Below are 57,671 nucleotides of genomic sequence, written 5' to 3'. Positions count from 1 at the left end.
GCGAGAGTGACCTGGCCCTGGCCGGCGGGGTCAGCCTCATCCTGCGGCCGGAGACCCAGATCGCGATGGCCAAGTGGGGGATGCTCTCCCCGCGCGGCAGATGCCACACCTTCGACGCCGGGGCGGACGGGTTCGTCCGCGGCGAGGGCGCCGGGATCGTCGTGCTCAAGCGCCTCACCGACGCCATCCGCGACGGCGACCGGGTGGTGGCGGTGGTGCGGGGCTCGGCGGTCAATCAGGACGGCAGGTCCAACGGGCTGACCGCGCCGAACACCATCGCACAAAGTGATGCGATCACCCGGGCGCTGCGCAGCGCCGATGTCGCGGCCGGCTCGGTGAACCTCATCGAAACCCACGGCACCGGAACCGGTTTGGGCGACCCGATCGAATTCGAGGCGCTCGCCGAGGTCTACGGACGCGGCGCCGACCGTTGCGCGCTGGGGGCGGTCAAGACCAACATCGGCCACTTGGAGGCCGCCGCCGGCATCGCCGGGTTCATCAAGGCCGCGCTGGCGGTGCAGCGGGGGCAGATCCCGCCGAACCTGCACTTCTCCAAGTGGAATCCGGCGATCGACCCGTCCCCGACGCGGCTGTTCGTCCCCACCGAGATGACGCCCTGGCCGGCGGCCGAGGGCCCGCGGCGTGCCGCGGTGTCGTCGTTCGGACTGGGCGGCACCAACGCGCACGTGGTGATCGAACAGGGACCGGATCCGGTTCCCGCACCGGCTCCGGCGGACCCGGTGACCACGCTGGTGATCTCGGGCAAGACCGAGCAGCGGGTGGCGGCCTGGGCCGCGACGCTGGCCGACTGGATGAGTGGCCCGGGCGCCGAGGTGCCGCTGGCCGATATCGCCAACACGGTCAACTACCACCGCAGCCGGTATGCCAAGTTCGCCACCGTCTGTGCACTCGACACCGAGCAGGCGGTTGCCGGACTGCGGGCGGTCGCCGGCGGATACCCGGCACCCGGCGTGGTCGGCACGCACACTGCGCCCAGCGGTCAGGGCGGCAAAGGCACGGTGTTCTTGTACTCGGGCCAGGGATCGCAGTGGGCCGGTATGGGCCGTCAGCTGCTGACCGATGAGCCGGCGTTCGCCGCCGCCGTCGACGAACTCGAGCCCGATTTCGTCGAGCAGGTCGGGTTCTCGCTGCGCGGCGTCCTGGAATCCGGGGAGCCGGTGGTCGGTATCGACCGCATCCAGCCGGTGCTGGTGGGCATGCAGCTGGCCTTGACGGCGCTGTGGCGATCCCACGGGGTCGAGCCGGACGCGGTGATCGGGCACTCGATGGGGGAGGTGGCCGCCGCGGTGGTGGCCGGTGCGCTGAGCCCCGCGGACGGCCTGAAGGTGATCGCCACCCGCTCGAAGCTGATGGCCCGACTGAGCGGCCAGGGCGCGATGGCACTGCTGGAACTGGACGCCGAGGCCGCCGAGAAGCTGGTTGCCGCGCACCCGGATATCACCGTGGCGGTGTATGCGGCGCCGCAACAGACGGTGATCGCCGGCCCGCCCGACCAGGTCGACGCGGTGGTCGCGATCGTGGACGCCCAAGGCAAGCTGGCCCGGCGCGTCGAGGTGGACGTGGCCTCGCATCACCCCACCGTGGACCCGATCCTGGGCGAGCTGCGGACCGCGCTCGCCGACTTGGCGCCGTCGGCTCCGAAGATCCCGCTGATCAGCACGGTCGGTCAAACCGGAAGCGACACACCTGCTTTCGACGCCGAATACTGGGTGCACAACCTGCGCAACCCGGTGCGGTTCGGCCAGGCCGTCACCGAGGCCGCGGCCGGTCACGCCAGCTTCATCGAGGTGAGCCCGCACCCGCTGCTGTCCCACGCGATCAACGGGACCCTGGAATCGGCACGGCCTGCCGGCGATCACGTCGTGACCGGCACTCTGCTGCGCGATCAGCCCGAGGCCCTGAGCTTCCACACCAGCCTGGCGACCGTCGCACCGCCGTCGGCCGACGCACCGCAACCCGACGGCGGGGTCGGGCGCGTCGACCTGCCGCCGCGTCCTTGGCAGCATGTCCGGTACTGGGCGGGCGCGAACGCCGCCAGCCGGCACTCGGCGGATGCGCATCCGCTGCTGGGCGTCCACGTCGAGCTGCCGGCCGGCCACGGCCACGTCTGGCAGGCCGATGTGGGCACCGACATCGTCGCGTGGATGGCGCACCACAAGGTGCACGGCCAGGTCGTGATGCCGGCCACCGGTTTCGCCGAGATGGCGCTGGCCGCCGGCGGCGAGGCCCTGGACCTGCCCCCGTCGGCGGTCGCCGTCAACCGCGTCGAGGTCGAGCAGATGCTGCGGGTCGACGAGCGGACCGAGGTCACCACCCGGCTGCTCCACGACGTCGAGGGCTCCGACGAACTGCGAGTGGAGATCCATTCCCGTGCGCCCGGGGGCGCCTGGTCGCGCCATGCGGTCGCCCGCGTCGCCGCCGCGGAGCCGGCCACCGCCCCGTCGCGCCCGGCGACACCGTCCACCGGCGGCACCACGTTGTCCCCGGCGGACCTGTACACGGCGCTGCGCCGTACCGGCCTGCAGCACGGGCCCGCATTCGCGGCGTTGACCCGGATCGTCCGCAAGCCCGGGGGCGCCTCGGAGGCCGAGATCGTGCTACCCGACGAGGCGACCGCACACCGCGGCTACCGGATTCACCCGGTCATGCTCGACGCGGCACTGCAGTGCCTGGCGGCGGCGCTGCCCGACGAGTCGCTCAACGGAGCGGGCGCCGGGGCAGAGGAGGCCACCTATCTGCCGGTCGCGGTCGAGACCATCCGGGTGTTCGGCGAGGTGGGTCGGCGGGCCCGCGGCTACGCCGAGTTGGTCAGCCACGACGACGGCGGAATCCTGGGGCGGGTCACCCTGACCGACGACACCGGCACGATCACGGCTGAACTCGGCGGGATCTATCTGCAGCGGGTGCAGCGCCGCACGGTGCCGCTGCCGTTGACCCAGAAGATCTTCGACACCGAATGGGTCGACGTCCCGGTACCCGCGCAGCCGCCCGCCGCTGCCGACGGTAGCTGGCTGGTGCTGACCGACGGGTCTGAAAGTGAAACGCTCGCAGCTGATTTCGCGCAGCGGTTCGCTTCCGAGAGCCGCCGGGTGATCACCGCGGACCTGCGAAGCGAACCCGCGGTGCGTGAAGCGTTCTCGCGGACCGCCGACGACCCGGACCGGCCCCCGGTGGGGGTGCTCGTTCTGGCCGCTCGGGGGGACTTTGACGGCTCGGAAAGCTCGGATGCACCCGCCCGCGGTCGCGATCTGGTCTGGTCGGTCGTCTCGACGGTGCGCACCATCGTCGGCGGCTGGCACGGCACCGCGCCGAGGTTGTGGCTGGCGGGCCGCAACGGCCTGAGCGTGGGTGACGAGCACGGTGATCCGTCCATCTGCGCCCTCAAGGGGCTGGTGCGGGTGCTGGCCTACGAGCACCCCGACCTGCACACCGCGGTGGTGGACCTGGACGCCGGCAACGCCGACGCCGACCCGGTCGCGGCGCTGATCACCGAACTGGGACTGGCCGGCGCCGACGACGTGGTGGCCTGGCGCGGCGAGCACCGCTACGCCGAACGCCTCAAGCGGGCCACGCTGACCGCCACCGGGGCCCCGAGCGTGCGGCGCGACGGCGCCTACATCCTGACCGGTGGCCTAGGCGGCATCGGCCTGGTGGTCGCCCGGTGGCTGATCGACAACGGTGCGGCCCGCATCGTGCTCAACAGCCGCTCGCAGCCGTCGGAGGAGCAGCGCGCGGTGCTGGCAGAGCTCGAAGAACGGGCCCAGATCGCCGTCGTCTCAGGCGATCTCGCCACCGACAGTGTCGCGGAGAGCCTGGTGGCCGCCGCGGAGCAGACCGGGCTGACGCTGCGCGGTGTCATCCACGGCGCCGCGGTCATCGACGACCAGATCGTGGTCGGCATCGACAAGGACACCCTGGGCCGGGTGTGGGCGCCCAAGGCCGCGGCAGCGCTGCGGCTGCATGTCGCGACCGTCGGCAAGGAGCTGGACTGGTGGGTCGGGTTCTCCTCGACGTCGTCCCTGCTGGGGGCACCCGGTCAGGCGTCCTACGCCGCGGCCAGCGCCTGGCTGGACGGCCTGGTGGCGTGGCGGCGGGCCGCCGGTCTGCCGGCGATCACGATCAACTGGGGGCAGTGGTCCGGCGTCGGGGTCGCTCAGGACCTCAAGTTCAGCGCCCTGGACCCGATCGACCCGGTCGAGGGCATGGAGGCGCTGGAGGCCATCCTCGGCGGTGACCTCTCCCGGATCGGCGTCGCGCGGCTGCGCCTGGATCGGGTGGCCGCGGCCTTCCCGGAACTGCAGCAGCTCGGGTATTTCGCGACGCTGGCCGAAGAACTCGACCTCGACAGCGAGGACGACGACTGGCCGGGTCCCGAAGGGCTGCGCACGCTCGATGCCGCCGAGGCCGCCAAGGTGGTCACCGCCCGGCTGGGCGGTCGGATCATGGCGATCATGGGCTACCCGAAAGACAGTGCGATCGACCCCGCTCGCCCGCTGACCGAGCTGGGCATGGATTCACTGATGGCCGTGCGCATCCGCAACACCGTCCGCGGTGACTTCGGAGTGGAGCCGCCGGTGGCGCTGCTGCTGCAGGGCGCTTCACTGACCGACCTGGCGGCCGACCTGACCCGGCAACTGGGCCTCGCCGCGCCGGAAGCCGCGGACGGCGCCAACGATGTCGGCGGTGTTCGGAGCCGGGCGCAGCAGCGTGCCGCGGCGCGGCAGCGGGCGGCGTCACGGCGAAAAGTAGGAGACCGAACGTGAGCACCAACAACGAAGTGCCGCCCAACGCGATCGCGGTCGTAGGCATGGCCGGGCGGTTTCCCGGCGCCCGCACCCTGACGGCGTACTGGGACAACCTGCGGCGCGGCACCGAATCCATCGTGACGTTGTCCGAAGACGAGCTGCGGGCCGCCGGCGTCAGCGACAAGGCGCTGGCCAACCACAACTACGTGCGGCGCGCCGCGCTGCTCGACGGCATCGAGGAGTTCGACGCGGGCTTCTTCGGGTTCACCCCGTTGGCCGCGCGCACCATGGACCCGCAGCACCGGCTGTTTTTGCAGACGGCCTGGCACGCCCTCGAAGACGCCGGTTACCAGCCCGGCGAGCTCGAGGGCTCGGTCGGCGTCTATGGCACCAGCACCACCAGCGGCTACCTGCTGCACAACCTGATGTCGCACTACGACCCGAACCAGATCATCGGGCAGGGCGTCAGTTTCGACATGGTCAACCTGTCGCTGCAGAACGACAAGGATTACCTGGCCACCCGGGTGGCCCACCAGCTCAACCTGCGCGGGCCGGCACTGTCGGTGCAGACGGCCTGCTCCTCGGCGCTGGTGGCGGTGCACCTGGCCTGCCAGAGCATTCTCAACGGCGAATGCGACATGGCGCTGGCCGGCGGGTCGTCGCTGCGTGTTCCGCACCACGTCGGGTACTGGCACGAGCCCGGTTCGATGGTGTCGGCGACCGGGCACTGCCGGCCGTTCGACGTGCGGGCCGACGGCACGATCTTCGCCAGCGGGGTCGGCGTGGTGGTGCTCAAGTCGCTGGCCGACGCGGTCGACGACGGTGACCGTATCCACGCGGTGATCCGGGGCTCGGCGCTGAACAACGACGGCGCCGTCAAGATGACCTATGCCGCGCCCACCGCGGCCGGGCAGGCCGACGTGATCGCCGAGGCGCACGCGGTCGCCGAGGTCGACGCCTCCACCATCAGCTACATCGAGTCGCACGGCACCGGCACCCCGCTGGGCGACCCGATCGAGATCGAGGGCCTGCGACAGGCTTTCGCGGTCTCGGAGGAGCAGCGGTCCGGACCCTGCTACGTCGGCTCGGTCAAGTCCAACATCGGGCACCTGGAGTCGGCAGCCGGCATCGCCAGCCTGATCAAGACCATCCTGTGCCTCAAGCATCGGGCGATCCCCGCCACGCTGCACTACACCAGCCCGAACCCGGAACTGCATCTCGACGACGGGCCGTTCCGGATCCGCGGCGAGTTCGGGCCCTGGGAATCCGACGGCATCCGTCGGGCCGGTGTCAGCTCGTTCGGGGTCGGCGGCACCAACGCGCACGTCATCGTGGAGGAGTGGGCGGAGGAGTCCGCGCAACCCGCGCCCCGGCCGGGGCCCCAGGTGCTGCTGCTGTCGGCACGTACCGCTGAGGCGTTGCAGCAGGGGCGGTCGGACCTGGCCGAGGAGCTGGCTTCGGCCGGAGATGACGGTTCGGACACCGATGCGGCGAACCTGACCGACGTGGCCTACACGCTGGCCCGCCGGAAGCCGGAGAACCTCCGGCTGGCCGCGGTCGTCGCCGACCGCGCCGACGCCGCCGCCGTGCTCGGAACCGAGGAGAGCGAGAACGTCTTCATCGGCGAGGGTGTGACTGATGCGCCGGAGACCGACCGGGTGGTGTTCTTGTTCCCCGGTCAGGGCGCGCAGCACATCGGGATGGCCCGCGGGCTCTATGACACCGAGCCGGTGTTCGCGGAGTACTTCGACCGCTGCATCGCCGGATTCGACGCCGAACTGGGCTATGACCTGCGTGCGGTGATCTTCGAGGGCACCTCGCGCGACCTCGAGCGCACCGATCGCACCCAGCCCGCGCTGTTCACCGTGGAATACGCGCTGGCGAAACTGGTCGAACACTACGGGGTGCGTCCGGCGGCGCTGGTGGGCCACAGCATCGGCGAGTACGCCGCGGCCACCGTCGCCGGTGTCTTCGATCTCGACACCGCGATCAAGGTGGTGGCGATGCGGGCGCGGCTGATGCACGCCGCCCCGCGCGGCGTCATGGTGGCGGTGCCGCTGAGCCCCGACGCGGTCGGGCCATACCTGACCGGCGAGGTCGACCTGGCCGCGGTCAACGATCCCGACGGCTGTGTGGTCGCCGGGAGCGAGGCGGCCGTCCGGGAGTTCTCCGAGTCGCTCAAGCAGGCCGGGATCAACGCGCGCCGGGTGCGCACCTCGCATGCGTTCCACTCCCGCTTGATGGAGTCGATGATTCCGGAGTTCACCGGTTTCCTGTCCCGTCAGACACTGCGCGAGCCGCAGATCCCGCTGCTGTCGAACCTAACCGGCACTCACATGGCGGCCAGCGAAGCCACCAACCCGGCGACGTGGGCACGCAGTGTGCGGGCGACGGTGCGCTTCGCCGACGAGATCGACACCCTGCTGAACGATCCGCACCGCGTCCTGGTGGAGGTCGGCCCCGGGGCCACGCTGACCGCTTCGGCGGCCCGCCATCCCAAGTTCGCCGCCGGGCACCGGACCGTCCGGCTGATGCGCCACCACGCCCAGAACCGCGACGACCGGGACGCCTTCCTGCTGGCGCTCGGCCAGCTTTGGGCTGCCGGCGTCGACGTGGACTGGTCGCCGCTGCGCGGTGACTACCAGCCCAAGCGCGTCACGGTGCCGGGGTATCCGTTTGAGCGTCAACGGCATTGGCTGGAGCACAACGCCGGTGCCACCTGGGTGTCCGGCGCCGCGGCGACCAACGGGGCCGCGGCGGGCGGCTCGGGCGGCTCCGACCGTGCCGGCGGCTCGGCCGGGCCGTCGATGGAGGCGACGCTGCAACGCATCTGGGCGGTCTGCCTGGGGGTCTCTTCGGTCGACCGCAATGCCAACTTCTTCGACATCGGCGGCGACTCGCTGGTGGCGATCAGTGTCGCGATGGCCGCCTCCCATGAGGGGATGGACCTCACCCCGCAGGACCTCTACGACAATCCGACGGTTTCGGCGCTGGCCAAGGCACTGACCGCCCGCTACGCCGCCGGCGGGTTGGGCCGCCAGTCTCTCGGCGACGTCGAGCACCCGCCGGTTCCGCCGAACATCACCTACTTCCTGGAGAACGGTGTTCGCGAGCACGGTCACTGGCGCATTCCGCTGATCCTTCGGCTGCGCCCCGACGTCGCGGTCGAGGACGTGCGTTCGGTGCTCACCGCGGTGGTCAATCACCATGACGCGCTGCGGTTGCGCATCACCGAGCGCGCCGGCACCTGGGAACAGCACGTCGCCGAACCCGGCGACTTCGGTGAGATCAGCACCCATTCGCTGCCAGAGGGTCTGACTGCCGAGCACGACGCGGTGCGCACCATGTTGACCGAACACATCCGCGAGCAGGATCTGTCCTGCCCGCCGCTGACCGCGCTTTACATCCGGGGTTCGGCGGGCGACGTGTGTTATCTGGGGCTGAGCCTGCACGCGGCCGTCGGCGACGAGGCGTCGCGCGACATCCTGCTGACCGACATCTTCACCGCGTTCGGCCAGAAGCTGGCGGGCAACGACATCGAGCTGCAGCCGGTCGGCGTCGGATGGGCCGAATGGTCGCAGCGCTGCGCCGGACTCGCCACCCATCCGGCGGTGTTGGAGAGCCGCGAATACTGGTTGCAGGCAACCAAAGCCGCCACCTTGCGGGTAGGCGCGGAGGTCTCCGAACCGCCGGCGGCGGCCGATCTGGCCAAGCTCACCTCGACGCTGGGGGCGGCCGAGTCCAGCGAGATCGACGACGCCCGCCGCCGGCTGCGGGTGCCGATCAACGAGATCCTGCTGGCCGGGCTGAGCCGGGCGCTGGCATCCACAGTCGGTGAGGGCACGGTGGCCGTCGACATGGGGGGAGCGGGCCGTTCGGTACTCAAGCCCGACGTCGACCTGCGGCGCACGGTGGGGTGGTTCACCACCGTCTACCCGGTGGCGCTGAGGTGTTCCACCGACGCGAAGACCAGCGCACGGCAGCTGCTGGAAGAAGTCCACCAGACGCTGGGCGGGGTGCCGCATTACGGGATCGGCTACGGGCTGCTGCGCTACCTGTATGCGCCGACCGCGCGGCTGTTCGGGTCGGTCCCACCCGCCGACATCCACTTCGCATACGTCGGGGCGCTGCCCGAGCTGCCGTCGGCCGGTGATGCACCGGTGCAGTTCGACCCCGACATCGCGATGCCGGTGCGCGAGGGTCTGCCCGGCCTGGGGCACGCGTTGGAGTTGCGGGCCTACCGCACCGCCGGAGTGCTGCACCTGGACTGGTGGTACGACGGCCGGCGGATCGAGGAGTCCGCGGTGCGCTCGATCGCCGACCACTTCTCGACGGCGGTGATGGACCTGGTCCGCGAGGCCATCGCCGAAGACGACATGGAGTCCACCGACGACGAGATGACCCTGGTCGAGCTGTCCTAGGTTAGGAGAACCGGAAAGTGTTTGCCACGTCGGTCATTCGGAAGCTTGCGATCAGTGAGGAGATGCTCGCCGAGACCCACAATTTCGTGGGTCTGGCGGCGCACGTCACCGGTCCGGTCGACATCGACCTGCTCTCGGAGGCCTACGAGGCGCTGCTGGAGGCGCACCCGATCCTCACCGGGCGACTGGAGCGCTTGCCCGACGGCCGGCATCAGTTCGTCACCGACGATCTGATGCCCGACGGCATCGAGGTCATCGAACTCGCTCGCCCCGACGCTGAGCCTCCCGCACCGCATTTCGACCAGACAGAATCGCTGGTGGCGATGCGGGTGATCATTCGGGACGGGCAGGCGCAGCCGACCCTGTATGTGCATCACGCCGTCGCCGACGGTCATCACATGTACGCACTGATCGAGGAGATGCTCTCCTTCTACACCGATCTGGTCACGACCGGAAGAATCGGCGCGATCAATGTCGAGCCGGCACCGCAGTCGATCGAAGCGGTGCTGGCCGACCGGGGGATCGAGAAGCAGAAGCGGTCCGGGATCGAGCGCTTCATGCCGGCGCTGTTCGCCTACGACCTTCCGCCCACCCGCCGGGCCGTCACCGACCAGACACCGTCCTCGCCGGTACGGGTGCCGATGGCCTCGTGCCGGCTGACCGAAAGCCAGACCAACGACGTGGTCGCCTTCGGCCGGGCCCACGACCTGAGCCTGCACGCGGTGCTCTCGGCGGCGGTGCTGATGGCCGAATGGCAGCTGCGCGGCAAACTGAGCATCCCGGTGCCCTACGTCTACACCGTCGACCTGAGATACTTTCTGTCACCGCCGGTTTCGGCCACCGGCTGCACCAACCCGATCGGGCTGGCCACCTATCTCGCCGAGATCGACGCGAAGACCGACCTGGTCGACATGGCCCGCGACATCGCCGAGAACTTCCAGAAGGACCTCGACGAAGGCGTCATCCAGCAGTCCCGGTTGCACTTCAGCCCGCAGTACGTCGGCAACCCGCCCGGCATGCCGGACGTCGTGGTGCTCAGCAACAACGGCCTGGTGCCGCCGGTGCGGACCCCACCGGGGGTGGAGGTGACCACCACTCACGGTGAGCTGTATTTCGCGGTGAGTGCCGGCATCGACATCTACTTCACCCAGATCTTCGCCGGCCAGCTCAACATCGAGTACCACTCGCACGGGCCCGAGCCGGAGCGCTCGGTGGAGACGATCCGCGCCCTGCTGTGCGATATCGCCGCGCAGCACGCGGCCGCAGCCGGCGTCAGCTGACCGGGCCGAAAGCGTAGCGGTGGTACTGCAGCATTCCGCGCAGCGGCGGCACCGCGCGAGCCACCCGGCTGGATCGCCGGAATGGGGCGGGCACCCGGCTGAAGGTCTCCGCGTCGAAGAGGTTGGCGGCGGCCAGCAGCCGGACACCGGTCACCTTCTCGAGGATGTCGCCGGGGGCGTTGACCGCCCAGTGCAGTGTGGCACCGGACTGGCGCTGCAGCCGGTGGGTCTTCTGCGTCTTGATCCCGAACCAGTTGTAGAAGTCGATCTGCAGTTCTCCGGCGGGGAAGCGGTCGACAATGCTCTGCAGCAGCGCCACGCCGTCGGATTCGGTCAGGTACATGCTGATGCCCTCGGCCAGCAACAGCACCGGGCGATCGGCGGGGATCTCGTCCAGCCAGGACGGGTCGGTCGCCGAGGTCGCCATCAGGTGATAACCCGGGCGGTCGGGATAGATCTGCTCGCGCAGTGCGATCACCGGCGGTTGGTCGACGTCGTACCACGCCACCTCCGGCCCCGGGTTGATCCGGAAGACGCGGGCGTCCAGGCCGCAGCCCAGATGGATGACGGTGGCGCCCGGGTGCGCGGCCAGGAACTGGCGCGCCCAGATGTCGTACTGGGCCGTGCGCACCGTCACCAGCGGCGCCCACCGGCCGGGGGCTTTCAGAGCGTCCCAGTCGAAATCGATGCGCGCGACCGCCTCCTTGGCGAAGCGATCGCCCAAGACCGGGGAGTCGAAATCGGCGTCGAGTGCCTTGAGGTACAGCGTCGTCAGCATGGTCGCGGCGGCACCGTGCAGGTCGACGGGGATCTTGTCTGCCACGTCGGCGAGCCTAATACGCTGGACGGGCACTCGATGCACCGCACGGTCGAACCCGGCGCTTCAGCGAGGCTCGACGGAGGAGAGTCGAAGCTGGGACCGCCGCATGAACCAGGAGGCACACATGGCGGATGAGACCAAGGACGGCGGGCGGGCGCCGCGGATCCTGTTGCTGTATTACAGCTTCACCGGGCAGGCGCTCAAGGTGCTGGAGACAGCCGGCGAGGTGTTCGCCGAGCACGGCTGCGAGGTGGTCAAAGCCGGGATCGAGTTCACCGATCCGCGCTACGCACAGCGGTTCTCGCGGTTCCCGATGCGGCGAGTGTGGCCGGACATGCTCAGCGTGCTCAAGGCCCAGCAGCGCGGCGAGACCGGCGAGATCCGCACCCCCGATGCCGTGCGCGAGGGCGACTACGACCTGATCTGCATCGGTTCGCCGACCTGGTGGAAGGCGCCGGCCATGCCGATCCGGTCCTTTCTGCAAACTGAAGAGGCGCGAAAGCTGTTGGACGGCAAACAGTTTGTAGTGTTCACCGTGTGCCGCGAGTACTGGCAGGAGAACTACGCCGAAGTCGCTCGGCTGGGGGAGCAGTGCGGTGGCCGCTACACCGACGAGATTCACTTCACCTATCCCGGCGACCCGCTGCGCTCGATGCTGTCGCTGACCAGCTATCTGGGCAGCGGGCGCTACCGGAAGCGCTACCTGGGTCTGCGCCTTCCTCCCACCAACGTCCAACCCGAGCAACTGGACCGGGTCCGCAAGTTCGCCGCGGACCTGGCCGCCCGCTTGTTCGGCAGATAGCCGACAGCAGGGAGAGAAAGGCACAGATGCCCCGTTCCTTCGACATCGTCTTCGAGTCGCCCGCGAGTGTCGAGCAGGTGCATGCCGCGTTCGGCTCGCGCGACTACTGGCTGGCCCGTAACGCCGAGTTCGATGGCGGCGAGAAGACACTGGACTCACTGACCGTCGACGCGGATGGTGTGGTGCGGGTGGTGGTCACCGAGGATCTGCGCCACGGCGCGCTGCCGGGGATCCTGACCAAGGTCTACCGCGGTGACCTCAATATCGTCACCACCGAGGTCTGGACTCCCACCGGGGACGGCCGGGTCAACGGCGACATCGATGTCGCCGTTATCGGGGCGCCGGGCCGCGGCGGCGGCACCGCCGTGCTGCAACCTGCCGGCAGTGGTTCGCGGATGGACCTGACCGGGACCATCGAATTCAAGATCCCGCTGGTGGGCGGGCCCATCGAAAGCTTCCTGGCGAAGGAGTTCGCCCAGGGAATCCCGGAGATCCAGCGGTTCACCGCGGAGTGGCTGAGCGACAGGAACGGAAAATGACAGGGCCGGATGCGCCGCGGTTCACACCCACCCATGTACCGGGCACGGCGGAGGCGCTGGCCCGCCTCGACATGCCGCTGGGCGAGGCCATGATGACCCAGCGCGCGGTGCGGCGGGTCTACTCCGACCCGGTGGACGACGCCGTGGTGCTCAAGTGCATCGAGCTGGCCCAGCGGGCCCCCACCGGCAATGACGGGCAGAACTGGGAATTCATCGTCGTGCGGGACCGCCGCGTCAAGGAGGAACTTGCCAAGCGCTACCGGCAGGCGTGGAAGGTCCAGCGCGGGCTGGTATTGCGGCGCAGGCTCAAGACCGACCCGGCGATCGCCGGCATCGCGCGGGCCATGGAGTGGCAGATCGACCACTTCGCGGAGATACCGGTGCTGGTGGTGGCCTGCCTTCGCCTGGGTGCCCGAGAAGGGCGGCTGCCGGTGGTGCGGATGCCGCACATCGCCGAGTCTGCTTACTGGGGGTCGATCTACCCCAGCGTGCAGAACCTGCTGCTGGCCGCGCGCGCCATGGGGCTGGGTGCCTCGCTGATCACGCTGCCGCTGTGGAGCCAGCGGGCGGCGCGGCGCATCCTGGGCCTGCCGCACGCGGTCACGCCGTGCTGCATCGTTCCCCTGGGCTGGCCGCGCGGCCGCTACGGCCCCACTACCCGCCGGCCGGTCGGGGAAGTGGTCCACCTGGACAGCTACGGCAGCCGCGCATGGCTGGAAAAATAACCCGTTTTCGGATCAATTAGTCCATTTTTAAGGCGGAAAAGCCGCCCTATCTGTATCGGATATCGCGAAGTTCTGTTTTTATCGTTGTGCGCGTACCAATTGATGTAGATTCGCCCGATCCTGTGCGAAACGTTGGTCGGGGAGTCACAGAGATGGAGAAGCACACATCTGATACCAAGGTTGCCGCTGTCGCGGCGGCTGGGGTGGTTGCCGCGCTGGTCACGCCGGTGGCGGCGCCGGCGGGGGTCACCACCGGCGAGCGGGAGATCACGTTGGTCAATGCCGCCGATTCGCTGGTCAACATTCCGCTGAATTTGTTCCAGGCCATTGTCAACATTCCCAACACCGAGGTGGGGGCGTTGACCATCCTGGGCAACGCGCTGATGTACAGCGGGAACTGGTGGTCGCCGAGCGCCACCAATATCTGGGGCGAGGATCCCGGCGATCCGGGACATTTCATGGGCCTGATCGACCTGGCGTTTCCGTTCACGGCGATCTCCGGGCAGGGTAGCCCGGAACCCGGCGCCCCCGGCTTCGACTGGGACGCGGCGGCCGGCCACTTGGGGCTGGGGCAACAGCTCACCCTGCTCGCTGATGCGGAAATCCCGACGAGCGCCTCCAGCGACGCCGACTACAGCGCACCGCTGCTGCCGTCGAGTGAGATCACCGGCTCCTCGTTCCTCGACCACAACGCCTGGTTCTTCGCCACGCTGACCGGCCTGCAGCCCTACCCGCTATTCCAGAACTGGTTCGCAGTGCCGCTGTCGGATCTGATGGACGGCTATACCTTTCCCACGGTGATCAACCCGTCGATGGGGATCGGCACCGACAGTGCGGGAAACGCCGACGGCTCGGTGCCCGGCGATTCGGTCCTGGGTTTCGCGGGCACCCATCCGGCGACCCCGGGAGACATCGCGAACCTGCCGCAGGACGCCGCGACGCAGTCGCAGGGAATCCACGTGATTCCCGGCACCGATGAGGTCGTCAACGGCAACGGCTTTCCGGTGCACCTGATGCCGTGGTCCAACGAGACGTTCACGTTGGACCTGATGTATCCGTTCCAGAATTTCTTCAACAGCCTGCAGGTGCCGGTTGACCTGAACACCTACTTGAGCGGATTTCATATCCCCACGTTCGAAGAGTTCGGCCGGGCACTGCAGACCCTCGTCGCGGGCCTGATCATCGCTTTCGACCCGTCGTCGCCCGGGGACCCGTTCTGCGGGACCACCTGCCTGGCGAATCCGTCGACCACGCCCCTGGCGCTGGTGACCGGAATCGACAAGATGTGGCCCGGCAACCCTTACCTGGAGCACTGGCTCGCGCTGGCCACTGCAGACAGCCCACTGAATGCGTTCTACGGCACGGCCAACGGGCCGACACCGCACCAGGTCGATGTCAACAACGCGGTGTCGCAGTCGCTGCAGCAGTGGTTCGATGTCGGCAACGCGGCGCCGGATCACCCGCCGGCCAACATCGACACCCCGATCGCGGTGCCGCCGTCACCGGTGATGCAGCAGCTCATCGACTTCATGGCGGAGTCCGGGGTGCAGCGATTCTTCGCGGACTGGGCGAACCTGGCCGGCTACCAGCCGGTGGACTTCGATGACTTGATCCCGGTACTGGGGGCCGGTCCCGATATCGGCGACATCGCTAGCTCGGGATCGGGAACCGCGGACGGGTTCGCCGGACTGCTCGACGCCGTCGGCTTGGGGGATCTGGCCGCGCTGCTCTAGGTCGGTACCGAGCAGCCGCCGTGGCGATGGCAGCCACGGTGTCACGCGGTCAGACCCCGCCCACGGCCCGACCAGCACAGACCAGCCGATGACAACGATTATGAGGGACTGAGCGGACCGTAACGCAACACCCGTGTAAATTATCCCGTGCTCGCTTAGACACCCAGCCGTGACGCGGTTATGCTGTCACGGTTCGTGGGGACTAGAGGGGGAACTGTGATAGATGGTGTGACGCGTCAGCGCGGTGGTGCACATCGCGCGGCGCCGAAGCGACGGTACGCGGTCGCTGGCGCAAATCGTGCTCAGCGGCGGGCTGCGGCCGCCGGTGCGCATCGCGCGGTGCCTCAGCGCGGATTAGCGACCGCCGGTGCGGCGGTTGCGGCAGCAAGTGCCCTCGCGATCGCCCCGGTTGCGCCGGTCGCGCCGTGGGCGTCGGGTCTGACGGCCGCCGAGCGGGCGGTACAGCTCGCGGCGGAGGCCTCGATCCTGAACATCCCGTTCAACCTCTTCCAGGACTTCGTCAACATCCCATACAACGAGGTGTCGGCCACCAACGTGCTGGCCAACTCGTTCTTCTTCACCGGGAACTGGTTCACCCCCAGCGCCACCAACATCTGGGGAGAGGACCCGGGCGACCCGGGCCACTTCATGGCAGTGATGGACTACCTCTTCCCATTCGCACCCCAGCTATCTGGCCTGTACGACCCCACGATCGACCCGGATGCCCTGGCCAACGGCACCGCGGGCTGGGGCCAGCAGTTCGCGATGTTCGCCGCGGCCCTGCTGCCGGTCAGCGCGTCGTGTGACTCGATCCAGTGCTACCCGATGTCGCCGGTCGAGCCGATCACCGGGGTCACCGGTTTGGACGCGATGCTGAACTTCTTCGCGAAGTTCACCAACTTCCCCAATGACGACAACCAGCTGGACCTGTTCAAGTACTGGCTGAAGGTGCCGATCCAGCAGATGCTCGACGGCTACAAGTTCCCCGACACCCCGTACAGCGACCCCGACAACCCCACCTCCGGCGGTATCGCCAACCCGGATGCCGGTGTCGGTGAGGGCGGCGCGGTGCCGGGCGGGCCCATGTACGGCGGGCAGCCATGGTCCGGTGAGGCTCAGCCCGGCTTCGGCTACCCGGGAACGCATACCATTCTCGACGGGAACGGCGACCCCGTCACCGATGAGTACGGCAACCAGCTCAACCTGATGCCGTGGGCGGGCCTGACCTTCAAGTTGGACCCGTTCGGCCCCATGCAGAAGTGGTTCGACAGCCTGATGCAACCGGTCGACTGGAGCGTCAACGGCGACGACCCGCTCACCGGCTTCCACTTCGCCAGCTCGGACGATGTCTTCCAGGCCATGAAAGCCCTGATCGCCGGGATGGTCGTCGACTTCAACCCCTACGTCGCCGGCAGCCCGATGTGTCCGGGACTGTGCAATATGCCGCCGGTGTCCCCGCCATGGGGGGTGACCACCCTGGACCTGGTCAAGTCGATCCAGGCCGTCGGCGCTCCCAACCCGCAGATCCAGCAGTGGATCGATCTGACCGAGCAAGCGGGCGACAACGCCGTCGGCAACGCCAACGGCGGGACCGACGAGCAGATCTTGGCCGGTATTTCTGCGCTGCAGACCGGCATGTTCACCTTCGACGCGGACACCCACAACCAGATCATCGACTCGCTCGCGGCCATCAATCCCTGGTTGCCGGCACTGGTCGTCAACGGAGGGATCCTGACCGATCCGGGTCTGCTGGGGCCGTGGCCGATCAACCCGGAGACCGGCCACTACATGCCGCCGACCTGGAACCCCGACCTGCCGTTGGACATGCAGGAGATCGGCGACTACGGCGGCAAGAACTCGCTGCTGGTCTGGGACGACTTCCTGCACGCCCTGGACCCCGAGCACGACAGCGTCTATCTGGGGCTCACCGACCTATGGACAGAGATGTCGAGCTGGTTCAGCTTCTAGATCGGCACACCACGGCAGCCCGGCCCGCGTTTTGGCGGCCGGGCTGTCGTGCGCTTCCGGACCGGCGGACTTCGGTGCGATGCGTTGCACTTATTTAATGCTTTGGTAGATTACTTGCGTCTCTTAGAGCTACCTCGGCCCACTGCAATCGGAGGATCGTCGGGATGGTTGCTGGCCTGCGCTCGTGGTGTAGTGCTGGGCTGGCAATCACCACCGCGGGTTTCATCGCGGTCACTCCGGTCGCATCGCCCGTCCCGGAGGCCGCGGTGGCACACCTCGCCGGGCGCCTCACCGCCGATGAGTCGTTGCTGAACGTTCCGCTGAACCTCTTCCAAGCCCTCCTCAACGTTCCGGCGAACGAGATCCACGCGCTGGACACCCTGTCGAGGTCGCTGTTCTTCAGTGGCCCGTGGTTCGTCGGCAGCCCGACCAACATCTGGGGCGAGGACCCCGGTGACCTGGGGCACTTCGAGTCGGTCATCCAGCTGCTGGTGCCCTTCCCGGAGCTCTCCGGCGCCGGCCACGAGGGGGACTTCTTCTATCCGGGTCTGGGCCAGCAGCTGTCCATGCTGGCCAATGTCGAGATCCCGGTTCACCCGAGTTGTGCCAGCCTGGATTGTCTCCCGGCCATTCCGACCAGCCCCATTACCGGGTTCACCTGGATCGACCAGGCGGTGTGGAGCCTGCTGATCATCACGGGGGTGCAAAAGTTTCCGCTGATCGAGAACTGGTTCCAGGTTCCGTTCTCGGACATGATGGACGGCAATTCCTACTATTTCGACCCGAATTCACCGGGCATGATCAACAGCGGGCTGGCCCACGACGGGTTCCACTGGGAAGGCAGTCGCACCCTCGAGCAGCTGGGCCTGAACCCCGAGGACTACCCGAACATCGACCCGAACACGCCGTTGATGCCGTGGGCCGGATCGTCCTACGAGATGAACTTCGACCAACCGTTCATCAACTTCTTCAACAGCCTGATGCAGCCCTTCGACCCCGAGAAGTTCCAGCTGCCCGACCTGGTGGAGTTCGGCAGGGTGATGCAGGCGGTGCTCGCCTCGATGCTGGTGGCGTTCAACCCGTTCATCCCCGGCAGCCCGCTCTGCCCCGGTCCGTGCCTGCTGCCCGACCCGGACGGCAACATCCTCAACGCCGAGGACTGGAACATGCCCAGCTACTTCCTGCTGGCCAAGGCGGTCGGTGACCTGTGGCCGGGCAACCCGGTGATCGACCAATGGCTGGCCGCCTACGACGAGGGCACCGCCAATGTGTCGACCTCGGAGATCATCGACTACGAAGCGTGGCTGTGGCGGCTGGGTACGGTGCTGCTGGACCTGAAGAATCCGCTTCCGCCCGACGTGGTGATCGACACCAGCGACTTTCTTCCCAGCGTCGAGCAGATCCACGACTTCCTGGGTGACTACCTGTACAACATCGCCGACAACGTCGGGATCCTCGGGCCCTTCGATATCCAAGGGCTCTGGGATGCGTTGTTCGCCGTCACGGCCTAGTCGCCACCGGGTCGCCCGGTGGAGCCGGCCGACCCTGGCCTGCCACGGGCGACTTGCCGTCGCGTCCTAGGCCCCGATCAAACCGGACAGGTCCGGCAGGTACGGGTACAGATCCGGCAGCTCGGACTCCGGGAGCATCCCCAGATCGACCTGGGCGGCGATCCAGCCCTGCTCGAAGCCGAGTTGGAGATTCTGCGTCAGGGTCTCCCAGTCGATCGGCGGCATGCTCCACGACACGGGTGTGACGACGTCGGCCACATCGGTGCGGTCATAGCCCAGGTCGACCAGCACCCGCAGCGCCGGCTGAACCAGGTCGGCCATCGCCGGGCCGAACACCGGGAACGCCCGGATCCCGTCGAGCAGCGGCAGGTTCTGGGTCGGGATGAGGAAGTAGTCGGTGTTGACATCCTCGGCGGTCGGCAGCTGTACCGCGTCGGCGATCGAGTCGGGGTCGAACGTCGTCGGCCACCCCGGCAGCAGCGCCGGGTGCAGGTAGACGTAGCCGGCCATCGCGTTCGCCAGCGCGAAGAAGTTCAGCGGGTACTTCGGGAAGTCGGTCGCCCCGCTGTACTCGATGGTGTAGATGTCGGTGTGGTAGATGCCGTCCGGAGGCGTGACCGGCATCCCCGAGCCCTCGAAGCGGGTGAAGAACCCGCCGTTGGGATTGCCGAGGTTCTCCAGCAACACGAAGCTCAGCTGCTCCGGATCCGGCTGTTCGCCGGGCGGCAACGCAAGCAGGTTGATCAGCTCCTGAGTGGCCACCGCGGCGCTCATCGAGTAGCCCCAGACGGTGATGTTGTCACCGTTGGCCAGGTGCTCCATGATCGCTTTGTCGAGGTCGTCGACGCCCTGGGTCAGACCCGGGCCGTAATCGGTCTCCGGCGTGGTCACCCCGACGGGGGTGTAGCCGGGGAACGTCGGCTGACCGGGAAACGGATTCTGGGGGTTGAGGAAATCGGCCATGACCTGGTCGATGTACGAGTCCTTCGGGGTGGGCTGAAGAGCCGACCCCAAGATGAGCGCGGTGTCCTCGCCGAGCGCGACCCCCGCGCCGAGCATCGAGGTCAGCCCCATCAAGCCGGCGCAGCTCCCCGCCAACAGACCCGCCGTCAGCCATCGATAGCTGTAATGCGTCATCAAATCCCCCATTTACCTCAGACACACGACCGTGTCAGCGTACACAGGAACTCACCCCAGCGCCTGTCGAGGTGACGGGAATTTGCGTGCGGGTCAGATCTTTGCCGGGGGGATGTCTGCGGCGCACCGGACGATAGGGTGGGTCACGTGGCTTTACCAGCACCCGGACCCGGCCGTGCGGCCATCGTCACCGGCGCGTCGTCGGGGATCGGTGCGGCAGTGGCTCGCGAGCTCGCCAGGCGTGGTCACCAGTTGATTCTGGTGGCGCGCAGCGCCGACCGGCTGCACGCGCTGGCCGAGGAGCTGCATCCCCACCCGGTGCACGTACTGCCGGCCGATCTGTCCAGCCGCACCAACCGGGCCGCCCTGCCGGACCGGGTCGCCGACTTGGGCCTGGTCCCCGATGTGCTGGTCAACAATGCCGGTCTGGCGGCGGTGGCCCTGGTCGCGGAGGCGGATCCGGAGCGCCAACTCGGCCTGGTCGAAGTCGACGTCGCCGCGGTGGTCGATCTGTGCACCAGGTTTCTGCCGGGCATGGTGGAGCGAGGACGCGGTGCCGTCCTGAACGTGTCGTCGGTCGCCGGGTTCGGGCCGCTGCCCGGGCAGGCGAGCTACGGCGCCGCCAAGGCATTCGTCGCTTCCTACACCGAGAGTCTGCGCAGCGAATTGCGGGGCACCGGCGTCAGTGCCACCGCGCTGTGCCCCGGTCCGGTGGACACCCACCTGGACATCGCGGCCGGGTTCCGCGCGGGGGAGCGCCGGCAGGTGCTGCCCGCGGTGATGTGGAAGTCGGTGGACACGGTGGCTCGGGCGGCGGTCGACGGCCTGGCCGCGGGCAAGGGCCGGGTGACGCCCGGGTGGGCAAACCGGCTGCTGGTGGTCGCCTACCGGGTCGTGCCGCACGGCCCGCTGCTACCGTTGCTGGCGCGGCGCACTCCACTGTCGACACGCAACACGGGTAGGGGGAAGTCCCGGTTATCGTCGACGTCAGGGGACGGCCGTGCGCCGGACAGGGGGAGCAGTGTGGTGCTTGAGGTGATCGACAAGGGCTGTGTGAGCGACGCCCATCCGGTTCCTTTGCTCTTCGTCCACGGCGCCTGGCACGGCGCCTGGTGCTGGGACGAGAATTTCCTCGGATACTTCGCCGACCAGGGGTATCGCGCGCTGGCGGTCAGCTTCCGCGGGCACGGCGGCAGTTCCACCGACAAGCCGCTGCGGACCTGCAGCGTCGAGGACTACATCGAGGACGTCAGATCGGTCGCCGACACGCTGCCCGAGGAGCCGGTGGTGATCGGTCACTCCATGGGCGGGCTGATCGTGCAGAAGTACCTCGAGACCCGCGACGCGCCGGCCGCGGTCCTGATGGCATCGATTCCCCCGCGGGGCAACTACGGGTCGAGCCTGCGCTGGCTGCGCAACCACCCCTGGCATGCCATCAAGGTCGCGATCACCGGCAGGTCCTTGCCCTACATCAACACGCCCGAGTTGGCCCGGGAGAAGTTCTTCTCGGAGCGCACCCCCGAGGAGCAGGTGCTCGAATGTGCGGCGCGGCTGCAGGAGGACAGCGCCCGGGTCAGCATCGACTGCCTGATGCTCAAGCTGCCCCGCCCGGACCGCGTCACCACACCGCTGCTGGTGCTGGGCGCCGACCAGGACGGCGCTCACACCCGCAAAGAGGTCGAGGCGACGGCGCGTGCCTACGGCACCGAGGCGGAGTTCTTTCCCGACATGGGCCACAACATGATGCTGGAGCCGGGCTGGGAGTCGGTGGCCGAACGCATCCACAGCTGGCTCGGCGGCCTCGGACTCTAGCGCCGCCGCCAGAGCCGGTCAGTCCTTGGCGAAGCTGTACAGCCGGTAGACGAATTCGCCGTTCTTCAGCGCGCCGTTGAAGGTCCAGTCGGTCGCGGCACTGGCGAAGCGGGCCAGGCTGCCGTGGTGGGCGATCATGTCCTGCTTGCGGGCCAGGTTCTTCTCGTTGCCGCGCAACACGTCCATGCTGATGTCCTCCTGGGACACCAGGCGCAATCCGGTGTCGGCCAGTTCGGCATCCCAGCGGGCCAGCTCACTGCGGCGGCGGAAGTCGGTGTAAAGGAAGTGCCCGCCCGGAGCCAGCACCCGCGCCGCGCCGTGGAAGAACTTGGCCGGGTGCGGGTAGAGGTGTGATGCCTCCACTTGGAACACCACGTCGAACGAGCCGTCCTCGAACGGCAGGTTCTCGGCGTCGCCCTGCACGAATTCCATCCCGGGCAGCTGGTGGCGCTCCCGGCAGAATTCGATGGCGGTCTCGTTGAGGTCCAGGCCGGTGTAGGAGGCGGGCTTGAAGGTGCGGGCGACATACGACGCGCCGCCACCGTGGCCGCAGCTCACCTCGAGCACCCGCTTGCCGGTCAGATCAGCCTGGGCGGCGGTGCGGTGGTACTGCTGGATGAAAAACCGGTTGGGCTCGTCCGAGGCGTCCAGAGGTATCCCCATCGGCGGGTCCTCTTCGTAGCCGTAGTTGAGGAACAACCAGTCGTCACCGCTGAGCATCTTGGTCTGGGTCGCGAACCGCTTCGTCACGAACGAGGTGAACAGCAGGTGGTAGACGAACGGGTTCGTCATGACGCGGTGGGATACCGGGTTGAATATCAGGCGGTTCATCGTGGCCACCGAGGCAGTATGTCACGGATGGGGTTTCGAACCGGCGGCTGGGTCGGGGGGTGCGGAACGTCAGTCATGCAGCCCGCGCATCAGGATTCGATCCCACATCCGGTCGGTCACCAGCGCCCGGGCGAGCACGGTGGCCTTGCCGGAACTGCCGACGATATAGCGGGGTCTGGGGTTCTTCGCCCGCACCACGCGCAGCACGGCTCGGGCGACGGTGTCCGGTTCGATCATCACGCCGCGCTTCGCCGACAGCCGCCGGGTGTTGTCGGCATAGCGGCGTTTGAAGTCGCCGTAGGGGTCGTCCGGGGCGTAGGCGTGCTGCGCCTCCTGCTGCGAGGTGACGAACGGGGTCCGCACCGCGGTCGGGTCGAGCAGCACCACTCGTACGCCGAACGGCGCCACCTCGGCGCGCAGCGACAGTGACAGCGCCTCCATGCCGTATTTCACCACGTGATACCCGCCGGCCCCCGGGCTGGCGAACCGCCCTCCGGTGCTGCCGATGTTGACGATGATGCCGCTCCCGCGCTCCCGCATGCCCGGCAGCACGGCCTGCGACAGGTGGAGTGCTGCAACGATATTGGTTTCGAATAGCAGGCGTAGATCCGCCAGCGCCACCTGCTCGAGCGGGCAGGTCAGCGGAAAGCCGGCGCAATTGACCAAGACGTCGACTCCGCCGTCGATCTCGCCGACCAGCTGTTCCACCGCCGCCTCGTCGGTGACATCGAGGGCGCGCGCGATCAGGCCCCGCGACGAAAGAGCCTGCAGCGCTTCGGGATTGCGGCCTACCGCGAACACGCGGTAACCGGCGGCCTGCAGCCGGTCGGCCGTTGCTTCCCCGATCCCGCTCGTCGCCCCGGTGACCAGCGCGTTCGGCTTGACGCTCATCGGCTGCCGGTGGACCGCAGGCCGGCCGCGGCCCCGTCGGCCCCGGCTTCGGCGAGCACCAGCTCGACGGGCAGGTGCTCGAGCCCTCGCATCGTGGCGTTGACCAGGTAGCGGTGCTCTCCGGCCAACCGGATCTCCTTGACCCGCGGGATCATCTGGGTCAGCACCCGCCCGACTTCGATGCGGGTCAGGTGCGTGCCGAGGCAGTAGTGGGCACCGCCGCCGAACGCGAGGTGGTCGGTCGGATTGCGATCCAGATCGAAGGTGTCGGGGTCGGGGTAGTGCGCGGGATCGCGATTGCCTGCCGCATACAGCACCAGCACCCGCGCACCGGCGGGGATGGTGTGGTCGCCGACCCGATAGTCGCGGGTCGCGGTCCGGTAGAACCCTTGCACCGGCGAGACCAGCCGCAGCTGCTCTTCGATCGCGGCGGGGATCAGCTCGGGGTGCTCGCGCAGCCGGGCGTAGACGTCCGGGCGCTGAGCCAGCGTGAGGAACAGGCCCGAGATCAGGTTGGTGGTGGTCTCACTGCCGGCGCCGACGAGCATCGACGCGCTCCAGAACACCTCGTCGTCGGAGAGGGTGTCCTCCCCGCTCGGAGCCGCCAGCATCGAGATCAAGTCGTCGCCCGGCGCGGCGCGCCGCGCCTTGATCATCGGGTCGAGGCTGCGGTGCATCGCGATGACGGCCTGGCTCGAGCGCATGTTCAGGGCCATGCCGCGCGGAGTCAGCGGTGCGAACGCCGCCTCGTTGATGGTGTCGGCCCATTCCAGGAACTGGTGGCGGTCCTCCTGGGGGATCGCCAGCATCATCGTGATCAACCGGTTCGGCAGCGGTTTGGCCAGATCGTTGACGATCTCGACCCGCCCGCGGGTGATCATCTCGTCGACGAGTTCGTCGGCGACCCGGTTGATGTTGACCTCCCACGCCTTCATCGCGCGCGGGGTGAAGGCCCGCGACACCGACCGGCGCAGCCGGGTGTGCACCGGCGGGTCTTGGGCGTTCATCGTCTGCAAGCGGACCCGGAAGCGGGCCTGGCTCTGCGCCGAGGACAAGGCCTCGTCGTCGCGCAGTGCCTGCCGGACCTCGTCGTAGCCCGGAATGATCCAGATGCCGCGTTTGCGGCTGTACCAGACCTTGGGACCGGTCAGCAGGGTGCGATAGCCCGGGTAGGGGTCGAGCATCGTTTCGCGAGCGAAGGGGTCGAAGTCGGTCAGCGGGGCGGTCTCGCGGCCGGTCAGGGCGTAGCGGTAGGCGGTCGCCCGGTCCCTCGCCACCCCGACCAGTCCGTCGATGCCGATCTTGAACAGGCTGGCGCGGAAGCGAAGCCGACGCGTCAAGTCCCTCTGGTCCATCTGGCTAGCCCCTCGTCACGATCGTCGTGTTTGCAGCGCGATCGGCCCGCGATCGGGCCGACAATGACTGCAGCCGTCACCCTAACCCGGTTTCGCCCCGCCGGTTCAAGGGACATCAGCCGGAAAACAGAGCGCCGGAGCGGGGGAACAAGTCCCGGCCCGCTCCGGCGCTGCGAACAGTTCGGTGGAGTCAGTCCTTGACGAGGTCGAAGATCCGGTAGGTGATCTCGCCACGGTCCAGATCGCGGTAGAACAGCGATCCCTCGACCACCGCGAACTCCCGGCCGAAGCGCCGCAGGAAGAACGGCAGCCGCTCGTTGATCAGCTCGTTGGAGCGCGGCGAGTTCGCCGCCAGCCCGCGGACGACCTCCCGGCTGATGTCGCGCTCGTTGACCAGGCGCAGCGGCGGCTTGGCAAGGGTCTGCTGCCAGGACTCGATGTCCTCTTTGGCGCGGAAGTCGGTGTGCAGGAAGTGCCCGCCCGGACGCAGCACCCGGCCCACCTCGCTGACGAAACGAGCGAAGTCGGGGTAGATGTGCGAGGCCTCGACGTTGACCACCGCGTCGAAGGAATCATCGGGGAACGGCAGGTTCAGCGCGTCGCCCTGCACGAAGTCCAGGCCCGGCACCTGATGGCGCTTCTGGCAGAAGGCCACCCCTTCGGGGTTGAAGTCCAGGCCGGTGTAGGAGGCCGGCTTGAGGGTCCGGGAAATGAAGGACGCGCCGCCGCCGTGGCCGGAGCTGACCTCCAGCACCTTCTTGCCGGTCAGGTCGATCTGGCTGGCGGTCTGGTGGTAGAGCTGGATCGAGTAGCGGTTGGGCTCGTCGGCTTCATCGAGCTGAAGGCCCAGCGGCGGGTCCTCCTCGTAACCCCAGTTGAGGAAGACGACGTCGTCGTGCCCCATCCGTCGGGTCATGAACGGGTACCAGTATTTGAAGGCCTTCTTGTAGAGCGGCATCGCCGAGATCCGGTACACCAGATCGGCACCGACTTTTTCCAAGGTCTGAGATGGGGAACGCACCATACCGAAAGTATGGCACAGCTCAGGAGGTGCTTTAGACCCCGGTAACCTGCACCGGCACCTGCGCGCGCCGCGGCTCGCCGCGGTAACGCGACGGCGCTCCGTTGATCTTGCAGACCCGCCACATCAGCCGTCCGGCGGGCGTCATCAGGCCGATGTCGCTGCACAGCATGCGGATGTCGGCGAACCTGTCCTGCAGCTCCTGGCGGGACTCCGGGGAGCCGGACAGCAGCTGCTTGCGCACCGAACGCGGAACGTCGAACTGCCGGAAGAAGCTGCGCGGCGGCACCACCATCGGCTTGGCCAGCAGCCGCATCACGAACGGTACGTACAGCGACATCCACAGCCGGTTGATCCGCCACACCTTCGGCACGCGTTTACGTAGGTAGGCGTCCGCGAAGGAGATGTGGCGGGCCTCTTCGGCGATGTGGATGGCCATCACCTTCTCCACCACCGGATGCCCGGAGCCGGCCTCGCGCAGCGCATTGGTCTGCAAAACATCGACGGGCACCTCGCCGGCCAGGACACCGAAGAAGAACACGTTGGGGAACGGCCCGGCGTACAACGGCATCAGCGGGGACAGCCAGCGCATCCACCACTGCATCCCCGGCACGTCGAATCCGATGCGGTTGACCAGCTCCTGGAACATCAGGACGTGGTTGCACTCCTCAACGGACTCGTGCATGCAGTAGCGGTGTTCGGGCGAGCCGTTGGGCACCCGGGACGCGTACTGGACCAGACCTCGGATCAGCATGCTCTCGAACTGCAGTGTGACCTTGGCGATGTTGGCCTGCCGCCACATCCCGATCGCGATCTGCTTGTCCAACGGTTGGCTGCGGTACCACTCGGTGCGTCCCAGCGGGTCGTCTTTCAGCACCCACCGCGGGTCATCGGCGGTGATGGCGTGTTCGGGCGCGTCCCAGTCGATGTCGGTGAACGGATCGAAGCGGCGTCGTACCGAGCTTTCCGACAGGCTTGCCAGCGTCGCGGTGTACTGGTGGTCGTCGGTGACGTCCATGTTGCGGCGGTATCGCGCAACGGCACGAACGACGGCGAAAAATACCAAGCCGGCAATCATCAGGCTGCCCACCAGCCCGAAGATGTCGATCCAGATCGGCATTTTCGCTACTCTCCCGTCTTTGGGCTGCGCGCAGAAAAGTCCGCGGCTGGCCCGAAGCTTACCGCCGAGATTGGCAGAACACTAAGACCCGTCGCACTGTCGTGGTGTGATTGCCGCCATCCCGCGACCGCTAAGCGTCCATTACTTTACCTGCGGCGGTTGGTGTTCGCATGTGGTTGACCTGCGCGCACAGCGGCGCGTCGCCGGATTGCGGTAGCGTGTTCTGTTTATGGGGACCCAGCAGGACCAGCACTATGAGGCCGTCATCGTGGGCGCGGGCTTCGGGGGAATGGGCGCGGCGATCCAACTCAATCGGCTGGGCTACCAGAACATCCTGATCGTCGACCGCGAAGACGGCCTCGGCGGAACGTGGCGGGTCAACCACTATCCGGGCCTCTCGGTCGATCAGCCCTCGACCACCTATTCCTATTGGTTCGAGCCCAACCCGTACTGGTCGCGGTTGTTCGCGCCGGGCCATGAGGTCCAGGCCTACGCCGAGCACGTCGCCGACAAGTACGACGTGCGCCGCTTCATGCGCTTCAACACGTGCGTCGACGGGGCCCAGTGGGACGAGGACGCCAAGGTGTGGCGGGTGGGCCTGGCCGGCGGTGAGACGCTGACCGCGCAGTTCCTCATCGTGGCCACCGGCTTCCTGTGCCAGCCGAAGATCCCGGAGATCCCCGGAATCGACACCTTCGCCGGGCGCATCATCCACACCGCGGCCTGGGATCACGAATACCCCCTGGCCGGGCGGCGCGCGGCGATCATCGGAACCGGCTCGACCGGGATCCAGGTCATCCCGGAGCTGGCCAAAGTCGTCGCCGATCTGACCGTCTACCAGCGCACCCCGATCCTGGTGACACCCAAGTCCGACGTGGTGTTCCCGCCGGTGGTGCAGCGCATGTTCGCCCGCGTGCCGTTCACCCAGCGCATCGTGCGATGGATCACCGACAATGTCACCGACTTCATGATGGTCCTGACGATGTGGCGCTACCGGCGGTTCAAGTTCCTCAACAAGGCGATGGCGGCCCAGTCCACCCTGCATCGGCTGATGTCGGTGCGGGACCGCGAGCTGGCCCGCAAGATGCGCCCCGATTTCGACTTCGGCTGCAAGCGCCCGTCGATCTCCAATGATTACTACCCGACGTTCACCAAGCCGCACGTGCACCTGGAGACCGCCGGTATCGAGCGGATCGAACCGGACGGCATCGTCTCCGTCGACGGCACCAAACGCGAGATCGACACCTTGGTGCTGGCGACGGGCTTCGACGTCTGGGAAGGCAACCTGCCGGCGATCGAGGTGGTCGGGCGCGGTGGCCGGAACCTGGGTAAGTGGTGGCGCGAGACCCGATTCCAGGCCTACCAGGGCATGACCGCGCCGCAGTTCCCGAATTTCATCAACATGGCCAGCCCGTTCGCCTGGGTGGGCCTGTCCTGGTTCAACACCGTCGAATACCAGATGCGGCACATGAACCGGCTGTTCGGGGAGCTGCAGCGGCGCCAAGCGCGGACCTTCGAGGTCACCGAGGAGGCCAACACCCGGTTCTACGAGCGGATGATGGACCTGCTGGACAGCTCGGTGTTCCACCTGGGCAACTGCGCGACGTCGAATTCCTACTGGTTCAACCACAACACCGGGGAGGCCCCGCTGTTCCGGCCGACGTCGGTGCGCACGGCGGTCAAAGAGCAAGATCACTTTCCGCTGTCGGACTACGTGATCGGGTAGCTTCCGATGCCGCGGCCCTGAACTGGGGGTTACAGTGATCGCTTGGGGGAGATCGTCTGGTGAGGGGCTTTGCAAAAGTGACGAAAACGCACCACCTGAGCCTTAGCCGGCTGTCTGCGGCAGGGTTGGTCCGCAAGTTTGCACTGCCGATCATCCTCGGCTGGGTGGCGATCACGCTTCTGGTGAGCCTCGCCGTCCCACCGCTGGAGCAGGTCGCCAAGGACCATCCGGTGTCGCTGAGCGCCAAGGATGCGCCGTCGATTCAGGCGATGGCGCGGCTGGGACACGACTTCGCCGAATCCGACACCGACAGCGCGGCGATGATCGTCATCGAGGGGGAGGAGCCCCTCGGCGACGCCGCCCATCACTACTACAACGAGCTGATCGCCCAGCTCAACGCGGACACCAAGCACATCCAGCACATCCAGGACTTCTGGGGCGACCCGCTTACCGCGGGCGGAGCCCAGAGCGCCGACGGCAAGGCGGCGCTGGTCCAGCTGAACCTCGCCGGCAACCAGGGCGAAGCCCTGGCCAACGATTCGGTCGAGGCCGTCCGCGACATCGTGCACCGCACACCCGCGCCGCCGGGAGTGCGGGCCTATGTGACCGGCCCCGCGCCGATGGTCACCGACATGAACACCAGCGGCGACCGCGCGGTGCTGAAGATCCTGGTGGCGACCGTGTCGGTGATCTCGCTGATGCTGCTGCTGTTGTATCGCTCGTTCAGCACGGTCGCGCTGCTGTTGGCGGTCGTGGGTATCGAACTGGCGGCGGCCCGTGGAATCGTCGCTTTCTTAGGCCACAACGGGTGGATCGGACTGTCCACCTTCGCGATCAACATCCTGGTGACGTTGGCGATCGCCGCCGGCACCGACTACGGCATCTTCTTCATCGGCCGCTACCACGAGGCCCGGCACGCCGGCGAGGACCCCGAAACGGCGTATTTCACCACCTACCGCGGGGTCGCCCATGTGGTGCTGGCCTCCGGGTTGACGATCGCCGGCGCCACGTTCTGCCTGAGCTTCACCCGGTTGCCGGTGTTCCAGACCATGGGTATCCCGTGCGCGGTCGGCATGCTGGTCGCCGTGGCGATCGCGCTGACGCTGGTCCCGGCGGTGCTGACCGTGGCCAGCCGCTACGGCCTGCTGGAACCGCGGCGCAAGATGTCCGATCGCGGCTGGCGCAAGGTGGGTACGGCGATCGTGCGCTGGCCCGGCCCGATCTTCGTGGCGGCCAGCGCGGTCGCGCTCATCGGTCTGTTGGCGCTGCCCGGCTACCGGGTCAGCTACAAGGACCCGTCGTTCATTCCGTCGGACACCCCGGCCAACCTCGGTTGGGCGGCCGCGTCGCGCCACTTCCCGGAATCGCGGTTGCTGCCGGAGGTGTTGCTGGTCGAATCCGATCACGACATGCGCAACTCGGCGGATTTCCTGGTGCTCAACAAGCTGGCGAAGAGCGTCTTCGCCGTCGAGGGTGTCGCCCTGGTGCAAGGGGTTACCAGGCCGGAGGGCACCCCGCTCGGGCACACCTCGATCCCGTTCCTGCTCAGCATGCAAAGCGCCGGGCAGATGCAGAACCTCGACTTCATGAAAAACCGGGTCTCCGACATGCGCAAGCAGGCCGATGATCTCGAGGGCACGATCGCGTCGCTGCAACGGATGTACGGGCTCATGCAGCAACTGGGCACCAATACCCATGAAGCGACCGGCGTTTCGCAAGAGGCGATGGATCTGGCTCAGCAGATGCGCCACCACATGGCCGATTTCAACCAGAACTCCAAATTGCTGCGCGAAACGGTCGACACGAACGACTGCCGCGGGGACCCGACCTGCCTGTCACTGCGGTCGGCCTACGCCTCGATGGACGGCGCCACCCAGCTCACCGACAAGCTCAACGAGCTGGCGCCGGTGATGAGCAACGTCGACGTGGTGACGCCGCAGCTGCTGGAGATGATGCCGGCGCAGATCGCCGCGCTGCGCAGCCTGCAGACCATGATGTTGACCCTGCACAGCACCATGTCCGGGATGATCGCGCAGGTCGAGGAGGTCGGCGGGGACTCGGCCGCGATGGGCCAGGACTTCGACGCGGCCAAGAGCGACGACTCGTTCTACCTGCCACGGGAGGCCTTCGACAACCCGGACTTCAAACGCGTGATCCAGCTGTTCCTCTCACCGGACGGCCACGCGGCGCGCTTCTTCATCACCCACGACGGCTATCCGGCGACTCCGGAGGGCATGGCGCGGGTGAACACGATCAAGAAGGCCGCCACCGAATCCCTCAAGGGGACACCGCTGTCGACGGCCAAGGTTTATGTGGCCGGCACCGCCGCACTCTTCAACGACCTGCAGGGGATCGCCGACTACGACCTGCTGATCGCCGGGATCACTTCGCTGGCAATCATTTTCATCATCATGCTGCTGATCACCCGCAGCTTCGTCGCCTCGCTGGTGATCGTCGGGACGGTGCTGGCCTCGTTGGGGGCCTCGGTAGGGCTGTCGGTTTTGGTGTGGCAGTACATCTTCGGCATCCACCTGCACTGGCTGGTGATGGTGATGTCGGTGATCATCCTGCTGGCGGTGGGCTGTGACTACAACCTGTTGCTGGTCGCCCGGTTCAAGGAGGAACTCGGCGCCGGGATCAAGACCGGCATCATCCGGACCATGGGCGGTACCGGCAAGGTCGTCACGGCCGCCGGGTTGGTGTTCGCCTTCACCATGGCGTCAATGCTGGTCAGCGACCTGCGGGTGGTGGGCCAGGTGGGTACCACGATCGGACTGGGTCTGCTGTTCGACACCTTGATCGTGCGCTCCTTCATGATGCCGTCCATGGCTGCGCTGCTGGGCAGGTGGTTCTGGTGGCCGCTGAACGTGCGTGAGCATCCGGCGCGCGCGACGCCCGGGGCACTACCGGTCATCGCGGCCGAGGACACCGCCACCGACGACGCGGACGACGGCGAGGACACCGGCACCGTCACCGACGACGCGGCCGAGGGCGAGGATGCGGGGGCTACCGGCGCCGCCGACGCCGGCCCCGATGCCGAGGCCGTGGACGACCCCGGTGCCGCCGAGGCGCCCGACGAGGTGGTCTCGGCGACCGCGGAGCCGGCCGATGCGCCCGACCGGACGTTCGAGGACATGGTGGCCACGGCGTTCCCGGAACTGTCCGGCCTGCCTCCCACGCCCGTCGAGGATCACACCACCGAGGTGCTGGCCGCTGTTCAGCTGCCGGAGGACGAGAACGACCGCTGAGTTGGTGCCGGCCGGCTCTGGCCAGGACGCCGCCCCATGGACTAGCATTTAAACAAGTCCTGGTTGTAAAAAATACTGTGCGGGTTCCGGATTGTCTCAGGCGGCGTCCGCACCGGTAGAGGAGGCGGCGGATGAGCATCGCGGATCGCACCGTTCAGACCACCTGGGAGGGGCCGCTGGCCTCCGGGGCGGGCACCTTGGGCCAGGGCAGCAGCGGTGCTCTCGACGGACTTCCGGTGACCTGGGCGGCCCGCACCGAGCAGCCCGGCGGTAAGACCAGCCCGGAAGAACTGGCCGCCGCCGCGCACTCCTCGTGTTTCGCAATGGCGTTGTCGCTCAAGCTCGGTGAGAACACGACCCCGCCGCAGCAGCTCGACGTCAGCTCGACGGTCACCCTCGAGGAGGTTGACGGGCTGCCCACCATCACCACGTCGAAGCTGACCATCCGTGCGAGGGTGGCCGGTCTGGACGACGCCGACTTCGCCCGGGTCGTCAACGACGCCGCCGCGCTGTGCCCGGTGTCGCGACTGTTCGCCGGGGCTGAGATCAGCCTCGACGCCGCGCTGGTCTGAACGGAGGGGCCAGCAACATGTCTGACGAAAACCTCTCGGCGGCACTGGAACGCGAGCACCAGGAGATCGACGCCGGCATCGGAGCCTTCCTGGATAAGCTGGACGCCGGCGGCATGGACGCCGACGCCCTCCGTCACACCCTGGCGGTGCTGCGGCGTCACATCTATCTGGAGGAACAGCTGCTGTTCCCGCCGATCAGCAAGGGCGCCCACATGATGGCGGTGTTCGGGATGATCCGCGGCCACGGCGAGATCTGGCGCACCATGGACGAACTCGACAAGGTGCTCGCCGGCCCGGGCGAGGGCGACCGCGACACGTTGCGGGAAGTGTGCCAACGGCTTTCGGCACTGCTGGCCGAACACAACAAGGTGGAGGAACCGGTGATCTATCCGGCCGCCGATACCGGACTGCCTCCGGAGCAGGCTGCCGAACTGGCCGAGTTCATCGAAGCGGGCCGGATGCCCGACGGCTGGGTCTGCGCAAAAGCCGCCGTGTGAGATGGATGGGAGAACACCGTGGCCGCCGAGAAACCCGACATGCCCCCGTCTGCTGTCCTGGAGCGTGAGCATCACGAGGTCGATGCCGGTCTCGAGGGATTCCTGACCGGACTGATCGGCGGCCGGGTGGACGCCGAGGCGCTGAATGCAGCTCTGGAGGACCTGCGCCGCCACATCTACCTCGAGGAACGCATCCTGTTTCCGCCGATCCGGCACGCCGGCATGGAGATGCCGATCGCGGTGATGATGACCGAGCACGGCGAGATCTGGCGCACCATGGACGCGCTGGCCGGACTGGTGGCCGGCGGTGACACCGAGCGGATGGGCGCGCTCTGCCGCTTACTGCTCGACCAGCTCGCGGTGCACAACTCCAAAGAGGAACAGGTCATCTACCGCGCGGCCGACACCGCGCTGGAACCGGATCAGGCGGCGGAGCTGATGGACTTCATCGAAACCGGGCTGATGCCCGATTGCTGGGAGTGCCGGGAGGCGCGCTAGAGGCCGACACCCAGACCGAGCCCGATCGCGATCGGGATCAGCGCCATGTTGGCAGCAAGCGGAAGGCCGATCGCCTCGATGAGGTTGCCCGCCTCGAGCCGATCAAGGAATACCGCCACGTCGTAGGCCGGCAGGGAGATGGTCAACGCGGTGAGCACGTCGGCGATCGGAAGCAGCTGGGCCAGCGGGTCCGGGGCCGCATCCGAGGATCCGAGGTTTAAGGCGTTGAGCACCTCGGTAAGCGTCGCGGCATTCGGATCGTCGAGAAAAATGGCCGGGTTGACGGTCAGGTCGCCGACCGCGTACGCCGACCGCAGCAGTGGACCGGTCACCGGATTCTCGGCGATGGTCGCGAACACGTCGTAGTTTTCCGGGTCGAGCAGGTCCCTGGCGGCGGCGAGGATGCCCTCCGGAATTCCTCTCGCCAGGGCGTGCCAGACCTCGGCCCAGTCCAGATCGGTCGGAAACAGTCCGAACGGGGTTTGAACGTCCGCGGGACCCTGGCTCCAGCCCTCGGTGATGCTGCCGTAGCCGAGGTTGACCAAGATCTTCAAGTCCGGTTCCACCAGATCCGCCAGCGGATTACCGATGAACGGTAGGAAGCGCACCAGATCCAGCAGCGGCAGATGCTCCTGCGGAATCATGTAGTAGTGGGTCAGCGAATCGGCGGCCGTCTGCAGCGGGATGGCGCCGGCGATCTGATCGGGCTGAAGACCCAGGTAGGTGAAGTGCTCGAGAACCAGACCCGCCAGGGCGTTCAAGACGGCGAACGGGTTGAGGGGGTATTGGGGGAAGTCGGCGAAACCGTCGTATTCGAGTGTGTAGACATCGGTGGGGTAGAGGTCCGGGGTGGGGTAGCCGAACGTGATGCCCAGGCTCGGGATGGACGGATTCGACCCGACCGGGAAATCGAAGCGCTCCAGCAACCCGCCGTTGGGGGCGGCGGTGTCGCCGACCAGCACGAAGTGCACATCCTCGGCCGGCACACCCTGTTCGGCGAGCCGACTCATCGCCAGCGAGGACAGCGCGGAGCTTTGCGAATAGCCGAAAACCACCACCGGATTCACCGCGTCCACACCTCCGCCGGCGACCAGGCGGCTGACCGTCTCACTGAGTATCTGCGCGCCCTGGGTTTCCGAGACGAAGGCGGGCAGGCTCTTGACGCCGGTCGTCGGGTAGAAGCCCTCCGGGGTGAACAGCGCTTGCGGTGTGCCGGTGAACCCGTGCGGTTGTAGGTAGAGGATGTCGGCGGCGTCGACGTAGGTCGGTGCCGGCAGCGGATTGCCGCTGCCGCCCATGATCAGCGCCGTGCCGCCTCCCAAGCCGTCTGCCGACCCGGTGAGGTGCACCGCGGGACTCGCCGAAGCCGTGGGCGCCGCCGGGCCGACCGCGGCGAGAGCGGTGGCGACCACCAGCGCGAGGCCGACCGGCACTCGCCGCGTCCGGCTCATTGTTGCGCCGCCAGCAGTGCCGAGAGGCCGGCGTGATAGCCGGCCAGGCTGTGTCGCCAGCCGATATCGATGGCCCCGCCGCTGTCCACGGCGATCTCGGCGCCCACGTGCACATACGGTGACGGCGGTACCAGCGGCACGATGTCGAGGAAATTCACTACCCGATAGCAGCATTCGATCGCGGCATTGAACGCGGCGGCGAAGTCGGGCAGGCCGGTCCGCGGTCCGCCGAACGTCGTCACCCGCGGCTCGATGGTGCGCCCGTCGAGCACGGTGCGGGCGATGTCCGGTGCCGCCAGAACCGCCAGCGCGGCACCCAGGCTGTGCCCGGTGATCAGGATGGTCTGGCAGCCGCGGGCCGCCGCGGGAAGGTTGGCGGCGATGCTGTGGCGGACGCAGCCGTAGACGTCCTGGAATCCCGCGTGCACCTGTCCGAACCCGGCGGTCCAGCGAGGCTCGCCGGAGGAGGGGCGAAGCTGGGACCCGCGCATGGACGCCGCGACCGGCGCGTACGGCGCCGGGAGGAAGTCGAAATCGGCGATCCAGTCGGCAACATCGGCGCTGCCGCGAAAGGAAACGAACACGGTGCCGGAGGCGGTGTCGTGCCCCATCAGTCCGAAGATGTTGGTGTCCTTGGCCATCGCCTTCGCCGGGTGCCGCTCGGGCAGCGCGGCCAGGTGGGCGGGATCGGTTTCGATCAGGGCGGTTTGGGTGAAGCCCGTCGGCAGTGCCAGCGCAGCACCGGCCATCACGGTGTAGGCCGCCTGTGCCAGCGGCAACACCACGTCGCGGGCATGTGACGCGCTGAATCCCACGGGGAAAAGTGTAGAAGCCCGACCGTGTTATGGACGCCAGATCCGCTGCGCAGTGCCGGCGGAAGGCCGGACCGTCAGCGGGCGGTGAGGCGGGTGACAGCGCTCCAGCGCGCATTGCCCGGATTGCGCGGGTCCGGCTGGGGTAGCCGGGCGGCTACCCGATACCAGAATGGCAGTCGACGGAATCGGTTGGCCGCCAACAATATCGATTCAACTTCGAGGGGCGTCCAGCCGATCTGCTCGAAGTAGGCGAGCCCGTTCTCGGCTCCGAACTTGAACGGTGCGTTGGCCATGATGGCGGCGGTCTTGCGGTCCATCCATTTCCGCAGTCCCGCACCCCAGAATTCCAGCAGCCACCACGCGATCTGCGGTCGCTTCAAGGATTGCGCCAGGGCCACGACATCGTGGTCGTCGAGATACATCAACAAGCCCTCGGTCAGCACCAGGGCCTTGCCCGCGCCCGCCAGCGCGTCATCGAGAAAGGCGTCGCGGGCGGCGGGATCGGCGAGGTCGACCGCATACCGGGCCAGCCGGCATCGGGGCTCCTGGTCGTGCAGCGCCTGCTCCTTGTCGGCCAGCAGTCCCGGGAGGTCCGCCTCCACCCACTGCAAGTCCGCCGGAAGGTCCAGGCGGTAGGGCCTGGTGTCCAGGCCGGCCGCCAAGTTGAGCACCCGGTCGCAGCCCTCGTCGATCGCCGTGAGCACCAGATCGTCGATGAGCTTGGTCCGGGCCACCAGCGCCCAGCCGATCGGCGGGGCCGCCGCGGCGATGGCGTGGCCGCGCTGCCCGGCGAGCCGATCGGCCAGCGGGTCGTCGAACATCGCGTCGGGGCGGCGGGATTCCTCCGCCCGATAGGCGGCGATCCAGCGTGCCGTGTCGGACACGTCGGCGATGAGGGGCTCGGTCCCGGCTGCGGGTCGCATCACGCGACTCACACTACCCCCAAGTGGGTCGTATGACGCAACTCAGGTGGCTATGCTGGTCGCATCATGCTTGACCGCGAATATCCCGACCAGCTCTGCTCCGTGGCTCGTGCCCTCGAGGTCATCGGGCAGCGGTGGTCGCTGCTGCTGGTTCGCGACGTCTTCTTGGGCCGGCACCGCTTCGACGAGCTCTGCGCCAGCACGGGGATCACCCGCAGCGTGCTGACCGCGCGGCTGACGCACCTGGTCGACGAGGGTGTACTGCGCCGAGAGTGCTACCAGAGCCGGCCCGAGCGATTCGAATACCACCTCACCGAGAAGGGGCGGGCGCTGCTGCCCGTGCTCGCCCAGCTGATGCTGTGGGGCGACCGGTACTACCCCGGACCCGACGGGCCCCCACTGCTGCTGGAACATCGCCACTGCGGCGGGCATCCGCAGGACGTGCTGCGCTGCGATCAATGCGACCACGCGCTGACCGCCTCCGACGTCCGGGCGCGCCCTGCCGGCTGAACCCCTCTCCGGCGAATCGGCGGCCCTCCGTACAATCGGCTCATCGGCAATGATCCGGCCATCACCGGGGAGCCTTCGGAAGAACAGGCCTCGGCCCCGAACGACGGGCCTCAAACGACGGGCCTCAGTAGAACCGAACGGGTAGGCCCGTCACAGCCTTGTTGAGCGGTCGCGCCGGCAGCGCGGCAAGCGGGGTGGTACCGCGGTGCTCGCGCAACCGGCGCGGCGTCGTCCCCGAGCCGGGAGCGCCGTGGGAGACGACAGAGACGTGAGCGAACGCAGCTATCCGAAGCCGGCCGCCGGTGCCCCCGACTTCCCGGCGGCCGAAGCCGAGGTCCTCGATCACTGGGCCGCCGACGACACCTTCCGGGCCAGCATCGCCCGCCGCGACGGCGCCGAGGAATACGTGTTCTACGACGGGCCGCCGTTCGCCAACGGCCTGCCCCATTACGGGCATCTGCTCACCGGCTACGTCAAGGACATCGTGCCGCGGTATCGCACCATGCGCGGCTACAAGGTGGAGCGACGGTTCGGCTGGGACACCCACGGGCTGCCCGCCGAACTCGAGGTGGAACGTCAGCTCGGCATCACCGACAAATCGCAGATCGACGCGATGGGTATCGCCGCGTTCAACCAGGCCTGCCGGGAGTCGGTGCTGCGCTACACCGCCGAATGGCAGGCCTACGTCACGCGGCAGGCCCGCTGGGTCGACTTCGACAACGATTACAAGACCCTCGACCTGCCGTTCATGGAATCGGTGCTGTGGGCGTTCAAGCAGCTGTGGGACAAGGGATTGGCCTACGAGGGCTACCGCGTCCTGCCGTACTGCTGGCGTGACGAGACCCCGCTGTCCAACCACGAACTGCGGATGGACGACGACATCTACCAGAGCCGTCAGGACCCGGCGCTGACCGTCGGGTTCGCCGTGGGCTCCGGGGGACCGGTCGATGACCTGGCCGGCGCGTACCTGTTGGTGTGGACCACCACGCCGTGGACACTACCCGCCAACCTGGCCGTCGCGGTCAACCCGGAGGTGACCTATGTGCAGGTCGCGGTGGGGGAGCGTCGATTCCTGCTCGCCGAGGCCCGGCTGAGCGCCTATGCGCGCGAATTCGGCGCCACCGACGGCCAAGAGCCACCCGTGTTGGGCCGCTATCGCGGTTCGGAGCTGGTCGGGCTTCAGTACCGGCCGCCGTTTCCCTACTTCATGGACTCGGCGGACGCCTTTCGGGTGCTGGCCGCCGACTTCGTGTCGACCGACGACGGCACCGGGCTGGTGCATTTGGCGCCGGCATACGGCGAGGACGACAAGAACACCACCGACGCCGCCGGCATCACCCCGGTCACCCCGGTGGACGCCAAGGGCCGCTTCGATTCCAGCGTCGCCGACTACGCGGGCCAGCATGTGTTCGACGCGAACAAGGCGATCATCGCCGACCTGAAGAACGGCACCGGACCGGCGGCGGTCAATCAGCCGGTGCTGCTGCGTCACGAGACTTACGAACACCCCTACCCGCACTGCTGGCGGTGCCGTAACCCACTGATCTACAAGGCGGTCTCGTCGTGGTTCGTCCGGGTCACCGAATTCCGGGACCGCATGGTCGAACTCAACGAGCAGATCACCTGGTATCCCGAGCATGTCAAGGACGGCATCTTCGGAAACTGGCTGCGCGGCGCACGCGACTGGTCGATTTCGCGAAACCGCTACTGGGGCACACCTATTCCGGTGTGGAAGTCCGATGATCCGGCTTACCCGCGAATCGATGTCTACGGCAGCCTCGACGAGTTGGAGCGCGATTTCGGGGTACGCCCGGACAATCTGCATCGGCCGTACATCGACGAGTTGACCCGGCCCAACCCCGACGATCCGACCGGCGCCTCGACGATGCGGCGCATCCCCGACGTACTCGACGTGTGGTTCGACTCCGGGTCGATGCCCTATGCGCAGGTGCATTACCCGTTCGAGAACTCCGACTGGTTTCAAACCCACTACCCGGGCGACTTCATCGTCGAGTACATCGGCCAGACCCGCGGCTGGTTCTACATGATGCACGTGCTGGCCACCGCGCTGTTCGACCGGCCGGCCTTCAAAACCTGTGTGGCGCACGGCATCGTGTTGGGTTCCGACGGGCAGAAGATGAGCAAGTCGCTGCGCAACTACCCCGACGTGAACGAGGTGTTCGACCGCGACGGCTCCGATGCCATGCGCTGGTTCCTGATGGCCTCGCCGATCCTGCGGGGCGGCAACCTGATCGTCACCGAGCCGGGCATCCGTGAGGGTGTGCGCCAGGTGATGCTGCCGCTGACCAACGCCTACAGTTTCCTGGCGCTCTACGCGCCGAAACCCGGGGTGTGGCGCACCGATTCGACCCATGTGCTCGACCGCTACATCCTGGCGAAGCTGGCCTCGCTGCGCGACGACCTGACCGTTGCGCTGGACGGCTGCGACATCTCCGGGGCGTGTGAGGAGCTACGCCAGTTCACCGAGGCGCTGACCAACTGGTACGTGCGCCGTTCCCGGCAGCGGTTCTGGGACGAGGACCCCGACGCCATCGACACCTTGCACACCGTGCTGGAGGTGACCTGCCGGCTGGCCGCACCGCTGCTGCCGCTCACCACCGAGAAGATCTGGCGGGGCGTCACCGGTGAGCGGTCGGTGCACCTGACCGACTGGCCCGAGCCCGGCAGCCTGCCCGCGGACGCCGAGCTGGTGGCGGCGATGGACCAGGTACGCGAGGTGTGTTCGGCCGCGTCCTCGCTGCGCAAGGCGCACCGGCTGCGGGTCCGGCTGCCGCTGCCCAGACTCACCGTGGCCGTCGAGGGCCCGCAGCGACTGGCGCCGTTCACCGACCTGATCGCCGACGAACTCAACGTCAAGGCCGTCGAGCTGACGGCGGACATCGACCGCTACGGCCGCTTCGACCTGGCGGTCAACGCCAAGGTGGCCGGTCCGCGGCTGGGCAAGGACGTCCAGACCGCGATCCAGGCCGTCAAGGCGGGCGAGGGCGTGATCAACCCGGACGGCACCCTTAGCGCCGGGCCGGTGGTGCTGCGCGAGGGCGAATACACCTCCAAGCTGGTGGCCGCCGATCCAGAGTTCACCGCGGCGCTGCCGGACGGCGCCGGACTGGTGGTGCTCGACGGCACGGTGACCGAGGAACTCGAAGCCGAAGGCTGGGCCAAGGACCGCATCCGCGAACTGCAGGAACTGCGCAAGAGCACCGGACTGCAGGTCTCCGACCGGATCAGCGTCGTGATGTCGGTCCCCGACCGGCGGCTGGGGTGGGCGCAGGCGCATCGGGATCTGATCGCGGGCGAGATCCTCGCCACCGGGTTCGAGTTCGGCGACCCGGGTGCCGGCGCCGCCGAGATCGGCGACGGTGTGCGGGTGTCGATCACCAAGGCCTGATCGGCACTCCGGCCCGGTGGCGAGGCGAATTTCTCGCAGCCAGATTCTTTTGGTCACCGCCGGGCGCCCCGCGCGCGGAACCACACCGGGTCCCGACGGCGAAGGATCGGTATTCGCGCTGATCACGGTGCTGAAACGGGCACGGTGCGCAGGCCTGCGCCCGCCGCAGCAGGCGCGTTCGAACCGGTGCGCGAGCGGTCGAGAACACCGGTCTCGGCCGCCCGGGGACCGGCCCGCCGCTGGCTAACCTTCTGATCACATCACCCTGAGCGCAATTGGCCGCCTGACCGTGGCTGATTGATCGTCGGTGGGTTGTTAGGCGGCGTCGCGGTCCGGGGGGCGCGTCAGTGATCGGGAGCGAAGGAGAGCTATGGATTTCGGGGCCCTGCCGCCGGAAATCAACTCCGCCAGAATCTACTCTGGCCCGGGGTCGGCTCCCATGCTGGCCGCTGCGACGGCCTGGGACGCGCTGGCCACTGAATTGCACTCCACCGCGACCGGTTACGGGTCGGTGGTAGCCGACCTGGCGAGTTCGGCGTGGCACGGACCGTCCTCGGCGGCGATGGCGGCCGCGGCAGCTCCGTATGAACAGTGGATGAGGGCCACCGCAGCGCAGGCAGAGCAGGCGGCGTTGCAGGCCAGAGCGGCCGCGGGCGCCTACGAGCTGGCCTTCAGCGCCACCGTCCCACCGCCGGTGGTCGCGGCCAACCGGGCGCTGCTCATGTCGCTGGTCGCCACCAACTTCCTGGGGCAGAACACGCCGGCGATCGCCGCCACCGAGGCCCAGTACGCCGAGATGTGGGCCCAGGACGCGGCCGCGATGTACGCCTACGCCGGCTCCGCGGCGGCCGCCACCCAGCTGACCCCGTTCACCGCGCCACCGGAGACCACCGATCCCAGCGGACAGGGCAGCCAGGCGGCGGCGGTGGCCAACGCGGCACAGTCCTCGGCGAGCTCGAATGCGCAGTCCGCACTGTCACAGCTGATGTCGCAGGTGCCGAGCACCCTGCAAACCCTGACGACCAATCCGACCGCGCTGTCCACAGCGGCAACACAGGCGACGTCGGGCCTGAAGAACGGCATGGACAGCATCACCAACCTCATCAAGGTCATCGACGGCCCCTATTCGCCGCTGGGCATCCTGCGGCTGTTCAAGAACTGGTGGCAGGTCAGCTCCAGCCTGGTGAGCATGAACAACGGCGCGCAAAGCCTGGGGTCGTTCTTCAACCCCAAGCCCATCACCGGGGCCTTGTCGCCACTGCTGGCGAGCGAGCTGCTGACCGGTGGGCCGGCGGTGAACCCGGCGAGTGCGACGGCGGCGATCGGCCGTGCCGGCATGGTCGGGTCGCTGTCGGTGCCGACCAGCTGGGCCTCGGCCGCTCCCGGGGTGGCTCCGAGCGTGCAGACCGTCGCGTCGGTCTTGCCCAAGGCCGTGTTCGACGCGGCCCCCGCGATGGCCGTCAACGGCGAGAACGGCATGTTCGGCCAGATGGCGGCCTCGAGTCTGGCGGGCCGCGCGCTCAGCGCGCCCGTCGGTCATGCCGTGGGCGCGGCCTCCACCCGCACCATCGGCGCTGTCACGCAGGTCACCAACGCCGTGGCGGCGGGCCCGGACATCGCCACGACTGCCACCATCATCGTCATCCCGCCGATCCAGAAGTAGCCGAAGGAGTCGCGGCACATGGTTTTTCACAGCTTCGCGGCGCAGCCGCCGGAGATCATCTCCGGTCTGATCTATTCGGGTCCGGGTGCTGCGCCCCTGCTGAGTGCGGCCGCGGCATGGTCGGGGCTGGCCACCGAACTGCACGGCGCCGCGTCCTCGTACGGCGCGGTGCTCTCGGGGCTGAGCGGGGGATGGCAGGGCCCGGCCGCGGCAGCCATGGCGGCGGCCGCCGCCCCGTATGTGACATGGCTGTCGACGACGGCGGCACAGGCCGAGGAGACCGCCGGCCAGGCCAGGGCCGCCGCCAGCGCCTACGAATCCGCCTTCGCCGGAATCGTTCCCCCGCCGGTGATCGCCGCCAACCGCAGCGAGCTCGCCTCGCTGGTGGCCGGCAACATCCTCGGGCAGAACAGTGCCGCCATCGCGACCGCCGAAGCCCAGTACGCGCAGATGTGGGCGCAAGACGTCGCCGCGATGGTCGGCTACGCGACGGCGTCACAGTCGGCCACCGAGCTGACGGCCTTCACCGCGCCGCCGCGGACCACCGCAGACGACGGTGCGGCCGGCCAGGCCGCCGCAACCGCCCAGGCGGCGCAGGCCTCGGCGGGCACTACGGCCCAGTCGACGCTCGCCAAGCTGGCGCAGGCCATCGCCGGGTCCCCTTCGCAATACTCCGACGGGGCCGGGGATGCGCTGAACGTCGCGGCCGGGGACCCGGAACTGGCGGGGCTCTACGAGTCGTTCTGGAACTTCCAGTCCTCGGTGGGCTCGGAGGCCACCTGGACCAACGCGGTGGGCGGCACCACCAACCTGGGTATGACGCAGGTCAGGCTCTTCCACAAGATCCAGGGCCCGCCGGCGATCCCCAAATCCGCGCTGGGTGGCGGGCTGATGAGCGCCGGCCCGGCAGCCGTCCCGGCTGCGGGTCTGGCCCGGGGGCTGGCCACCGCGGCCTCGGCGAGTGCCGGCAGCGCCTCGACGGTGGGTGCCCTGTCGGTGCCCCCCAGCTGGGCCACCGCGGCCCCGGCGATCAAGCTGGCCTCCGTTGCCGTGCCGAGCGCCGCGATGGGGGCGGCTCCGGCGGCGCAGCTCGGGGGCCTGTTCAGCCCGGCGGCGCTGGGCGCCCTGACCGGGGGTGCGCTGGGCGGCCCCGCCACCCGGGCGGCCACGCCGGGCGTCAGGGTGGTCGCGGCCAACCCCAAGAACCGCGACGCTCCGGTCAAACTCGATCAGGTCATCGCCCAGCTGCAACAGACGCCCGACGTGGTGCAACACTGGAACGTCGATGAGGCCGGGCTCGACGACCTGGTGGCCAAGCTGTCACTCAAGCCGGGAATTCACGCCGTGCATGTCTGCGCCGAGGACGAGGCGGTGCCCACCGGCCCGCAATCGGCGCTCGGCTGACCCGGTTCGGACGGCCGGCGTATTTCGCCACCACAGGAGGACCGCATGAAAGTGTTGTTCGCCCCGCTTTTCGCGGTGGCGGCGATCGTTGCCGCCGCACCCGCGCATGCCGAACCGGGTGTCGTCGAGGCGAGCGCCGTCGACCCCACCGATTTCATCGCCTCGCTGCACCAGGTGGGAATCACCTTCAATGACCCGGCGCAGGCCGTGGCGGCCGGCCAGGCGGTCTGCGGGCTGGCGGCCAACGGCGAAACCGGGCTCGAGCTTCTCACCGACCTGCGCGAGGCCAATCCCGCCCTGACCATCAACGGTGCTGCCCAGTTCGCGGCGATCGCCGCCAAAACCTACTGCCCGCAGCAACTCGCGCCGGCCAAGTCGGCCAAGTAGGCCAAGTAGGCCACCGTCTCAGAGCTTGACCGCCCGCCAGCGTTGGCGCCCGCCGCCGACCGACACCTCGATATCGCTGAAACCGCTGCGCTGCAACCGTTCCGGAAGCGTCTCGGGGGACACCGGGTTGTAGGTGTCGCGAATGTGCAAGAGGCGGAACGTCGCCGAATGCACGCCGTCACTGCCGGCGAACACGCCGCCCGGCCTGAGCACGCGAAACACCTCGTCGAACAACCGATCCTGCAGTGCGGGCGTCGGGACGTGGTGCAGCATGGTGAAGCACACCACCGAACTGAACCTGTCGGCGGGCAGCGCGGTGTCGGTGCCGTCGCCGTTGATGATGCGCGCCCGCGAGCCGTATTTCTGTTGCAGCCGCTCGGCCATCGGCGGATCGATCTCGACCGCGGTCAACTGCGGCGTCATCTGCACCAGGCAGCGCAGATTGGCGCCGTAGCCCGGGCCGATCTCCAGGGTGTCGTCCCCGAGGTCCACGCCGGCGAGCGCCCACGGCAGCAGCTTGCGTTCGACGCTGCGGGCCCAGTACTGCGAACTGCAGCACAGCCGGTGAACCAGATTCATCGCCATGGCATCTCACGCTAGTCCGGCGGCGACCCGCCGCGCCGCAGTTGCGGCCCAATAGGATCGACCACTGTGGACGCGCGGTGGGTCCTGCACCTGGACATGGACGCATTCTTCGCCTCCGTCGAGCAGCTCACTCGTCCGACGCTGCGCGGGCGGCCGGTGCTGGTCGGCGGGCTGGGGGGCCGCGGCGTGGTGGCCGGGGCCAGCTATGAGGCGCGGGTATTCGGCGCGCGCTCGGCGATGCCGATGCACCAGGCGCGCCGGCTGGTGGGCGCCGCGGCGGTGGTCTTACCGCCGCGCGGCGCGGTATACGGGGTGGCCAGCCGCCGGGTCTTCGAGACGGTGCGCGCGGTGATCCCGGTGGTCGAGCAGTTGTCCTTCGACGAGGCGTTCGGTGAACCGGCCGAGCTGGCCGGGGCCGGCGGCGAAGACGTGCAGCGGTTCTGTGAGCAGTTGCGGGCCCGGGTGCGCGACGAGACCGGCCTGGTGGCCTCGGTGGGGGCCGGTTCGGGCAAGCAGATCGCCAAGATCGCCTCGGATCTGGCCAAACCCGACGGGGTGCGGGTGGTTGCGCGCTCCGAGGAACGGCTGCTGCTGGACGGGTTGCCGGTGCGCCGGCTGTGGGGGATCGGCCCGGTCGCCGAGGAGAAGCTGCACCGGCTGGGCATCGCCACCATCGGGCAGTTCGCCGCGCTGACCGACGCCGAGGTCGCCGACATTCTGGGCGCCACGATCGGGCCCGCCCTGCACCGATTGGCCTGCGGGATCGACGACCGCCCCGTAGCCGAACGCGCCGAGGCCAAACAGATCAGCGCCGAATCCACCTTCGCCACCGATTTGACCACCCTGGAGCAGTTGCGCGCCGAGGTCGGGCCGATCGGCGAACACGCCTACCGCAGGCTGTTGCGCGACGGCCGTGGCGCCCGCACGGTGACGGTGAAGCTCAAGAAGGCCGACATGAGTGTGCTGACCCGCTCGGCGACACTGCCCTATGCGACCACCGACGCCGCCGTGCTGACCTCGGCGGCAGCCCGGCTGCTGCTCGACCCGCAGGACGTGGGACCGATCCGGCTGCTCGGGGTGGGGTTTTCCGGGTTGACCGACGTCCGCCAGGAGTCGCTCTTCCCGGATCTGGCCTTCCCCGAGCCCGCCGCCTCGGAGTCACCGGAAATACCTGCGGCAGAGCCGATTTCCCTGCCGGCTCCGGCGCTGTGGCGGGTCGGTGACGACGTCGTCCACCGCGAGCTCGGGCACGGTTGGGTGCAGGGGGCCGGCCACGGGGTGGTCACGGTGCGATTCGAGACGCGCAGCTCGGGCCCGGGGCCGGTGCGGACGTTTCCGATCGACGAGCCGGGGCTGGCCCGTGCCGATCCGGTCGACAGCCTGGACTGGCCCGGCTACGCCGGCGCGGCGGCAGTCCAGGACGAGCCGTAGATCAGCCCCACCGGCCGATGACGTCGGATACCGGCTGCCCGGCCGCGAGTGCCGCCATCAGCAGGATCCGGGCCTGTGGCGGCCGCAGTCGCGGCACCATCAGCGCGCCCGCGTCCACCAGGGCCCGGCCGGGGCCGTAGTCCGCGCCGACCCGCCCGTCCGGAACCCGACTGGACACCGCGACGACGAGTCCGTCCCGACAGTGCCGCCGCACGCCGTCGACCACAGGCGCCGGCGCATTGCCCGACCCGAGCCCGGCCAAGACCACCCCGCGCGCCCCGGCGGCCGCGCAGGCATCCAGTGCGACGACGTCCGCACCGGCATACAGCGCGACGATATCGACCCGTGGCACGGTGACCGGCGCACCGAGGTAGGGCCGGGTCTTGCCGCTGGACAGGGCGACCCGGTCGTCGACAACGGTGCCCAGCAGCGACCCGGTGAAGCCGGTCAGGCCGGTGATGGTCGCCTTCTGCAGTCCCAGCGGTGCCAGCACCCGGCCGGCGAAGCACATCAGCACCCCCAGCCCGCGCGCCGCCGGGTCCGCAGCCAGGATCAGCGCGTCGCGCAGGTTACCGGGGCCGTCGGCGTCGGGAGCATCGGCGCTGCGCTGCGCCCCGGTGAGCACCACCGGCGCGTCGCCGGTGTAGCCGAGTTCCAGCCACAGCGCGCCCTCTTCGCAGGTGTCGGTGCCGTGGGTGACGACCACCCCGTCGGCCCCGCCGTCCACGGCGGCGTTGACCGCGGAGAGGAGCGCAGCCCAGTCGGCCGGCCCCAGCTCCGAGCTGTCCTTCGCCATCAGGTCCACGACGGTGACGTCGGCGGCGCCGGCATCTGCGAGCAGATCCGAACCGCTGCGGGCCGGCCGCAACGCCCCGTCGCCCTGGGTGCTGCTGGAGATGGTCCCGCCGGTGGTGATGACGGTGAGGCGCGTGGACACCATGCCGCGATCATGCCGCACGCGGGTTAAGGGATGATGGGGGGCGTGACTGACGAGACAACCGACTCGACCGAGCCGGCCGCCGATCAGGCGCCGGAGCCGGCCGCGCCGCCCCGGCGGCTGGGCCTGCTGCTGTCGGTGGCCGCGGTTGTGCTGATGGTCGACGTCGTCACCAAGGTGCTCGCGGTGAAAATGCTGACCCCCGGCCAGCCCGTCTCGATCATCGGCGACACCGTCACCTGGACTCTGGTGCGCAACTCCGGTGCCGCGTTCTCGATGGCCACCAGCTATACCTGGGTGCTGACGCTGATCGCCAGTTCGGTGGTGCTCGGCATCATCTGGATGTCGCGGCGGCTGGTGTCGCCGTGGTGGGCGGTCGGGTTGGGCATGATCCTCGGCGGGGCACTGGGCAATCTGGTGGACCGGTTCTTCCGGGCGCCCGGCCACCTTCAGGGCCACGTCGTCGACTTCCTGTCCATCGGGTGGTGGCCGGTGTTCAACGTCGCCGACCCCGCGGTGGTGGGCGGTGCGATCCTGCTGGTCGGACTCTCGGTGTTCGGCTTCGACTTCGACACCGTGGGCCGCCGCCGCGCGGATGACGGGGCGAAGCGGAGCGATGCCGAGGAGTCGCGCCCTGAGCACCGCCCCGGTGACCAGACCTGATGCGGTCGTGACCGAACGGTCCATGCCGGTGCCGGAGGGGCTGGCCGGTATGCGTGTCGACGCCGGACTGGCCCGCCTGCTGGGTCTGTCCCGGACCGTCGCCGCCACGCTGGCCGAGAACGGCGACGTCGAACTCGACGGTGCCCCCGCCGGCAAGTCCGACCGGCTGGTCGCGGGCGCATGGTTGCAGGTCCGGCTGCCCGAGGCGCCGGCCCCGTTGGAGAACACCCCGGCCGAGGTCGAGGGCATGACCATCCTGTACTCCGACGAGGACATCGTCGCCGTCGACAAACCCGCCGGGGTGGCCGCCCACGCGTCGGTGGGTTGGAGCGGGCCGACGGTGCTGGGCGGGCTGGCCGCGGCCGGCTACCGCATCACCACGTCCGGGGTGCCCGAACGCCAAGGCATCGTGCACCGCCTGGACGTCGGCACCTCGGGGGTGATGGTGGTGGCGCTCTCCGAGCGCGCCTACACCGCCCTCAAGCGCGCCTTCAAGGCACGCACCGTCGACAAGCGCTACCACGCGCTGGTGCAGGGGCACCCCGACCCGTCCAGCGGCACGATCGACGCGCCGATCGGCCGCCACCACGGTCACGACTGGAAGTTCGCGGTCACCGCCGGCGGCCGGCACAGCATCACCCACTACGACACGGTGGAGGCGTTCGTCGCCGCCAGCCTGCTCGACGTGCACCTGGAAACCGGTCGCACCCACCAGATCCGGGTGCACTTCGCCGCCCTTCGGCATCCCTGCTGCGGCGACCTCACCTACGGCGCCGACCCGACCCTGGCGAAAAAGCTCGGGTTGGAACGCCAGTGGCTGCACGCCCGCTCGCTGGCCTTCGCCCATCCCGGCGATGGGCGCCGTATCGAGATCACCAGCGAATACCCGGCAGACCTGCAGCACGCCCTGGACGTTCTGCAGCGCTGATTCAGGGCTTGCGGGCCTCGACGAGCACCCGGGTGGCGTGGGCGACGAACGGGCCCTGCGCCTCGATGAGCTCGTGCATCTGCCGGAGCCGGTCCAGGTGGGCGTCGACCGAGAAGTCCGGCACCGTCCAGATCACCTTGCGCAGGAAGTAGATCACCGCGCCGACGTCGAAGAACTCCGCCCGAAGCCGCTCCGACCGCAGGTCGATGATCTCCATACCGGCAGCCACCGCGTCGGCACGGACCGCCTCCGGCTCGTATTGGGCGCCTTTGCGCGGCATCGGCCCCAGAAAGAACTCGGTGAGCTCCAGCATCGTCGCCGGCCCGATCTGCTGGGCGAAGTAGCGGCCGCCCGGCCGCAGCACCCGGGCGATCTCGTCCCACCAGGTCGCCAACGGGTGGCGGCTGCTGACCAGATCGAATGCGCTGTCGCCGAACGGCAGTGGCGGGCGATCCGGCACGGTCACCACCACCACGCCCCGCGGATGAAGCAGCTCGGTGGCGCGTGCGGCGTTCGGCGGCCATGACTCGGTGGCGGCCATGGTGGGCGGAAACCCGCCGAACTGTTCCAACTTCTCCAGGCCCGCCAGCACCTCGCCGCCACCGGTGTGCAAGTCGACCGCAGCCCCCACACCCGACAGTCGACGCGCCAACTGACGCTGATAGCCCCAGGACGGGCGCTGTTCGGTGGCCCGGCCGTCCAGCCAGGAGAACTCCCAGCCGTCGACCGGCGCGGCGACGGCCTCGGCTACCAGCTCATCGAAGCTGCGCGGCATCGCAGCTGTTAGCTGGAGCCGTTCGCCGACTTCGGCGGCCGGATCTTGAAGGAGATCCGCAGCTTGGTGCGGTAGACGATCCCACCCTTGTCGTCGAGGGTCAGGTCCTGCTCGACGACCTGGGCGACACGGATGTCGTCGATGGTCTGCTTGGCCCGGTGCACCGCCTCTGCCGCGGCGTTCTCCCAGGACGACGGACTGGTCCCGATGATGTCGATCACCCGGTACACGCTCATGTATGTAGCTCCTCCGCTTCAGACGCACCTCAACGTAATGCACGTCGGCGGCCGCTGTCCGCAGAAACGCGCGCGTGTGAAGACACACCCGCCGACACGCCGAGCACCGTCGGTGGCCGGCCATAGACTGGCGGTCCTATGGGATCTTCGTTCGTACACCTGCATAACCACACCGAGTACTCGATGCTCGACGGTGCGGCGAAGATCGCCCCCATGCTGGCCGAGGCGCAACGGCTGGAGATGCCCGCGATCGGGATGACCGACCACGGAAACATGTTCGGGGCCAGTGAGTTCTACAACGCCGCGACCAAGGCCGGCATCAAGCCGATCATCGGGGTGGAGGCCTACATCGCCCCGGGTTCGCGTTTCGACACCCGCCGGGTCCACTGGGGCGACCCCGGCCAGAAGAGCGACGACGTGTCCGGCAGCGGGTCCTACACCCACCTGACCATGGTCGCCGAGAACGCCACCGGGTTACGCAACCTGTTCAAGCTGTCCTCACTGGCCTCCTTCGAAGGCCAGCTGGGCAAGTGGTCGCGGATGGACGCCGAACTGATCGCCGAGCACGCCGAGGGGATCATCGCCACCACCGGATGCCCGTCGGGGGAGGTGCAGACCCGGCTGCGGCTGGGCCAGGACCGCGAGGCGCTGGAGTCGGCCGCGAAATGGCGGGAGATCTTCGGCGCCGGGAACTACTTCCTGGAACTGATGGATCACGGCCTGTCCATCGAACGCCGGGTGCGCGACGGTTTGCTGGAGGTGGGCCGCAAGCTCGGCATACCCGCGCTGGCCACCAATGACTGCCACTATGTCACCCGCGACGCGTCGTCGAACCACGAGGCGCTGCTGTGTGTGCAGACCGGCAAGACGCTCTCAGATCCGACCCGGTTCAAGTTCGACGGGGACGGCTACTACCTCAAGTCGGCCGCCGAGATGCGGGCGCTGTGGGACGACACCATCCCCGGCGCCTGTGATTCCACCTTGCTGATCGCCGAGCGGGTGCAGTCCTACGCCGACATCTGGACCCCGCGTGACCGGATGCCGGTGTTCCCGGTTCCCGACGGACACGACCAGGGGTCCTGGCTGCGCCACGAGGTGCAGGCCGGCCTGGAACGGCGCTTTCCGGCCGGGGTGCCGGCGGAATACACCGATCGCGCCGCCTATGAGATCGATGTCATCTGCGGCAAGGGATTCCCGTCCTACTTTCTGATCGTCGCGGACCTGATCAGCTACGCGCGCTCGATCAATATCCGGGTGGGTCCGGGCCGCGGCTCGGCGGCCGGGTCGCTGGTCGCCTACGCGCTGGGCATCACCAACATCGACCCGATCCCGCACGGCCTGCTGTTCGAACGGTTCCTCAACCCGGAGCGTCCGTCGGCACCCGACATCGACATCGACTTCGACGACCGCCGCCGCGGCGAGATGGTGCGCTATGCCGCCGAGCGGTGGGGCAGCGACCGGGTCGCTCAGGTGATCACGTTCGGCACCATCAAAACCAAGGCTGCGCTGAAGGATTCGGCCCGTGTGCACTACGGACAGCCGGGTTATGCGATCGCCGACCGGATCACCAAGGCACTGCCGCCGCCGATCATGGCCAAGGACATCCCGCTGTCGGGCATCACCGACCCGTCCCACGAGCGGTACAAGGAGGCCGCCGAGGTTCGCACGCTGATCGACACCGATCCCGACGTGCGGACCATCTACGAGACCGCGCGCGGACTGGAGGGCTTGGTCCGCAACGCCGGCGTGCACGCCTGCGCGGTGATCATGAGCTCCGAGCCGCTGATCGACGCGATCCCGCTGTGGAAGCGGCCGCAGGACGGCGCCATCATCACCGGCTGGGACTACCCGTCGTGTGAAGAAATCGGCCTGCTGAAGATGGACTTCCTGGGCCTGCGCAACCTGACGATCATCGGTGACTGCCTGGAGAACATCAAGGCCAATCGAGGGGTGGACCTCGACCTCGATTCCCTGCCGATGGACGATCCGGCCACCTATGAGCTGTTGGGCCGCGGCGACACCCTGGGGGTGTTCCAGCTCGACGGCGGCCCGATGCGTGACCTGCTGCGCCGCATGCAGCCCACCGAGTTCAACGACATCGTCGCGGTGCTGGCGTTGTACCGGCCGGGCCCGATGGGCATGAATGCCCACAACGACTACGCCGACCGGAAGAACAACCGCCAGGCGATCAAGCCCATCCACCCCGAACTCGAAGAGCCGCTGCGCGACATCCTCGCCGAAACCTACGGGCTGATCGTCTACCAAGAGCAGATCATGTTCATCGCGCAGAAGGTGGCCTCCTACACGATGGGCAAGGCCGATGCGCTGCGTAAAGCCATGGGCAAGAAGAAGCTTGAAGTCCTGGAAGCCGAGTACAAGGGCTTCTACGAAGGGATGACGGCCAACGGGTTCTCCGAGCGTGCAGTGAAAGCGTTGTGGGACACCATCCTTCCGTTCGCGGGGTATGCGTTCAACAAGTCGCACGCGGCCGGCTACGGCCTGGTGTCGTACTGGACGGCCTACCTGAAGGCCAACTACCCGGCCGAATACATGGCCGGGCTGTTGACTTCGGTCGGTGACGACAAGGACAAGGCCGCGGTGTACCTGGCGGACTGCAGGCGCCTGGGCATCACGGTGCTGCCGCCCGACGTCAACGAATCCGAACTGAACTTCGCCTCGGTTGGCAAGGACATCCGCTACGGGTTGGGTGCGGTGCGCAACGTCGGCGCCAATGTGGTGGGGTCGCTGATCAGCACCCGAACGCACAAGGGCCGGTTCACCGATTTCTCCGACTACCTCAACAAGATCGATATCGCCGCCTGCAACAAGAAGGTCACCGAATCGCTGATCAAAGCCGGCGCCTTCGACTCGTTGGGGCATCCGCGAAAGGGCCTGTTCCTGGTCCACACCGACGCCGTCGACTCGGTGCTGGGAACCAAGAAGGCCCAGGCGATGGGGCAGTTCGACCTGTTCGGCGGGGGAGATGGCGACAGTGCCGGCGCCGACGCGGTTTTCGGCATCCGGGTGCCCGACGAGGAGTGGGCCGACAAGCACAAGCTGGCCCTGGAACGGGAGATGCTCGGGCTGTATGTGTCCGGGCATCCGCTCAACGGCATCGCGCACCTGCTGGCCGCCCAGGTCGACACCCAGATTCCGGCGATCCTGGAGGGTGACATCCCCAACGACACCCAGGTGCGGGTGGGCGGCATTCTGGCATCGGTGAATCGGCGGGTGAACAAGAACGGAATGCCGTGGGCGTCAGCGCAGTTGGAGGATCTCACCGGCGGCATCGAGGTGATGTTCTTCCCGCACACCTACTCCGCCTACGGCGCCGAGGTCGTCGATGACGCGGTGGTACTGGTCAACGCCAAGGTCGCCATCCGCGACGACCGGATCTCGCTGATCGCCAACGAGCTGGTGGTGCCCGACTTCTCCGGCAATGCCGCGGACCGGCCGCTGGCGGTCAGTCTGCCGACCCGGCAGTGCACCATTGACAAGGTCACCGCACTCAAGCAGGTGTTGACCCGCCATCCCGGCACGGCACAGGTTCAGCTGCGGCTGATCAGTGGGGAGCGGATCACCGTGCTGGAACTGGACCCGTCACTGCGGGTGACGCCGTCCTCGGCGTTGATGGGCGACCTCAAGGCGCTGCTGGGGCCCGGGTGTCTGGGCGGATAGCGGCGATGCGGTCAGGCATCCGCCGGTGCCACCCGCACGATCACGCTGTCCGGCCATAGCGAACGAGTCCTGGTGCGCCGCAACTTGTCCCGGACACTCAGGTCGCGGTGCACGTTGGTGACCCCGGGGATCGGGATCATCGGAATCACGTTCCACTGCCAGCCGTAGCGCCGATGCAGCGTGGCATTGGCCGCCTCGGCTTCGCCACCGGAGAGAATCGTGGCCCGCCCGGCAACGGTCGTGGCGTCGTGACGGGGCCGGCCGCGATAATCGCAGGCGGTCAACTCGACATCCGGGCGCGACGCGAGCCGCCGGGTCTTGGGGCCGATCTTGGTCCGGAACACCAGGGTGTCGCCATCGAGCGCGAACCACACCGGCGTGAGGACGGGCGAGCCGTCGCGGCGGAAGGACCGTAGCAGCGCGTAGCGGGCTTCGCCCAGCACGTGGAGTCGTTGTGCAGACATGACGCCAGTGAACAACCTAGAGTTGGCTCTAAGTCAAGGATGAGGGGATGTGTTGTCGGACCGGCTGACGATCGGTGAGGTGGCCCGTCGGAGCGGAGTCGCCGCGACAACCCTGCGCTACTACGAGCAGGTCGGTCTGGTGGCGCCGCCGGCACGTGTCGGCGGTCAGCGTCGGTACGACGACTCGGTGCTGGCCCGCCTCGAGATCATCGGCCTGTGCAAGTCGGCCGGATTCGCCCTCGATGAGATCCGGCTGTTGTTCGCCGACGACGTGCCCGGACGTCCGGCGAGCCGCGCGTTGGCGCAGGCCAAGCTCGCCGAGATCGACGCCCAGCTGGAATCCCTGTCCCGCGCCCGGGCGGTGATCGAGTGGGGAATGCGGTGCACCTGCCCGTCCATCGACGCCTGTACCTGCGGGATCCATCCGCCGCCGGCACCTGGCGGCGCCGGGATGGGGTGTGAGCCGCAGCGGGGTGTCCCGGCCCGGCCGGAGAGATAAACCTCAACGTAACGTTTAGGTAGGTTTCCTATAACAACACAGCATCACCGGTGTAACGTCTGAAACTTCACACACAACATGTGTGGCTCAGGGGGAAAGGGACCATCTGTGATGTCTGTGCGAAACCGTGTCGTCTCGCTGCTCGGGGGAGCAGCGGCCGCCCTGTTCGCCGGGTTCGTCATGCCGGTGGCGCTCGCGCACGCCGGTGTCGCCGACACCGGCCCTTATGAGACCTGTGCGGGGACGACATGCCTGGTGATGGGCGACTACGAACCCGGTTCCTGGACCTACAGCGGCTTTCGGCCTTTCTTCACCGACTGGAAGGGGGAGCAAGCGTACAACGTCGAGGTGACCGGAGCCGACGGCTCCACGGTCAGCGCGGGCAGCTATGACATCAAGGTGGAGGATTACTGGTCGCAGTTCATGTCCAGCTCCACCTATATCTACGGCGACTTCACGCCGGCCGATGCCACCGTCGACCCGGGCCCGTTCGGCGACCTGACCGGAACCGCCATCTACAGCACCACGTTCGGCAGCACGACCCAGGTGACGATCAACGACGCGGCCAACGGCGCAAGCTACTGGATCGTCACCACGCCGAACTACGTGAACACCGTGGTGACAATGGACGGGGCGTCGCAGGACTACATCCAGTACGCCGGAGATGCGGCCCCCACTCTTTTGTGGAATAGTCTCGATAACTCCAGTTATGTCCCGGTGCCGGACTACCTCATCCCCGATGACCCGTGGTACGGCCTCGACTTCGATCCCAGCGAGTACGCCGCGCTGGCGGGATTCTAGAGCACAACGTAGGGTGGCCAGGCCGAACGCCGCCCGAAAACTCAGTATTAACAAAAAAACTCATCAGACTCTGATGTGGACCCGATAACGCACGTGTAACGTTTGGTCACCTGAGCGTCACAGGTATGCAAGTGCAACAAGCTTAACGGAGGCAGTCATGTGGAAATCGCGTCGTCTTCTTACCCTGATCGGGGTAGGCGCCGCTGCTGGGTTCGCCGCATTGGTGCTGCCGATGTCCGCGGCGAACGCCGCCGGGGACCCTTTCACCGAGGGCGGCCCCTGGGAGACCTGTGACGGGGCGGTCTGCCTGGTGATGGGTAGCCCGCTGGACGGCGACTGGAAGTACGAAGGTGTCCGTCCCGTCATCACCGACTGGAAGGGCGACCAGCCCTACACCGTGCAGTACACCGGGGAAGACGGCAACGTGATCGACACCGGTACCTACAACATCAAGATCGAGGACTACTGGAACTCGTTCTTCTCCACCTCGGCCTACCAATTCGGTGACTTCACGGTCAACCCCGACCTGCCCGAGGACTTCGATCTCAGCGACCTGGGCAATTTCGGCTACCTCGCCGGGTCGTCGATCTACCAGATCCACATCGGAGATTTCACCAACCTGACGATCAACGGGGTCGGACCGCACGAGCTGAACTACTGGGTCATGTCTCTCGGCGACACCAGCTACACCGTGGTGACCGATCCGATCAACTTCACCTCGGCGGGCCTGATCGAGTTCGCCGGCGAAGGCCCGATGCAGATATGGAACAGTCTGTTCCACTCGTGGACCCCTGAGGTGCCGGACTACCTGATCCCCCCGGACCCGTTCGCCAGCCTGGACTTCGACCCGTGCGACTTCCTCGGCGCAGTCTGTGACGGTGTCTGACCTCCGGCGGGCTCAGAACTTGTAGCGCAGCACCCGCGCTTTGCCGGCCAGTGATTTAAAGCGGCCGGCAAGCCGGGTGACCGCTCGGGCCGCGCCGGGAAACGAGTCGACTTCGGCGGCATGCGCCAGGCAGGCCTGCTCGACGAGACGCAGTCGCGGGTCCCAGCGCTCGGGTGTGTGCGGGTCGGTGAAGCCGGGGTTGGCCCAGACGTGGCGAAGCATGCTGAACATGCCCCGCGGTGCGAGCTTCATCGCCAGCGAGCTCATCGCGCCGACCCGGCCGTAGTCGTTGAACGCCAGCTCGCCGGTCTCGAAGTGGTCGATGACGCGTCCCAGCAGGGCGATGACCTGCTGTTCGGTGAGAAAGGCGAACAGGCCGTCGGCGATCACCATGGTGGGCCGGCCGACCGGGATGCCGGCCGTCCAGTCCTCGCTGGTGAGATCGGCCGCGAGGGCGTGCTCTGCGGGCCGGGTCGGCAGCAGTTTGCCGCGCAGCGCAATGACATTCGGTAGATCGATGCTGTACCAGTCGACGCCCGCCGGCGGCTGCACCCGCGCCAGCGGTTCGTTGAGCCCGGCGCCGAGGTCCACCACGACCGCGTCGGCGTTCGCCGCGGTATACCTGCGGACCCGCTCGTCGAGCATCTTGGCTCGCAGTGCCGTCTGCCGCACCACGCTGGCCGGGATCCGGAATCCGGCGAAGTCGTAGTCGATCAGTCCGACGACCCGGTCCGAGAACTCGTCGCCGAGGATCGGCGTGGGCGAGCGGTTGTCGAGGGCGCGGGCGTACGCGGTGAGAAACGCTGTCTGCTCGAGGCGGCTGAACTCGGTGACGGCAATCGGCATGGGCTTCACCGTAGGCGACGCGACGCGATCCGACACGTAAGGGCAAAGCGGACCAACGCCGCCGCGCCGCCGCTAACGTCGTCGCCATGGAATCGCAGCAGGCGACCACCCTCGCGGTGGCGGCTGAAGGGGCGCGTGGCTCGATCACCTTGAACCGGCCCGACAAACTCAACCCGCTGAGCACCGCAACGCTCGAGGAACTGGTGGCCGCGGCCCGCTGGTTCGACGCACGCCCCGCGGTGAAGGTCGTCGTCATCGCCGGCAATGGCCGGGCCTTCTCGGCCGGCGCGGACCTGGCTGCGTTCGCGGCCGCCGCGAACGGCGCGGCGGCGATGCGGGAGGCCGCCGATGCCGGGCGCCGCATGGCCGATGCCATCGAGGCGATGCGGGCGGTGACGGTGGTGCGGCTGCACGGCCACTGCGTCGGCGGCGGGGTGGTACTGGCCGCAGCCTGCGACCTGCGGGTGGCCGCCGAGAACACCCGTTTTTCGATTCCGGAAGTCGACTTGGGCATCCCGCTGGCCTGGGGCGGTGTCCCGCGGCTGGTGCGTGAGATCGGTCCGTCGCTCACCAAGGAACTGGTGATGACCTGCCGGCCGTTCGACGCCGCAGAGGCGAAGGCAGCCGGATTCGTCAACCGGGTGGTGCCCGAGGCGGACCTCGACGCCGCGGTCGACGAGCTGGTCGAGCAGCTGGTCGGCAAGTCTGTGCTCACACTCTGCGGCACCAAGCGTCAGGTCAACGCGGTGGCCGAGGGAATGGTGGCGACCGTGCGCAGCTGGAACGACGCCGACGCGCTGGTGACAGCCCTGCACGATCCCGAGTCGCAGGCTGCGGCGATGGCCTATCTGGAAAAGGTGAGCCGCCGTTGAGGCGGAGGCGAACAGGAGGACGGGATGGCGGATAGTCAGCCGGTGTCGACGCTGTGCGAGGCGTTTCAGCGCACCGCCGCCATCGACCCCGACGCGGTGGCGTTGCGGACCGTCGGCGGCGGGCAGGCGTTGACCTGGCGTGACTATGCCCTCCAGGTGCGGCAGGTGGCGGCCGGGCTGGCCGGCCTGGGGGTGCGGCGAGGCGACACGGTATCGCTGATGATGGCCAACCGGA

General features: G+C 68.1%; 45 protein-coding genes and 1 pseudogene (2 of these 46 running past the window's edge). 30 read left to right on the top strand and 16 right to left on the bottom strand.

Translation table 11 applies throughout. The features are described 5' to 3' along the window. The 3 genes in view from BST28_RS00750 to BST28_RS00740 are tightly spaced (at most 17 nt apart) and all read left to right on the top strand, a layout consistent with a single transcriptional unit that may run on beyond the window. Window positions 1-4,784 carry the 3' portion of a type I polyketide synthase gene (locus BST28_RS00750; protein ID WP_083079461.1) on the top strand. The gene continues 661 nt to the left of window position 1, outside the view, so only the last 4,784 of its 5,445 coding nucleotides appear in the window; its start codon lies off the left edge, out of view; it ends in the stop codon at window positions 4,782-4,784. Next, complete coding sequence (locus BST28_RS00745) at window positions 4,781-9,187, top strand: type I polyketide synthase (protein ID WP_083079459.1); 4,407 nt, start codon at window positions 4,781-4,783, stop codon at window positions 9,185-9,187. Before BST28_RS00750 ends, BST28_RS00745 begins: the two co-directional genes overlap by 4 nt. 17 nt (window positions 9,188-9,204) lie before the next feature. Next, window positions 9,205-10,467, top strand: coding sequence for a phthiocerol/phthiodiolone dimycocerosyl transferase family protein (locus tag BST28_RS00740; RefSeq protein WP_019735601.1), 1,263 nt, complete (start codon window positions 9,205-9,207; stop codon window positions 10,465-10,467). Here the strand turns inward: BST28_RS00740 and BST28_RS00735 are convergent. After that, window positions 10,460-11,290 carry a class I SAM-dependent methyltransferase gene (locus BST28_RS00735; RefSeq protein ID WP_083079457.1) on the bottom strand — a complete coding sequence of 277 codons (831 nt, stop codon included), beginning with the start codon at window positions 11,288-11,290 and terminating at the stop codon, window positions 10,460-10,462. The two genes, BST28_RS00740 and BST28_RS00735, sit on opposite strands and share 8 nt — an antisense overlap. A gap of 103 nt (window positions 11,291-11,393) precedes the next feature. Between BST28_RS00735 and BST28_RS00730 the strand changes: the two genes are divergently transcribed. From BST28_RS00730 to BST28_RS00705, 6 genes are all read left to right on the top strand, one after another. After that, window positions 11,394-12,089, top strand: coding sequence for a flavodoxin family protein (locus BST28_RS00730; RefSeq protein WP_083079455.1), 696 nt, complete (start codon window positions 11,394-11,396; stop codon window positions 12,087-12,089). A 26-nt stretch (window positions 12,090-12,115) separates the two neighbouring features. Continuing rightward, on the top strand, window positions 12,116-12,628 hold the full coding sequence (locus BST28_RS00725) for a DUF2505 domain-containing protein (RefSeq protein WP_019735604.1): 513 nt from the start codon (window positions 12,116-12,118) through the stop codon (window positions 12,626-12,628). Further along, window positions 12,625-13,353 carry a nitroreductase family protein gene (locus tag BST28_RS00720; RefSeq protein WP_065289450.1) on the top strand — a complete coding sequence of 243 codons (729 nt, stop codon included), beginning with the start codon at window positions 12,625-12,627 and terminating at the stop codon, window positions 13,351-13,353. Before BST28_RS00725 ends, BST28_RS00720 begins: the two co-directional genes overlap by 4 nt. A gap of 152 nt (window positions 13,354-13,505) precedes the next feature. After that, window positions 13,506-15,086 carry a hypothetical protein gene (locus BST28_RS00715; RefSeq protein WP_133054275.1) on the top strand — a complete coding sequence of 527 codons (1,581 nt, stop codon included), beginning with the start codon at window positions 13,506-13,508 and terminating at the stop codon, window positions 15,084-15,086. Between the two features lie 339 nt (window positions 15,087-15,425). Next, a complete protein-coding gene (locus BST28_RS00710) occupies window positions 15,426-17,054 on the top strand; it encodes a hypothetical protein (RefSeq protein WP_065289452.1) in 1,629 nt (542 codons plus the stop codon). Between the two features lie 164 nt (window positions 17,055-17,218). Continuing rightward, the gene (locus BST28_RS00705; protein WP_065289453.1) at window positions 17,219-18,565 is read left to right on the top strand and encodes a hypothetical protein; all 1,347 of its coding nucleotides are present in this window, start codon (window positions 17,219-17,221) and stop codon (window positions 18,563-18,565) included. A 66-nt stretch (window positions 18,566-18,631) separates the two neighbouring features. Here the strand turns inward: BST28_RS00705 and BST28_RS00700 are convergent, their stop codons facing one another. Further along, window positions 18,632-19,702, bottom strand: a complete 1,071-nt coding sequence (locus BST28_RS00700) for a PE-PPE domain-containing protein (protein ID WP_234808151.1) — start codon at window positions 19,700-19,702, stop codon at window positions 18,632-18,634. Window positions 19,703-19,849: 147 nt separating this feature from the next. Between BST28_RS00700 and BST28_RS00695 the strand changes: the two are divergent. Beyond that, a pseudogene (locus tag BST28_RS00695) lies at window positions 19,850-20,650 on the top strand (SDR family NAD(P)-dependent oxidoreductase); the annotation flags it as partial. A gap of 78 nt (window positions 20,651-20,728) precedes the next feature. Next, window positions 20,729-21,514: an alpha/beta hydrolase gene (locus BST28_RS00690; RefSeq protein WP_083079561.1), complete on the top strand. Its 786-nt coding sequence runs from the start codon at window positions 20,729-20,731 to the stop codon at window positions 21,512-21,514. Window positions 21,515-21,532: 18 nt separating this feature from the next. Here the strand turns inward: BST28_RS00690 and BST28_RS00685 are convergent, their stop codons facing one another. From BST28_RS00685 to BST28_RS00665, 5 genes are all read right to left on the bottom strand, one after another. Further along, window positions 21,533-22,345 (bottom strand): phthiotriol/phenolphthiotriol dimycocerosates methyltransferase, encoded by an 813-nt coding sequence (locus BST28_RS00685; RefSeq protein ID WP_083079452.1) that lies wholly within the window; start codon window positions 22,343-22,345, stop codon window positions 21,533-21,535. Window positions 22,346-22,414: 69 nt separating this feature from the next. Next, entirely contained in the window at window positions 22,415-23,236 is an 822-nt protein-coding gene (locus BST28_RS00680) for an SDR family NAD(P)-dependent oxidoreductase (RefSeq protein WP_083079450.1), read from the bottom strand. Further along, window positions 23,233-24,591, bottom strand: coding sequence for a cytochrome P450 (locus BST28_RS00675; RefSeq protein WP_065289736.1), 1,359 nt, complete (start codon window positions 24,589-24,591; stop codon window positions 23,233-23,235). The genes BST28_RS00680 and BST28_RS00675 overlap by 4 nt, the downstream gene beginning before the upstream one ends. 190 nt (window positions 24,592-24,781) lie before the next feature. After that, window positions 24,782-25,549 (bottom strand): phthiotriol/phenolphthiotriol dimycocerosates methyltransferase, encoded by a 768-nt coding sequence (locus BST28_RS00670; RefSeq protein ID WP_065289739.1) that lies wholly within the window; start codon window positions 25,547-25,549, stop codon window positions 24,782-24,784. 97 nt (window positions 25,550-25,646) lie between these two features. After that, window positions 25,647-26,690: an AurF N-oxygenase family protein gene (locus BST28_RS00665; RefSeq protein WP_165758034.1), complete on the bottom strand. Its 1,044-nt coding sequence runs from the start codon at window positions 26,688-26,690 to the stop codon at window positions 25,647-25,649. A 271-nt stretch (window positions 26,691-26,961) separates the two neighbouring features. Between BST28_RS00665 and BST28_RS00660 the strand changes: the two genes are divergently transcribed. The 5 genes from BST28_RS00660 to BST28_RS00640 all read left to right on the top strand — a co-directional run bounded on the left by BST28_RS00660 (window position 26,962) and on the right by BST28_RS00640 (window position 33,273). Next, complete coding sequence (locus tag BST28_RS00660; RefSeq protein WP_083079444.1) at window positions 26,962-28,458, top strand: flavin-containing monooxygenase; 1,497 nt, start codon at window positions 26,962-26,964, stop codon at window positions 28,456-28,458. A gap of 77 nt (window positions 28,459-28,535) precedes the next feature. Next, window positions 28,536-31,706, top strand: a complete 3,171-nt coding sequence (locus BST28_RS00655) for an MMPL/RND family transporter (protein ID WP_420093415.1) — start codon at window positions 28,536-28,538, stop codon at window positions 31,704-31,706. Between the two features lie 131 nt (window positions 31,707-31,837). Next, on the top strand, window positions 31,838-32,278 hold the full coding sequence (locus BST28_RS00650; protein ID WP_083079441.1) for an OsmC family peroxiredoxin: 441 nt from the start codon (window positions 31,838-31,840) through the stop codon (window positions 32,276-32,278). Window positions 32,279-32,295: 17 nt separating this feature from the next. Beyond that, entirely contained in the window at window positions 32,296-32,775 is a 480-nt protein-coding gene (locus BST28_RS00645; protein WP_083079439.1) for a hemerythrin domain-containing protein, read from the top strand. Between the two features lie 39 nt (window positions 32,776-32,814). Next, window positions 32,815-33,273, top strand: a complete 459-nt coding sequence (locus BST28_RS00640) for a hemerythrin domain-containing protein (RefSeq protein WP_065288627.1) — start codon at window positions 32,815-32,817, stop codon at window positions 33,271-33,273. Here the strand turns inward: BST28_RS00640 and BST28_RS00635 are convergent. The 3 genes from BST28_RS00635 to BST28_RS00625 all read right to left on the bottom strand — a co-directional run bounded on the left by BST28_RS00635 (window position 33,270) and on the right by BST28_RS00625 (window position 36,462). Next, window positions 33,270-34,724, bottom strand: a complete 1,455-nt coding sequence (locus tag BST28_RS00635; RefSeq protein WP_083079437.1) for a PE-PPE domain-containing protein — start codon at window positions 34,722-34,724, stop codon at window positions 33,270-33,272. The two genes, BST28_RS00640 and BST28_RS00635, sit on opposite strands and share 4 nt — an antisense overlap. Continuing rightward, entirely contained in the window at window positions 34,721-35,539 is an 819-nt protein-coding gene (locus tag BST28_RS00630) for a lipase family protein (RefSeq protein WP_083079435.1), read from the bottom strand. The genes BST28_RS00635 and BST28_RS00630 overlap by 4 nt, the downstream gene beginning before the upstream one ends. A gap of 74 nt (window positions 35,540-35,613) precedes the next feature. Beyond that, entirely contained in the window at window positions 35,614-36,462 is an 849-nt protein-coding gene (locus tag BST28_RS00625; protein WP_083079433.1) for a class I SAM-dependent methyltransferase, read from the bottom strand. 66 nt (window positions 36,463-36,528) lie between these two features. On the opposite strand from BST28_RS00625, the gene BST28_RS00620 reads away from it, so the two are divergent. From BST28_RS00620 to BST28_RS00600, 5 genes are all read left to right on the top strand, one after another. Beyond that, window positions 36,529-36,972: a winged helix-turn-helix transcriptional regulator gene (locus tag BST28_RS00620; RefSeq protein ID WP_083079431.1), complete on the top strand. Its 444-nt coding sequence runs from the start codon at window positions 36,529-36,531 to the stop codon at window positions 36,970-36,972. A gap of 268 nt (window positions 36,973-37,240) precedes the next feature. After that, window positions 37,241-40,381 carry an isoleucine--tRNA ligase gene (ileS, locus tag BST28_RS00615; protein WP_083079557.1) on the top strand — a complete coding sequence of 1,047 codons (3,141 nt, stop codon included), beginning with the start codon at window positions 37,241-37,243 and terminating at the stop codon, window positions 40,379-40,381. A 370-nt stretch (window positions 40,382-40,751) separates the two neighbouring features. Continuing rightward, complete coding sequence (locus BST28_RS00610; protein ID WP_083079429.1) at window positions 40,752-42,044, top strand: PPE family protein; 1,293 nt, start codon at window positions 40,752-40,754, stop codon at window positions 42,042-42,044. Between the two features lie 18 nt (window positions 42,045-42,062). Then, entirely contained in the window at window positions 42,063-43,448 is a 1,386-nt protein-coding gene (locus BST28_RS00605) for a PPE family protein (protein WP_083079427.1), read from the top strand. A 45-nt stretch (window positions 43,449-43,493) separates the two neighbouring features. Then, window positions 43,494-43,835, top strand: a complete 342-nt coding sequence (locus tag BST28_RS00600) for a DUF732 domain-containing protein (protein ID WP_083079425.1) — start codon at window positions 43,494-43,496, stop codon at window positions 43,833-43,835. Window positions 43,836-43,853: 18 nt separating this feature from the next. Here BST28_RS00600 and BST28_RS00595 read toward each other — a convergent pair whose 3' ends face one another. Beyond that, window positions 43,854-44,420 carry a class I SAM-dependent methyltransferase gene (locus BST28_RS00595; RefSeq protein ID WP_083079423.1) on the bottom strand — a complete coding sequence of 189 codons (567 nt, stop codon included), beginning with the start codon at window positions 44,418-44,420 and terminating at the stop codon, window positions 43,854-43,856. A 66-nt stretch (window positions 44,421-44,486) separates the two neighbouring features. Here BST28_RS00595 and BST28_RS23090 point away from each other — a divergent pair, with 66 nt between their 5' ends. Next, window positions 44,487-45,851, top strand: coding sequence for a DNA polymerase IV (locus BST28_RS23090; RefSeq protein WP_109560602.1), 1,365 nt, complete (start codon window positions 44,487-44,489; stop codon window positions 45,849-45,851). A 1-nt stretch (window position 45,852) separates the two neighbouring features. Here BST28_RS23090 and BST28_RS23085 read toward each other — a convergent pair whose 3' ends face one another. Continuing rightward, window positions 45,853-46,791: an asparaginase gene (locus BST28_RS23085; RefSeq protein WP_019736719.1), complete on the bottom strand. Its 939-nt coding sequence runs from the start codon at window positions 46,789-46,791 to the stop codon at window positions 45,853-45,855. Window positions 46,792-46,833: 42 nt separating this feature from the next. Between BST28_RS23085 and lspA the strand changes: the two genes are divergently transcribed. Beyond that, a complete protein-coding gene (lspA, locus tag BST28_RS00585) occupies window positions 46,834-47,451 on the top strand; it encodes a signal peptidase II (protein WP_043336319.1) in 618 nt (205 codons plus the stop codon). Between the two features lie 7 nt (window positions 47,452-47,458). Beyond that, window positions 47,459-48,379 carry an RluA family pseudouridine synthase gene (locus BST28_RS00580; protein WP_019736717.1) on the top strand — a complete coding sequence of 307 codons (921 nt, stop codon included), beginning with the start codon at window positions 47,459-47,461 and terminating at the stop codon, window positions 48,377-48,379. Between the two features lies 1 nt (window position 48,380). Here the strand turns inward: BST28_RS00580 and BST28_RS00575 are convergent, their stop codons facing one another. Then, the gene (locus BST28_RS00575) at window positions 48,381-49,154 is read right to left on the bottom strand and encodes a methyltransferase domain-containing protein (protein WP_019736716.1); all 774 of its coding nucleotides are present in this window, start codon (window positions 49,152-49,154) and stop codon (window positions 48,381-48,383) included. Between the two features lie 8 nt (window positions 49,155-49,162). After that, window positions 49,163-49,390, bottom strand: coding sequence for a dodecin family protein (locus BST28_RS00570; protein WP_019736715.1), 228 nt, complete (start codon window positions 49,388-49,390; stop codon window positions 49,163-49,165). Window positions 49,391-49,528: 138 nt separating this feature from the next. Between BST28_RS00570 and dnaE the strand changes: the two genes are divergently transcribed. Next, entirely contained in the window at window positions 49,529-53,068 is a 3,540-nt protein-coding gene (dnaE, locus tag BST28_RS00565) for a DNA polymerase III subunit alpha (protein ID WP_083079421.1), read from the top strand. 11 nt (window positions 53,069-53,079) lie between these two features. Here the strand turns inward: dnaE and BST28_RS00560 are convergent, their stop codons facing one another. Beyond that, entirely contained in the window at window positions 53,080-53,532 is a 453-nt protein-coding gene (locus BST28_RS00560; RefSeq protein WP_083079419.1) for a PPOX class F420-dependent oxidoreductase, read from the bottom strand. 52 nt (window positions 53,533-53,584) lie between these two features. Here BST28_RS00560 and BST28_RS00555 point away from each other — a divergent pair, with 52 nt between their 5' ends. The 3 genes from BST28_RS00555 to BST28_RS00545 all read left to right on the top strand — a co-directional run bounded on the left by BST28_RS00555 (window position 53,585) and on the right by BST28_RS00545 (window position 55,718). After that, on the top strand, window positions 53,585-54,031 hold the full coding sequence (locus BST28_RS00555; protein WP_083079555.1) for a helix-turn-helix domain-containing protein: 447 nt from the start codon (window positions 53,585-53,587) through the stop codon (window positions 54,029-54,031). A gap of 111 nt (window positions 54,032-54,142) precedes the next feature. Next, window positions 54,143-54,832, top strand: a complete 690-nt coding sequence (locus BST28_RS00550; RefSeq protein ID WP_133054274.1) for a hypothetical protein — start codon at window positions 54,143-54,145, stop codon at window positions 54,830-54,832. Between the two features lie 157 nt (window positions 54,833-54,989). Then, complete coding sequence (locus BST28_RS00545) at window positions 54,990-55,718, top strand: hypothetical protein (RefSeq protein ID WP_133054273.1); 729 nt, start codon at window positions 54,990-54,992, stop codon at window positions 55,716-55,718. 12 nt (window positions 55,719-55,730) lie between these two features. On the opposite strand, the gene BST28_RS00540 is transcribed toward BST28_RS00545, so the two are convergent. Further along, window positions 55,731-56,564, bottom strand: coding sequence for a class I SAM-dependent methyltransferase (locus BST28_RS00540; RefSeq protein WP_083079413.1), 834 nt, complete (start codon window positions 56,562-56,564; stop codon window positions 55,731-55,733). Window positions 56,565-56,650: 86 nt separating this feature from the next. Here BST28_RS00540 and BST28_RS00535 point away from each other — a divergent pair, with 86 nt between their 5' ends. Next, a complete protein-coding gene (locus tag BST28_RS00535; RefSeq protein WP_083079411.1) occupies window positions 56,651-57,436 on the top strand; it encodes an enoyl-CoA hydratase/isomerase family protein in 786 nt (261 codons plus the stop codon). A 24-nt stretch (window positions 57,437-57,460) separates the two neighbouring features. Then, window positions 57,461-57,671, top strand: partial view of a fatty acid--CoA ligase FadD11 gene (gene fadD11, locus BST28_RS00530; RefSeq protein ID WP_083079409.1) — the start only. It continues 1,595 nt past the right edge of the window; only the first 211 of its 1,806 coding nucleotides appear in the window; it begins with the start codon at window positions 57,461-57,463; its stop codon lies beyond the right edge, outside the window.

Origin of the sequence: Mycolicibacter kumamotonensis (genome assembly GCF_002086285.1) — a bacterium.
In the GTDB taxonomy this organism is placed as follows: Bacteria; Actinomycetota; Actinomycetes; order Mycobacteriales; family Mycobacteriaceae; genus Mycobacterium; species Mycobacterium kumamotonense.
This window is presented reverse-complemented; position numbering and strand designations above follow the sequence as displayed.

Excerpts from the sequence above, each read along its gene's own strand:
- BST28_RS00730 (WP_083079455.1), top strand. The coding sequence starts at position 11,394 with ATGAACCAGGAGGCACACATGGCGGATGAGACCAAGGACGGCGGGCGG.
- BST28_RS00725 (WP_019735604.1), top strand. The coding sequence starts at position 12,116 with ATGCCCCGTTCCTTCGACATCGTCTTCGAGTCGCCCGCGAGTGTCGAG.
- BST28_RS00720 (WP_065289450.1), top strand. The coding sequence starts at position 12,625 with ATGACAGGGCCGGATGCGCCGCGGTTCACACCCACCCATGTACCGGGC.
- BST28_RS00715 (WP_133054275.1), top strand. The coding sequence starts at position 13,506 with ATGGAGAAGCACACATCTGATACCAAGGTTGCCGCTGTCGCGGCGGCT.
- BST28_RS00705 (WP_065289453.1), top strand. The coding sequence starts at position 17,219 with ATGGTTGCTGGCCTGCGCTCGTGGTGTAGTGCTGGGCTGGCAATCACC.
- BST28_RS00700 (WP_234808151.1), bottom strand. The coding sequence starts at position 19,702 with ATGACGCATTACAGCTATCGATGGCTGACGGCGGGTCTGTTGGCGGGG.
- BST28_RS00685 (WP_083079452.1), bottom strand. The coding sequence starts at position 22,345 with ATGAACCGCCTGATATTCAACCCGGTATCCCACCGCGTCATGACGAAC.
- BST28_RS00680 (WP_083079450.1), bottom strand. The coding sequence starts at position 23,236 with ATGAGCGTCAAGCCGAACGCGCTGGTCACCGGGGCGACGAGCGGGATC.
- BST28_RS00675 (WP_065289736.1), bottom strand. The coding sequence starts at position 24,591 with ATGGACCAGAGGGACTTGACGCGTCGGCTTCGCTTCCGCGCCAGCCTG.
- BST28_RS00670 (WP_065289739.1), bottom strand. The coding sequence starts at position 25,549 with ATGCCGCTCTACAAGAAGGCCTTCAAATACTGGTACCCGTTCATGACC.
- BST28_RS00665 (WP_165758034.1), bottom strand. The coding sequence starts at position 26,690 with ATGATTGCCGGCTTGGTATTTTTCGCCGTCGTTCGTGCCGTTGCGCGA.
- BST28_RS00660 (WP_083079444.1), top strand. The coding sequence starts at position 26,962 with ATGGGGACCCAGCAGGACCAGCACTATGAGGCCGTCATCGTGGGCGCG.
- BST28_RS00650 (WP_083079441.1), top strand. The coding sequence starts at position 31,838 with ATGAGCATCGCGGATCGCACCGTTCAGACCACCTGGGAGGGGCCGCTG.
- BST28_RS00645 (WP_083079439.1), top strand. The coding sequence starts at position 32,296 with ATGTCTGACGAAAACCTCTCGGCGGCACTGGAACGCGAGCACCAGGAG.
- BST28_RS00640 (WP_065288627.1), top strand. The coding sequence starts at position 32,815 with ATGCCCCCGTCTGCTGTCCTGGAGCGTGAGCATCACGAGGTCGATGCC.
- BST28_RS00635 (WP_083079437.1), bottom strand. The coding sequence starts at position 34,724 with ATGAGCCGGACGCGGCGAGTGCCGGTCGGCCTCGCGCTGGTGGTCGCC.
- BST28_RS00625 (WP_083079433.1), bottom strand. The coding sequence starts at position 36,462 with ATGCGACCCGCAGCCGGGACCGAGCCCCTCATCGCCGACGTGTCCGAC.
- BST28_RS00620 (WP_083079431.1), top strand. The coding sequence starts at position 36,529 with ATGCTTGACCGCGAATATCCCGACCAGCTCTGCTCCGTGGCTCGTGCC.
- BST28_RS00610 (WP_083079429.1), top strand. The coding sequence starts at position 40,752 with ATGGATTTCGGGGCCCTGCCGCCGGAAATCAACTCCGCCAGAATCTAC.
- BST28_RS00605 (WP_083079427.1), top strand. The coding sequence starts at position 42,063 with ATGGTTTTTCACAGCTTCGCGGCGCAGCCGCCGGAGATCATCTCCGGT.
- BST28_RS00600 (WP_083079425.1), top strand. The coding sequence starts at position 43,494 with ATGAAAGTGTTGTTCGCCCCGCTTTTCGCGGTGGCGGCGATCGTTGCC.
- BST28_RS00595 (WP_083079423.1), bottom strand. The coding sequence starts at position 44,420 with ATGGCGATGAATCTGGTTCACCGGCTGTGCTGCAGTTCGCAGTACTGG.
- BST28_RS23085 (WP_019736719.1), bottom strand. The coding sequence starts at position 46,791 with ATGGTGTCCACGCGCCTCACCGTCATCACCACCGGCGGGACCATCTCC.
- BST28_RS00575 (WP_019736716.1), bottom strand. The coding sequence starts at position 49,154 with ATGCCGCGCAGCTTCGATGAGCTGGTAGCCGAGGCCGTCGCCGCGCCG.
- BST28_RS00570 (WP_019736715.1), bottom strand. The coding sequence starts at position 49,390 with ATGAGCGTGTACCGGGTGATCGACATCATCGGGACCAGTCCGTCGTCC.
- dnaE (WP_083079421.1), top strand. The coding sequence starts at position 49,529 with ATGGGATCTTCGTTCGTACACCTGCATAACCACACCGAGTACTCGATG.
- BST28_RS00560 (WP_083079419.1), bottom strand. The coding sequence starts at position 53,532 with ATGTCTGCACAACGACTCCACGTGCTGGGCGAAGCCCGCTACGCGCTG.
- BST28_RS00550 (WP_133054274.1), top strand. The coding sequence starts at position 54,143 with ATGTCTGTGCGAAACCGTGTCGTCTCGCTGCTCGGGGGAGCAGCGGCC.
- BST28_RS00545 (WP_133054273.1), top strand. The coding sequence starts at position 54,990 with ATGTGGAAATCGCGTCGTCTTCTTACCCTGATCGGGGTAGGCGCCGCT.
- BST28_RS00540 (WP_083079413.1), bottom strand. The coding sequence starts at position 56,564 with ATGCCGATTGCCGTCACCGAGTTCAGCCGCCTCGAGCAGACAGCGTTT.
- BST28_RS00535 (WP_083079411.1), top strand. The coding sequence starts at position 56,651 with ATGGAATCGCAGCAGGCGACCACCCTCGCGGTGGCGGCTGAAGGGGCG.